We start from the raw sequence: 57,671 nt of genomic DNA on the forward strand, positions 1-57,671 counted from the left end.
CGGGGATCCGGGTGAGGAGCTCGTCGAAGTAGTCCTGCCTGCTCGGCCAGATGCGGTACGCCGTGCTCCGCGGGACGCCGGCCGACCGGATGAGGTCCTCGAGCGGGAGGTGGGAGACGCCCACCCGGAGGCCGCCGGTGCGGACGGCCTCGAGACCGGCGTCGAGGAGCCTGGTCCGCACCTGCTCCCGGCTGAGGCGCGGGGCCCGCGGGGACTCCGACGGGTCGGGATTCTGGGTCATGCGCACTCCGGCGGGATGCGGAGGCTCCTTCGTCGTCCCCCGATGGAGGGAGCGTAGCGCGTGCCCGACGCTCGTCGGAGACGGGCGCGGCCCGCCTCCTGCTCGGAAGCCGGGCGGACCGCGCTGCCTGTCCCCCAGGTGGCCGCCCCTTCGGCCTCTTTCACGGTAAGCGCAGTCCTCCGGGGCGGTCAAAAGACTGGGACATCGTGTCGCGAAGCGATGAGTGGAATCCCGTGGTCGGCGAGCCGCCCGGGCGTTCAGCGCACCGGGCGGCGGCGCGCCTCCTCCGAGGGCGGGAGTCCGCGCAGCACCGCCGGCGAGCGGTCCTCGCCGCTGCGCGGCCCGGCGAGGACGGCCGCGACGGCGTCGGCCGCCTCGGCGCCCGCGCGCTCGGCCAGAGCGGTGTTGCGCATCAGCTTCGCGTGGTGGCACGGGCTCGCGTCGATCCGGACGACCAGCGACGCCAACCGCACGGCGTCGCCCAGCCGGGCCAGCGGGTTGAGCTCGGCGACGACCGACGGCACATCGGGGAGCGTCATCAGGGTGTAGCGGCATGTCGACACGGCGTACTCGTCGACACCGGCCTCGGCCGAGCTCGCCCCGACCATGATGTCGCCCAGGTCGACGTCGCCGACTCCGGTGCCGAGCAGCGAGGCGACCTTCACCCGGATGTCGCCCGCGAGCGCGACCACGTGCACGCTCGCGGGCCACGGCGGGAGCTCGCCCAGCTCGGTCGACCCGGTGCGCATGGCGATCCCCGCCTGGCTCGAGAGGGCGTCGATCATCGGCATGCCGGTGCACTCGCCCGCGTTCGTCGCATCCTCGGAGGCGGCCTCGCCGCAGGAGGCCATGAGCGCCGAGAAGCCCAGTCGGCTCTGCGGCTCGAGGCCGGCCACCATCGCGGGACTCACCCCGCCCGTGGAGTCGATGATCTCCCCCAGCCGCTTGGCGACGTCCGAGCCGGTGTTCGGAGTGCCGAAGGTGATCACGTCCGAGACCAGCGACTCGACCGGGACGCCGTCCACCTCCTGGCTCAGCGCCTGCCGCGCCGCCAGTCCGCCCATCGAGTGCGCCACCACGATCGCGCGGTGCCCCGTCGCCTGCACCAGGCACGAGAGGGAGGAGGCGAGTGCGTCGCTGATGCCCGGATCGGTCACCCAGCGAGCCGACAGATCGCGGTAGTCGAAGGTGTAGACCGCGGAGCCCTCGATGTTCTGCAGCCGCCCGATGACCGAGCGCTCCGAGACCGTCTCTGGCTCGTCGACGCCGTTCACGGCCACGAGGTCGACCAGGTGCGAGAAGGCGCCGGTGCGCGTCTCGTCGTGCGTCGCGGTGCCGAGCCAGCCGTGCAGGACGACGATCGGGACGCGCGCGGGGGCGTCGGCCGTCCGCACCTCGTCCTCGGGGAGGACGGGGGCGAGCTGCGCCGCTCCGCAGGAGGACGGCACCGCCCCAGCCGCGAGGGCCCTGTCCGCGGGCAGCACGACAGCACCGACCACCGCGAGAAGGGCGGCCAGCACGACGACCACGAGTCTCATCCGCGCGTTTCCTCACCGCTGCGATCCCGACTGGACGGGCACGGGGCGGGCACCCCTCGAACGTGTGTCGAGTCAATCATCCGCGCACGGGGAGCGGCGGGACTTACCCGGATCGGTCGACCCCCCGTGCGGGTGACCGAGAACGACGAAGGCCCCGCCGGTGTCCCGGCGGGGCCTTCGCTCACTCAGTCCGTGCTCAGCTGTAGTTGCCGGGCTCGTAGCCGTCGCTCGAGAACGAGTCGAAGTCGACGAACGAGAGGTCGGCGTCGCTGAACGCGGCGTCGTCGGCGAAGATGCGGTTGGGGTACCGCTCGGCCTTCGCCTCCTCGGTCGCCTCGACGGACACGTTGCGGTACTTCGGGAGACCGGTACCGGCCGGGATCAGCTTTCCGATGATCACGTTCTCCTTCAGGCCCAGCAGCGGGTCGCGCTTGCCCTCCATGGCCGCCTGCGTCAGGACGCGGGTGGTCTCCTGGAAGGACGCGGCCGACAGCCACGACTCGGTCGCGAGCGAGGCCTTGGTGATTCCCATGACCTCCTGGCGGGCGGACGCGGTCCGCTTGCCCTCGGTCAGAGCCGCACGGTTGACCTCGCTGTAGCGCGAGCGGTCGACGAGCTCGCCCGGCAGCAGATCCGTGTCGCCGTGGTCGACCACGGTGACCTTGCGGAGCATCTGACGGACGATGACCTCGATGTGCTTGTCGTGGATCGGCACGCCCTGCGAGCGGTAGACGCCCTGGACGCCGCCGACCAGGTGCTTCTGCACCTCGCGGACGCCCAGCACGCGCAGGACCTCCTTGGGGTCGACCGTTCCCACGTGCAGCTGCTGACCGAGCACGACCGACTGGCCGTCCTCGACGAGGAGCTGCGAGCGCTTGAGCACCGGGTAGATGACCGCCTCGTCGCCGTTGTCCGGCTGGAGGATGAGTCGTCGGGCCCGGTCGGTGTCCTCGATCGTGATGCGACCGGCGGCCTCCGCGATCGGCGACGCGCCCTTGGGGGTGCGGGCCTCGAAGAGCTCCTGCACGCGGGGAAGACCCTGCGTGATGTCGTCGGCCGAGGCCGAACCACCGGTGTGGAAGGTGCGCATGGTGAGCTGCGTGCCGGGCTCGCCGATCGACTGGGCCGCGATGATGCCGACGGCCTCTCCGATGTCGACGAGCTTGCCGGTGGCGAGCGAGCGGCCGTAGCAGGCCGCGCAGACGCCGACGGCCGACTCGCAGGTCAGGACCGAGCGGACCTTGATGTGACGCACCTCGGCGCCGACGAGCTTCTCGATGAGGACGTCTCCGACGTCCTCCCCGGCCTCCGCGATGACCTCGCCGGCCTCGTTCGTCGCCGGAGTGGCGAGCGAGCGGGCGTAGACGGAGTTCTCGACGTTGGAGTCCTGGATCCAGGCGCCGGTGGCGTCCTGGAGCATGATCGGCAGCTCGAGGCCCTTGGTCGTGCCGCAGTCGTCCTCGCGGATGATGACGTCCTGCGAGACGTCGACGAGTCGACGCGTCAGGTATCCCGAGTCCGCGGTGCGGAGCGCGGTGTCGGCCAGACCCTTGCGGGCACCGTGCGTGGCGATGAAGTACTCGGCGACCGACAGTCCCTCGCGGTACGAGGAGATGATCGGTCGGGCGATGATCTCGCCCTTCGGGTTGTTCACCAGGCCGCGCATGCCCGCGATGTTGCGGACCTGCAGCCAGTTTCCACGCGCACCGGACGTGACCATCCGGTTGATGGTGTTGTCGGTCGGGAAGTTCGCGCGCATGGCCTTGGCGACCTCGTCGGTCGCCTCGGTCCAGATCTTCACGAGCTCCTGGCGACGCTCCGCCTGGGTGGTCAGACCCTTGTCGTACTCGGTCTCGACCTTCGCGGCCTTCTTCTCGTAGCCCGCGATGATCTCGGGCTTGGAGGGGGGCGTGAGGATGTCCGACAGGGCGACGGTGACACCGGACCGGGTGGCCCAGTAGAAGCCGGCGTCCTTGATGCGGTCGAGCGAGGCGGCGACCTCCACCTTCGGGTAGCGCTCCGCGAGGTCGTTGACGATCCCGGAGATGGTCGTCTTGTCGGCGACCTGCTCGAAGTAGGGGTAGTCGACCGGCAGCGCCTCGTTGAAGAGCGCGCGGCCGAGCGTCGTGTCGAGCAGGACCGGCGCGGTGACCTTGCCGGTCTCGTCGAGCTCGACGCCCTCGGGTGCGGTGCCCTGCGCGAAGTAGACCTCCGACATGCGGATGCGGACCTTCGAGTTCAGGTGCAGCGAGCCCTGGTCCTTGGCGAGGATCGCCTCGGAGACCGAGGAGAACGCACGTCCCTCACCGGCGGCACCCTCGCGGATGGTCGTCAGGTGGTGGAGGCCGATGATCATGTCCTGCGTGGGCAGGGTGACCGGACGGCCGTCCGAGGGCTTGAGGATGTTGTTCGACGCGAGCATCAGGATGCGCGCCTCGGCCTGGGCCTCGACGGACAGCGGCAGGTGGACGGCCATCTGGTCGCCGTCGAAGTCCGCGTTGAACGCGGCGCAGACGAGCGGGTGCAGCTGGATCGCCTTGCCCTCGACCAGCTGGGGCTCGAAGGCCTGGATGCCGAGTCGGTGCAGCGTGGGCGCGCGGTTGAGCAGGACGGGGCGCTCGCGGATGATCTCCTCGAGCACGTCCCACACCTGGGGGCGCGAGCGCTCCACCATGCGCTTGGCGGCCTTGATGTTCTGCGCGTGCGACAGGTCGATCAGGCGCTTGATGACGAACGGCTTGAACAGCTCCAGCGCCATCTGCTTGGGCAGACCGCACTGGTGCAGCTTGAGCTGCGGTCCGACGATGATCACCGAGCGGCCCGAGTAGTCGACGCGCTTGCCGAGCAGGTTCTGGCGGAAGCGACCCTGCTTTCCCTTGAGCATGTCGCTCAGGGACTTCAGGGCGCGGTTGCCGGTACCGGTGACGGGGCGACCGCGGCGGCCGTTGTCGAACAGGGCGTCGACGGCCTCCTGCAGCATGCGCTTCTCGTTGTTCACGATGATCTCGGGGGCACCGAGGTCGAGCAGGCGGCGGAGACGGTTGTTGCGGTTGATCACGCGGCGGTAGAGGTCGTTCAGGTCGCTCGTCGCGAACCGGCCTCCGTCGAGCTGCACCATCGGGCGCAGCTCCGGCGGGATCACCGGGACGACGTCGAGCACCATCGCGGCCGGCGAGTTGCCGGTGGCGAGGAACGAGTTGACGACGCGCAGGCGCTTGATGGCGCGGATCTTCTTCTGACCCTTGCCCTCGGCGATCTGCAGGTGCAGCGTCTCGGCCTCGGCCTGGAGGTCGAACTGCTCGAGGCGCTTCTTGATCGCCTCGGCGCCCATGTAGGCCTCGAAGTAGACGCCGTAGCGGTCGACGAGCTCGTTGAAGACCGCGTCCTCGGGCTTGAGGTCGCCGACCTTGAGGGTGCGGAACTGCTCCCACACGCTCTCGAGCCGCGCGATGTCCTCGTCGAAGGACTTGCGGATCTGCGACATCTCCTTCTCGGCGCCGTCCTTGGTGCGGCGCTTCTGGTCGCTCTTCGCGCCTTCCGCCTCGAGGGCGGCGAGGTCGGTCTCGAGACGGGCCAGGCGGTCCGCGATGCGGGAGTCGCGCTGGTCGGAGAGGGTCTTGATCTCGAGCCGGAGCTCGTTCTCGAGGCCGGGCATGTCGGCGTGACGGCCGTCGTCGTCCACGTCGATGATCATGTACGCCGCGAAGTAGATGACCTTCTCGAGGTCCTTGGGCGCCATGTCCAGCAGGTATCCGAGGCGCGAGGGGACGCCCTTGAAGTACCAGATGTGGGTGACGGGCGCGGCGAGCTCGATGTGGCCCATCCGCTCGCGGCGGACCGAGGACTTGGTGACCTCGACGCCGCAGCGCTCGCAGACGATGCCCTTGAAGCGGACCCGCTTGTACTTGCCGCAGGAGCACTCCCAGTCGCGGGACGGTCCGAAGATCTGCTCTCCGAACAGGCCGTCCTTCTCGGGCTTGAGGGTGCGGTAGTTGATGGTCTCGGGCTTCTTCACTTCACCGTGCGACCAGCGACGGATGTCATCGGCCGTCGCGAGGCCGATGCGCAGCTCGTCAAAAGTTGTTACGTCGAGCAATGTTTTCTCCTTGTCGGAAAACAGGGTGTCTCGTCAGAGACGGGAGGTCGGAGCGGGTCGCCGGATCAGATGTCGTCGACGGAGGACGACTCGAACCGGGAGGAGATGTTGATGCCGAGCTCTTCCGCAGCGCGGTAGACCTCGTCATCGGTGTCGCGCAGGCTGACCGCGGTGCCGTCGGCCGAGAGGACCTCGACGTTCAGGCACAGGGACTGCATCTCCTTGATGAGGACCTTGAAGGACTCGGGGATGCCCGGCTCCTGGATGTTCTCGCCCTTGACGATCGCCTCGTACACCTTCACGCGGCCGAGGATGTCGTCCGACTTGATGGTGAGGAGCTCCTGGAGCGCGTAGGCGGCGCCGTAGGCCTCGAGGGCCCACACCTCCATCTCGCCGAAGCGCTGTCCACCGAACTGCGCCTTACCACCGAGCGGCTGCTGGGTGATCATCGAGTACGGGCCCGTCGAGCGCGCGTGGATCTTGTCGTCGACGAGGTGGTGCAGCTTCAGGATGTACATGTATCCGACCGAGACCGGGTCCGGGAAGGGCTCCCCGGAGCGGCCGTCGAACAGCTGCGTCTTGCCGGACGAGCCGATCAGGCGCTCACCGTCGCGCGTCGGGGTGGTGGAGTCGAGGAGCCCTGCGAGCTCCTCCTCCGCCGCGCCGTCGAACACGGGGGTCGCGACCTTGGTGCCGGGCGCCGCCTCGCGGGCGTGCTCGGGCAGGCGCGCGGCCCACTCCGGCTCGCCGTCGACCTTCCAGCCCTGCTTCGCGATCCACCCGAGGTGGATCTCGAGGACCTGGCCGAAGTTCATGCGGCCGGGGACGCCGAGCGGGTTGAGGACGATGTCGACCGGGGTGCCGTCGGCGAGGAACGGCATGTCCTCGACCGGCAGGATCTTCGAGATGACGCCCTTGTTGCCGTGGCGGCCGGCGAGCTTGTCGCCCTCGGTGATCTTGCGCTTCTGGGCGATGTAGACGACCACGCGCTGGTTGACGCCCGAGCCGAGCTCGTCGTCGCCGTCCTGCGCGTCGAACACCTTGACGCCGATGATCGTGCCCTGCTCGCCGTGGGGCACCTTCAGCGACGTGTCGCGGACCTCGCGGCTCTTCTCGTTGAAGATCGCGCGGAGCAGGCGCTCCTCGGCCGAGAGCTCGGTCTCGCCCTTGGGCGTGACCTTGCCCACGAGGATGTCGCCGGGGCGGACCTCGGCGCCGATGCGGATGATGCCGCGCTCGTCCAGGTCGGCCAGGAGCTCCGGGCTGACGTTGGGGAGGTCGCGGGTGATCTCCTCCTTGCCGAGCTTGGTGTCGCGGGCGTCGACCTCGTACTCCTCGATGTGGATCGAGGAGAGGACGTCGTCCTTCACCAGGTTCTGGCTGAGGATGATCGCGTCCTCGAAGTTGTGGCCCTCCCACGGCATGAACGCGACGAGCAGGTTCTTGCCCAGCGCGAGCTCGCCGTTCTCGGTGGCGGGACCGTCGGCGACGACCTCGCCGACCTCGATGCGCTCGCCGGCCGAGACGACCACGCGGTTGTTGTACGACGTGCCCTGGTTGGAGCGGTCGAACTTGCGCAGGAAGTAGGTCTGCGTGCCGCCCTCGTCCAGCTGGACGGTGACGGAGTCGGCGGAGACCTCCTGGACCACGCCCGCCTTGTCGGCGGTGATCACGTCGCCGGCGTCGATGGCCGCGAAGCCCTCCATGCCGGTGCCGACCACGGGCGACTCGCTGCGCAGCAGCGGGACGGCCTGACGCTGCATGTTGGCGCCCATGAGCGCGCGGTTCGCATCGTCGTGCTCGAGGAACGGGATGAGGGAGGTCGCGACCGACACCATCTGGCGCGGGGAGACGTCCATGTAATCGACGCGGTCGGCGTCGACGAGCTCGACCTCTCCGCCCTTGGGGCGGACGAGGACCTTGCCCTCGGCGAAGTGGAAGTCCTTGGTGAGGGGGGCGTTCGCCTGGGCGACCAGGTACTCGTCCTCCTCGGACGCGGTGAGGTAGTCGATCTGCTCGGTGACGCGACCCGCGACGACCTTGCGGTACGGGGTCTCGATGAAGCCGAACGAGTTGATGCGCGCGAAGGACGCGAGCGAGCCGATCAGGCCGATGTTCGGGCCTTCCGGGGTCTCGATCGGGCACATGCGGCCGTAGTGCGACGGGTGGACGTCGCGGACCTCGACGCCGGCGCGCTCACGGGAGAGACCGCCGGGGCCCAGCGCTGACAGGCGGCGCTTGTGGGTCAGACCCGCGAGCGGGTTGTTCTGGTCCATGAACTGCGACAGCTGCGACGTTCCGAAGAACTCCTTGATCGCGGCCACCACGGGGCGGACGTTGATCAGGGTCTGCGGCGTGATCGCCTCGATGTCCTGCGTGGTCATGCGCTCGCGGACGACGCGCTCCATGCGGGACAGTCCGGTGCGGACCTGGTTCTGGATCAGCTCGCCGACCGCGCGGATGCGGCGGTTGCCGAAGTGGTCGATGTCGTCGACGTCCAGGCGCAGGTCGACCGGGGCGCCCTCGCGCACGCCCGGCAGAGTGGTGCGTCCGTCGTGCAGCGCGACCAGGTACTTGATGGTCGCGATGATGTCCTCGACCGTCAGGACCGAGTCGGACAGCGCCTTGTCGATGCCGAGCTTGCGGTTGATCTTGTAGCGGCCGACCTTCGCGAGGTCGTAGCGCTTGGAGTTGAAGTAGAAGTTGTCCAGCAGCGCGCGCGCGGCCTCGGCGGCGACCTGCTCGCCCGGACGGAGCTTGCGGTAGATGTCGCGGAGAGCGTCCTCCTTGGTGAGGATGTTGTCCTTCTCGAGCGTCAGCTCGATCGACTCGTAGCCGGCGAACTGCTCGAGGATCTCCTCGCTGGTCAGGCCGAGGGCCTTCAGGAAGACGGTGACCGACTGCTTGCGCTTGCGGTCGATGCGGACGCCGACCTGGTCGCGCTTGTCGATCTCGAACTCGAGCCACGCACCGCGGCTGGGGATCACGCGAGCGGAGTAGATGTCCTTATCGGACGTCTTCTCCTGCTGGCGCTCGAAGTACACGCCGGGCGAGCGGACGAGCTGGGACACCACGACACGCTCGGTGCCGTTGATGATGAACGTGCCCTTCTCGGTCATGAGCGGGAAGTCGCCCATGAAGACCGTCTGGGTCTTGATCTCACCCGTGAGGTGGTTCATGAACTCGGCCTCGACGTACAGCGGGGCGGCGTAGGTCTTGCCGCGCTCCTTGCACTCCTCGATCGTGTACTTCTCGGGCTCGAGGTACGGGTTCGTGAAGCTCAGCTGCATCGTCTCGCTGAGGTCCTCGATCGGGGAGATCTCCTCGAAGATCTCGTCCAGACCGGAGTTGGCGGGGAGGTCCTCCCGGCCGGCGGCCTTCGCCTCGGCGACGCGGGTCTTCCACGCCTCCGAGCCGACGAGCCAGTCGAAGCTCTCGGTCTGCAGTGCGAGCAGATCCGGAACCGTCAGGGTGTCGCTGATCTTGGCGAACGAGAGACGCGATGCGCCGCGTCCGTTCTTGGGTGAGGTGGTGGTTGCGTTGGGCGCAGCAGCCAAGGAAGGAACCTCCGTAGACCCTCGCGGGTCTCAATCTGTGGGATGTGTGGAGTGGGCTCCCGCCGGGCGGGCCGACACTCCCCTGTCCGCACGCCGCAGGGACCGGTTCGACGCGGTCTTCGGGGTGGGGGCTAGAGTGTGGCATCGGCATCCACCATCTGATGCCGGGTTCCGGTGACCTGCCTACCGCAATATGAGGGCGTGGGTACTCGGGAGCGCAAAGTACAAATATAGATGCATCGCGCCACGCCGCGCAAGTGCTGATCCTTGCGCCGTGTCCCGGGGTCCGGTATACGTCCGCCGCCGAGCGGACGCCGCGCCCCTCCTCCGGCGCCGTCCCTCAGACTGAGGGGATGCAGGAGAGAACCGGCCGCCGACGCGGCGACGACGCCGAGCACCCCCGAGCCGTCCTGGCCAGCGGCTTCCTCGCGACGATCGAGGCCGACCGCCACGCGTCGGACGCCGCCACCCTCGTCGTCGACGGCACCCCGCAGTCGCACGTCGACCTCGCTGACCCGACCCACCTCTCGTTCGAGTACGTGCGCCGCATCGGGCATGCGATCGACCTCCTCGCGCCGGAGGGCGAGGCCGTCACGGCTCTGCACCTGGGCGCGGGCGCTCTGACGCTCCCCCGCTACGTCGCCGCGACCCGGCCCGGCTCCCGGCAGCAGGTCGTCGAGATCGAGGGCGCGCTGGTCGAGCTGGTGCGGGAGGCGCTCCCGCTCCCCCGGGGCGCGCAGATCCGCATCCGGCAGGGCGACGCCCGCGAGGTGCTCGGCAAGCTGCCGCCCGGACTCTTGGGCAGCATCGACGTCGTCGTGGTCGACATCTTCTCGGGCGCGCGCACTCCCGCCCACGTGACGAGCGCCGAGTTCTACGCGGCGATCGCTCCGCTCCTCGCGCCCCGCGGCGTGGTGGCGGTGAACGTGGCCGACGGAGGGGCGCTCGCGTTCGCCCGCGCGCAGGCCGCGACCCTCGCCTCCGTCTTCGCGCACACCGCGATCGTCACGGACACGCAGATGCTCAAGGCGAAGCGCTTCGGCAACGTGGTGATGCTCGCCTCCGCCTCGCCCCTCCCCCTGGACGGGCTGCCCCGGCGCCTCGCCTCCGACCCCGCGCCCTCGAAGCTCGTGCAGGGACGGGAGCTCGAGAACTTCGTGGCGGGCGCCTCGGTGGTCACCGACGACACGGCCACCCCGTCCCCGCTGCCCGCGCGGAGCATCTTCCAGGTGCGCCGCGGCTGATCCGCCCCGACGGTCCGGCGGCCTGCGCGCGTCACCCGGGGAGCCGGCGCGTGTGCCCGTAAACTGGACCGGCCGCAGCGGCCTCCCGCCCGTCGCGCACGACCTGCGACGCACCGGATCCGCAACCCACGAGGAAGCACTGCTCTGAGCATCATCATCCGCCATGACCCCGCGACGCTCCGCGAGGAGATCGACGTCGACGCCGCCCAGGAGCGCCTCGAGGAGATCGGCGCGCTGCGCTCTCTCGCCGCCCTCACCGAGAAGACCGAGCTGCTGCGCCTGCTCGGTCGGATCGACGAGGCCTGGGACGTGGCCAACGAGGCCGTCCGCCGCACCCGCTTCTCGGGCGACCGCGCCGAGCTCCTCACCGCGCGCGTGCGCCGCGCCCGGCTCATGCAGCTGCGCGGGCGCACCGACGAGGCGCTGTCGGAGCTCGCGCTCTGCGTCGAGGAGGCGAAGACCCACGAGTGGCACCTCGAGCACTCGTTCGCCCTCAAGCACCGCGGCCTGACCTTCTTCGAGCTCGGCGAGTACGGCCGGGCGGCCCGCGACTTCGACGCCGCCACCGCCCTCGGCGAGCGCGTCGGCGTGCCGGAGGAGGAGCTCGAGATCGCCCGGCTGGGCGTCTCGGCCGCGACCGAGTTCCAGGGCGGCGCGGCGCGCGACCGCACCGACGGCTCCGTCCGCGGACGCCGCCGGGCCGACGGCGCGCACGACGCGGCGACCACCGACGACGCGGCGACGACCGACGACGCCGGCACGACCGACGGCGCCGACCGGTCCTGACGGCCCCTCGAACGGGAGCACGGACGCGTGGCTGAGCTCGAGCAGGTCTCTCGATGGGCCGAGGAGCTCTTCGCCGAGCACCTCGACGCCACGTGGAGCTTCGGCTTCGACCACGCGCGCACCCGCGGGGGCGCCTGCCACTGGAGCGACAAGCGGATCACGCTCTCGCGTCATCTCGCACCCCGGTGGAGCGACGAGGAGGTGCGGCAGACGCTGCTGCACGAGATCGCGCACGCCCTCGCCGGACCCCGTGCCGGTCACGGCGCCGCGTGGCGGAGGATCGCCGCGGACCTCGGGTACACGGGGGCGCGCACGCACAGCAACCCGACCGCCGACGAGCTCGCGCCCTGGGTCGGCGCGTGCCCGAGCGGCCACGTCTTCTACCGCCACCGCCGACCCGGCAGGCCTCTCGCCTGCGGCCGCTGCGCGCGGCGCTTCGAGCCGGCGAACGCCATCGAGTGGCGCCGCCGCACGGTCCCGTCGGCGTGAGCACGACCGGCGGACCCCGCGCGATCCGGGGCCGCGCTCCGAGCACGGGGCAGTGGTTCGAGGAGGCCGACGGGCGCCGCTGGTGGTTCGACTCCGGCAGCACGGCGCTCGACTTCGCGTACACGGGTCCGATGCACGGCGCTCCCGGCGAGCGCCTCGACTCCGACGGCGCACTGGCGTCCTGGCTCGCCGCTCGCTTCGACGCCGTGGGCGAGGAGGCGCGCGACGCACGACTGGCCGACGCGCTCGTGCTGAGGGACGCGATCGCGCGCCTCGCCCGGGCGGCCGAGCGGGGCGGCTCCGCCGCGGGCGACGCGGGCGACGTCGACGTCGTCAACCTCTTCGCGGCGATGCCGGACATCCCCCCTGCGCTCTCCGGAGGGACGCGGCAGGCGGGGCGGACGTACGCCGCGGCACGACAGGCGCTCTCGACGATCGCGCGCGAGGGCGTGGAGCTGCTCGGCGGATCAGGGGCGGGGCGGTTGCGGCGCTGCGCCGCCGAGGACTGCGGGATGCTCTACCTCGACACCTCGCGGGCGGGGTCCCGCCGCTGGTGCTCGATGCAGCGCTGCGGCAACCGGGCGAAGGTCCGCGCGCACCGCAGCCGCAGCGCGGCGCGCGCGGACGACCGCTAATCGATGACGCGGACCTCTTTCCAGAACGCCACGTAGCCGGAGAAGTCCTTCCCTACGCGGTCGAACGCAGTCGGGTACGGCGTCGGGTACGACCAGGCGCGGTCCTTCAGGAGCCCGTCGTCGGACTTCACCGAGAAGTACTGGCACTCGCCCTTCCACGGGCAGGTGTAGGGCGTGTCGCTCGGCTCGAGCAGCTCGGTGGCGACGCTCGAGGGCGGGAAGTACCAGTTGCCCTCGATCGAGATGAGGTCGGAGTCGGGGGCGTCGGCGAGGACGACGTCGTTGAGGACGGCTTTCATGCGGGCCAGCTTTCGGGAGGGTCGCGTGCGCGGTGGGAGCGGAGGCGCTCCTTGGGAACGCTACGCCGCTGGGGGCCCGGTGGTCGAGTGGGCCGCCGGGCGCGGGGTGCTCAGCACCGTCACGGCGTCGACGGTGTCGACGCGGGCGGCGGCGGCGACCTCGGCGGAACGCCCCGCCTCCTTCAGAGCGCGGCCCGACGGGGAGGCGGAGAGCAGGTGGGAGCAGGCCCGTCGCAGTCCGTCGAAGGAGGCCGACGCGACCGCGGCGTCGGGCGAGGTGTGGTCGATCCCGAGGGAGATCAGGGCGTCGATCAGCGCGCCGGCCGCGAGCTGGTCCTCGAGGGCGAAGCGCGTCGCTCCGCTCTCGTCGGTGTCGCCCGCAGCGACGACGTTGACGCTGGTGCGGCCGCCGTTCTCGTGCTGGCGCTCGAGGATCCAGCGCGCGACGGCGGTGCGGTCGGCCAGGCCCGCCCGCACGACGTGGCCGTCGACCGACCCGGTGTCGAGGTCCGACCCGCCCGGCAGCGCGTCGACGACGACGGTGATGTGCGCCGGAGCGAGCACCCGCAGGGCCCGCGGGCCCCAGTCGAAGCGGATCTGGTAGGTCGACTGGTCGTGGGCGGAGGACGCGGCGTTCACCCTGACACGGTACCGGGCGCATACACGGCCGAGCGCTCCCGCGCACCCGGTGACGCCGACGGGCCGGGCGGAGGAGGATGGACGACGTGAAGGTGATGCTGAAGCACGTGCTCGACACCGACGTGGACTCCGCCTGGCGCGCTCTGCAGAGCCCGGCCGTGTTCCGCGAGGTGATGTCCCCCCTCCTGACCGCCGCCTCGCTCGACGAGGGCGGCTTCCGGCCGACGTGGGGGCTGGGCCCGCACGACGTGGCGATGGACGCCCTCGGGATCGTGCCGATGGGGGCGCAGGAGATCGACCTCTCCTACCGCCGCGTGCCGTCGATGCCGGACGTCCGGATCCTCCGCGACAGCGGTGCTCCGCTGACGGGTGCGCTCCGGCTGATCACCGCGTGGGACCACCGCATGGCGGTCGCTCCGCTCCCCGACGGGCGGACGCTCTTCCGCGACAGGCTCGAGTTCAGCGCCGGGCTCGCCTCGCCCGCGCTGTGGCCGTCGATGTGGGCGTTCTGGCAGTGGCGCGGCATCCGCATCCGCTCGCTCGCCCCGACCTGGCGACACGACGTGGGCGCCGATGCGCGCCCCCGCGGGGAGGCGGCGGAGTGAGCCCCGACGGCACCGCCGAGGAGGAGGTCGAGCTCTCGCGCGCCGAGCTCCTGCGCTTCCAGTGGCCCGCGAGCGAGGAGGCCGAGGAGACCGACGAGGTCTCGCCCCGCCGCCGACTCGCCTCGTCGATCGAGGTGGCCGACTGGCGCCGCCACGTGCAGGCGCTCTACGCCGAGGTCCGCCGGCTCTCGAACGTCGACCTGCTCGCTGCGCACGCCTCGTGGATCCGGGGACGCAACGCCCTTTTCGCGCACCACCCGTCCACTCCGCTGCTGCCGGTCGACCGCGCGCACTTCCGCTCGCTCCCGATCGCGCCCTACGACGCGTCCTGGCGCTTCGAGCTCGAGGTGCTGCCCGCCGAGGAGCCCCGGCGGATGGACGTGGAGACCGGGACGGACGGCACTGTGCCGTTCGAGCTGGTCGGCACGGTCGCGGTGCCGCAGGCCGGGACGCTCGACGTCTGGCGCCTCGCCTCCTACGGGGGCGGGCTGTTCGTGCCGGTGAAGGACGCGCTGGCCGGCCGGCCCGGCGGGACCTACGGCGGCGGCCGCTACCTCCTGGACACCGTCAAGGGCGCGGACCTGGGCCCGGGGTCCACTCCGTCGACCCTCGTCCTCGACTTCAACTTCGCCTACAACCCGTCCTGCGCCTACGACCCGGCGTGGGCGTGCCCGCTCGCGCAGGCGGGGAACACGCTCGGGGTCGAGGTGCCGGTGGGCGAGCGCTACAAGGGCTGACGCGGGCCCCGTCCTGCGCCGGAGCCCGGTCGTCCGCTAGGGTGGGAGGGTGCGAGCGCGAAGTCTGCGCTCCCCCGCGTCGTAGAACGCCCCTTGTCCGCTGAGGACTCTGAACGTCGAGGACCCCGTCCCGACCATCTGGCGCACCGTGCATGAGGCCTCCGGCCGCGCGCACAGCTTCGTACGGCGAACGGATGTGACCACCGTCACCTTCGCCCGAAAGCCGATCACCCGCGCCCGGCCACCCGCCTGCGCTGTCGGATCGGCATGATGCCCCGAAAGGCACCATCCATGTCGTCCATCCCCACCTTCGCCGCTCTCGGCGTCCCCGCTCCCCTCGTCTCGGCCCTGACCGCGAACGGCATCACCGAGCCGTTCCCGATCCAGGTCGACACGCTCCCCGACACCCTGAACGGCCGCGACGTCCTCGGACGCGGCAAGACCGGCTCGGGCAAGACCCTCGCCTTCTCCATCCCGATGATCGCCCGCCTCGGCGGATCGCTCGCCGGCGGCCGCCGCCGTCCGGGCCGCCCGCTCGGACTGGTCCTCGCGCCGACCCGCGAGCTGGCCACTCAGATCACGGCCGCGATGCAGCCCCTCGCCGACGCCTACGGCATCGTCACCACGACGATCTTCGGCGGCGTCTCGCAGCAGCGCCAGGTCGCGGCCCTCAAGCAGGGCGTCGACATCGTCGTGGCCTGCCCCGGCCGCCTCGAGGACCTGATGAAGCAGGGCTTCGTCAACCTCGACGCCGTCGAGATCACCGTGCTGGACGAGGCCGACCACATGGCCGACCTGGGCTTCCTGCCCGTCGTCACGCGCATCCTCGACAAGACCCCCCGCGGAGGCCAGCGCCTGCTGTTCTCGGCGACGCTCGACAACGGCGTGGACAAGCTCGTCAAGAAGTACCTGCAGAACGAGGTGCTCCACTCGGTCGACGAGGCCAACTCCCCCGTCGCGCTGATGACGCACCACGTGTTCGAGGTCGACGGCCTCGACGCGAAGAACGCGCTCGTGAAGACCCTCGCGTCCGGCACCGGCCGCCGCATCCTCTTCATGCGCACCAAGCACCACGCGAAGAAGCTCGCCAAGCAGCTCACCGGCCAGGGCATCCCCGCCGTCGACCTCCACGGCAACCTCTCGCAGGTCGCCCGCGACCGCAACCTCGCGGCGTTCGGCGCCGGCGACGTGAAGGTGCTCGTCGCGACAGACGTCGCCGCCCGCGGCGTCCACGTCGACGACGTCGAGCTCGTCATCCACGTCGACCCGCCCATGGAGCACAAGGCGTACCTGCACCGCTCGGGCCGCACCGCCCGCGCCGGCTCGGAGGGCGACGTCGTCACCGTCGTGCTGCCCACGCAGCGCGGCGACGTGAAGACCCTCCTGCGCAAGGCCGCCATCCAGGTCCAGCCCCAGCAGGTCACGGCCGACTCGGCCGCCGTCGCGAAGCTCGTCGGGAACGTCGCCGCGTACGTGACCCCGTCGGCCGTCGTCGAGCCCGTCCGCGGCCAGTCGCAGGGCGGACGCTCGCAGGGCGCCAACGCGCAGCGCAAGCGCGCGGCTCGCACCGACGGCACCGGCTCCGCTCCCCGCGGTGGACGGGGCGAGCGCTCGGCGGCTCCCGCCGGCGGCTCGGACCGTCCCCGTCGCGACCGCGCCGCCTCCTCCGAGGGCGCCGCTCGCGGCGGAGCCCGCGGCGGCCGCGGCCGCACCGCCGGCGCCGCCTCGACCGGTGGCGGCTCGCGCTCGTTCTACAGCACCGCGACCGGTGGGGCCTCCTCGGCCGCCCCGGCCGGCGGCGAGCGCCGCGGCGGACGTCGCGCCCAGGGCTGAGCTGATCGTGCGCCGCGGGGCGGCGCACCGCGGTCGGCTCGCGTAGCCGGTCGCGTCTCGCAGAGCGGGGTGCGACCGGCTACGCCGATCCGCTCGCACTCGGATCGGCGGTCCGCCTCGTGAGTGCTGCTTGCGGTGAACGTCGAGAGCGTCCGAGCTGACGAGTGATGAAGGCCGGGAGTCCCTCCCGTGGAGTGATCCACGCGGGAGGCACCCCGGCCTTCGTCGTTCCTGCGGCCGCTGACGCGACCGTGTCGACGGTGCCTGCGGAGTCGGTTCGGACCGGTGGAGCCCGGCGGATGACGGAGAGCCGCTCGTGGCCCAGGGCAGGCGCGCCGCGGTCGGGACGCAGGGCTCTCCGCGGCGAGTCGGTGTTCGCAACCGAGGTCGGGAGCGTGATTCGAGCCTCGGACGGTGCGCGATGACGCCCTCGGCCTCGATTCCGAACGGACCCGGGCCGCGGGAGCAGAGCCGGTCGCAGCAGACGGGCCCGGCTCACGTGCCCGGTCCGTCACCTGCGGCTCCGACGCAGACGGCCGTGCCGCATGTGGCACGACGAGCAGAACGTCGGCCAGGACCACGGCTCAGCCACCGTCGCGGCTGACGGGCGCTCTCAGCCGAGGTTCCGCTTCCCGCGGAGGACGCAACGCGCGTCTCCCGAGCGGAGCACCGAAGCCCACGGCATAGCCGAACGCGCGATCCGCATGCGAGCGGATCGCGCTAGGCGGAACGCACCACGCTCTCGGGAACCCGGCCACCTCGAAGAGCCGACCGCGGTGCGCGGCCTCACCTTGCACCGGAGAGGAGCGCCGAAGCGCACGGCGGAGCCGAACGCGTGATCCGCGTGCCAGCGGATCGCGCTAGGCGGAACGCGACCCGCTCTGCAGAACGCGACCACCCACGAAAGCCGACCGCGGTGCGCCGCCCCGCGGCGCACAGAACGACACCGTCGAACGCGCGATCCGCATGCGAGCGGATCGCGCTAGGCGGAACGCACCACGCTCTCGGGAACCCGGCCACCTCGAAGAGTCGACCGCGGTGCGCCGCCCCGCGGCGCACAGATCAGCGCAGCCGACCGACAGAGGCCAGCGCGGCGCGGACGAGTGCGCCGCGGCCGCCCTCCATCTCGGCCGAGACGGCCTCGGAGCAGGCCTCGTCGGGGGTCATCCAGGTGAGCTCGAGAGCGTCCTGGCGGGGCTCGCACGTGCCCGTCACGGGGACGACGTACGCGAGGGACACCGCGTGCTGGCGCTCGTCGGTGAAGGGGCCCATGCCCGGCATCGGGAAGTACTCGGCGACGTGGAAGGGCAGCGGGCTCGCGGGCAGCAGCGGGAACGCCATCGGCCCGAGGTCCTTCTCGAGGTGGCGGAAGAGCGCGTCCCGGAGGGTCTCGCCGTACATCACGCGGCCTGAGACGATCGTGCGGGTGATCTGGCCCGATGCCGTCGCGCGCAGCAGCACGCCCACCTCCGTCACCTGGCCGAGCCCGTCGACGCGCACCGGCACCGCCTCGACGTACAGCAGCGGGAGCCGACGGCGGATCTCGGCGAGTTCGTCGTCGGACAGCCACCCGGAGTTGGGGTCAGGGGTACGCACGCTCATGGAGCCATTCTTACCCCTCGTTGCTGTCCGTCCGGTTCCGTCCGGGGTGCGGCGGCGGCAGCGGCGATGATGGAGCCATGGGAATCGACGCGAACGCGGTGCTGTGGTCCTCCTCCGAGAAGGACCGGGCGGACCGGCCGCTGCTGGTGCTCCTGCACGGCTACGGCTCGCACGAGGGCGACCTGTTCTCGCTCGGCGCGTACCTGCCGCTGGAGCCGGTGCTCGCCTCCCTCCGGGCCCCGATCGCCCTGGACGGGCGGGCGAACGCGTGGTGGCCGTTGCGCGTGCCGCTGGATCCGGAGCGCCTGACGACCGACCCGGACGCCGTCGAGCGCGCCGTGCAGGACGTGCTCGACTGGCTCGACGCCCTGCAGCACCCCGGTCCCGTCGGGCTGCTCGGGTTCTCGCAGGGAGCGGCCCTGGCGGTGCAGCTGCTGCGGCGCGCTCCCGCCCGCTTCGCGTTCGCCGTCGCCCTGTCGGGCTTCGTCGTGCCGCTGGCCGAGGGCGACGAGGCCGACGAGCGACTCGCGCGGGAGCGTCCGCTCGTCTTCCGCGGGCGAGGGACACTCGACTCGGTCATCCCGCCGAGCGCCGTGGCCGAGGGCGACGCCTGGTTCCCGGCGCACACCGACCTGGACTCCCGCGTCTACGAGGGGGTGGCGCACGGGGTGAGCCAGACCGAGATCGCGGACGTCAGCTCCTTCATCCGCCGCGCCTTCGGCTGAGGGCGCCGACCACCGGCGCCGCGTCAAGGGTTTGCCCGCGGCGGACGCGCCCGTCAGTGTCGGTGGTGGCAGGGAGGATGGAACCATGCCCACCGAACCCGGCGGCAGTGCTCTCGAGCGCTTCTCCCCCGCCACCCGCGCCTGGTTCCAGGGTGCCTTCCCGGCGCCCACGGCGGCGCAGGAGGGCGCGTGGTCGGCGATCTCCTCCGGATCCCACGCGCTCGTGGTGGCCCCCACCGGCTCGGGCAAGACGCTGTCGGCCTTCCTCTGGGCCATCGACCGCCTCGTGCAGGGTCCGCCGCCGGAGGATCCGCAGCACCGCACCCGCGTGCTCTACGTCTCGCCGCTGAAGGCGCTGGGCGTCGATGTCGAGCGGAACCTCCGCTCGCCGCTGGTCGGCGTGACCCAGACGGCGCTCCGCCTGAGCGCGGAGGGCGTCGGAGGGGCTCCGTCGACCGTCACGGTCGGCGTCCGCTCCGGGGACACCCCCGCGGCCGAGCGCCGCGTGCTGCAGAAGACCCCGCCCGACATCCTCATCACGACGCCCGAGTCGCTCTACCTGATGCTCACCTCCGCCGCCCGGGAGTCGCTGCGCGGCGTCGAGACCGTCATCGTCGACGAGGTCCACGCGGTCGCGTCGACCAAGCGCGGTGCGCACCTCGCCGTCTCGCTCGAGCGGCTCGACGCCCTGCTGACGAAGCCGGTGCAGCGCATCGGTCTCTCGGCGACCGTGCGGCCCCGCGAGGAGGTGGCCCGGTTCCTGGCCGGTCGCTCGCCCGTCTCGATCGTCGCCCCCGTCTCCGAGAAGCAGTGGGACCTCACCGTCGTCGTCCCGGTCGAGGACATGTCCGAGCTCGGCGCCGCCGCACCCCAGGAGGGATCGACGATGGGCGCGACCGGTCCGCAGAGCGGATCGATCTGGCCCCACGTCGAGGAGTCGATCGTCGACCGCGTGCTCGCTCACACCTCCTCCATCGTCTTCGCCAATTCGCGTCGGCTCGCCGAGCGGCTGACAGCGCGGCTCAACGAGATCTACTCGGAGCGCCGCGAGGCCGACCTCGAGCGCGCCCGGTCGGCCGCCGAGCCGGTCGCGGTCGGCGCGCTCGTCGACGACGCGATCGGATCGATGGCCACGGGCGCCTCCCGGCGCGCTCCGGCCGAGCTGATGGGCGGCGCCGGCGGCACGAGCGGCACCGGGCAGTCGGCGCCCGACGACGAGCCCCTGCTCGCCCGGGCCCACCACGGCTCCGTCAGCAAGGAGCAGCGCGCGATCATCGAGGACGACCTCAAGTCCGGCCGGCTGCGCTGCGTGGTCGCCACCTCGAGCCTCGAGCTCGGCATCGACATGGGCGCCGTCGACCTCGTCGTGCAGGTCGAGACCCCGCCGTCGGTCGCCAGCGCCCTGCAGCGGGTCGGCCGCGCGGGCCACCAGGTCGGCGAGGTCTCGCGCGGCGCGTTCTACCCCAAGCACCGGGCCGACCTGCTGCACTCGGCCGTCACGACCGAGCGGATGCGCTCCGGACTGATCGAGGCGATCCAGGTCCCGGCGAATCCGCTCGACATCCTCGCCCAGCAGACCGTCGCCGCCACGGCGCTCGAGTCGCTCGACGTCGACGACTGGTTCGACACCGTCCGGCGCAGCGCCCCGTTCGTCTCGCTCCCGCGCTCGGCCTACGAGGCGACCCTCGATCTGCTGTCGGGGCGCTACCCCTCCGATCAGTTCGCGGAGCTGCGCCCCCGCCTCGTCTGGGACCGCGACGCCAACACCCTCACGGGCCGCCCCGGGGCGCAGCGCCTCGCCGTCACGAGCGGCGGCACGATCCCCGACCGCGGACTCTTCGGCGTCTTCATGGTCGGGGAGCCCGGCTCCACCGGCAACCGCGTCGGCGAGCTCGACGAGGAGATGGTCTACGAGTCGCGGGTCGGCGACGTCTTCGCGCTGGGTGCGACGAGCTGGCGGATCCAGGAGATCACCTACGACCGCGTGATCGTCACGCCCGCCTTCGGCGAGCCGGGGCGCCTGCCCTTCTGGAAGGGCGACTCCCAGGGCAGGCCCGCCGAGCTCGGCGAGGCGATCGGAGCATTCACCCGCGAACTCGGCGGAGCGGCCGTCGATCCGGCCCGGGCGCGCTGCGCCGAGGCCGGTCTCGACGAGTACGCGACGAACAACCTGCTCTCGTTCCTCGACGAGCAGCGCATCGCCACCGGTCAGATCCCCGACGACCGCACCCTCGTGCTCGAGCGCTTCCGCGACGAGCTGGGCGACTGGCGGCTCGTCCTGCACTCGCCGTACGGCATGCAGGTGCACTCGCCGTGGGCACTGGCCGTCGGGGCCCGGGTGCGCGAGCGGCACGGCGTCGACGGCGCGGCGATGGCGGGCGACGACGGCATCGTGGTCCGCATCCCCGACACCGAGTCCGAGCCCCCGGGCGCCGAGCTCTTCCTCTTCGAGCGCGAGGAGCTCGAGTCGCTCGTGACCAGCGAGGTGGGCGGCTCGGCGCTGTTCGCGGCCCGGTTCCGCGAGTGCGCGGCGCGGGCGCTGCTCCTGCCCCGCTACAACCCCGGCAAGCGCTCGCCGCTCTGGCAGCAGCGCCAGCGGGCGGCGCAGCTGCTCGACGTCGCGCGGACCTACCCGACCTTCCCGATCATCCTCGAGACCGTCCGCGAGTGCCTGCAGGACGTCTACGACCTGCCCGCTCTGCTGCGGCTCGCCGCACGGCTCGACGGACGCGAGCTGCGGATCCTCGAGGTCGAGACGCCGACCGCGAGCCCCTTCGCGCGGTCGATGCTGTTCGGCTACGTCGCCGCGTTCATGTACGAGGGCGACAGCCCACTCGCCGAGCGGCGGGCCGCGGCGCTCTCGGTCGACGCGGCGCTGCTCGGGGAGCTGCTCGGCCGTGCCGAGCTGCGCGAGCTGCTCGACCCCGTCGTGCTCGCGCAGATCGAGCGCGAACTGCAGCGCGTCGAGCCCGAGCGCCGACTGCGCGGCCTCGAAGGCGCCGCCGACCTCCTGCGCCTGCTCGGCCCGCTGACCATGGACGAGCTGGGCGAGCGCCTCGTCGAGGAGTCGGTCGCCTCGGCCGACGTCGCGGCCGCTCCCCCGATCGCGCGCGAGACGCTCGAGGCGGTCGTCGCCCAGCTCGTGAAGGCGAAGCGCGTCCTGCCCGTCGGGCTCGGTGGCGAGCAGCGCTACGCGGCGATGGAGGACGCGGCGCGGCTGCGCGACGCCCTCGGCACACCCCTGCCCATCGGCGTGCCCGTGGCGTTCATCGACCCGGTGCGCGACCCCCTCGGCGACCTCGTCGCCCGCTACGCCCGCACCCACGGTCCGTTCACGGCGGCAGCGGTCGCCACGCGGCTGGGGCTCGGCGTCGCGGTCGTCACCGACACCCTCCGCCGCCTCTCCGGCGAGCGGCGGGTCACCGAGGGCGAGTTCCGCCCGAACGGCACGGGCAGCGAGTGGTGCGACGCCGAGGTCCTGCGCCGGCTCCGCAGCCGCTCCCTCGCCGCCCTCCGCAAGGAGGTCGAGCCGGTCCACGGGGCCGCCTACGGGCGGTTCCTGCCCACCTGGCAGCACGTCGGCGGCTCGCTGCGCGGCATCGACGGGGTCGCCTCCGTCATCGACCAGCTCGCCGGAGCACCCATCCCGGCCTCCGCGTGGGAGACGCTGATCCTCCCATCCCGGGTCCGCGACTACTCTCCCGCGATGCTCGACGAGCTCACCGCCACCGGTGAGGTGCTCTGGGCCGGAGCGGGGACGCTGCCCGGCAACGACGGCTGGGTGAGCCTGCACCTGGCCGAGACCGCCGGTCTCACCCTGCCCGTGCCCGGCGAGACGCTGCCGCTGGGCGAGCTGCAGCAGGAGATCGTGGGCGTGCTCGGCTCGGGGGGCGGCTACTTCTTCCGCCAGCTCTCCGACGCCGTCGGCTCCACCGACGACTCCGCCCTCGTCGACGCCCTGTGGGAGCTCGTGTGGGCGGGGCTGCTCACGAACGACACCCTCGCGCCGCTGCGCACCCTCGTCGGCACGAGCGGAGGCGCCCATCGGCAGCCGCGGGCGCCCGCGCGGGCCCGCGCACCCCGCGGCCGCATGATGACGCGCCCGACGATGCAGACGCGCGTCGGTCCGCCCACCGCCGGCGGCCGCTGGTCGATCGTTCCGCTCGCCGAGTCCGATCCGACGGTCCGCGGGCACGCCCTCGGCGAGGTGCTCCTCGAGCGCTACGGCATCGTCACCCGCGGCTCCGTGCAGGCCGAGGGGGTGCTCGGAGGCTTCGCGCTGGCCTACAAGGTCCTCAGCGGCTTCGAGCAGCAGGGCCGCGCCCGTCGCGGCTACTTCATCGAGAAGCTCGGAGCCGCGCAGTTCGGCACCGCCGGCAGCGTCGACCGACTGCGGACCTTCGCGCCGCAGGACGACGCTCTCGATCGTCCGCGCCCCGTGCTCGCCCTGGCCGCCACCGACCCCGCCAACCCGTTCGGAGCGGCCCTGCCGTGGCCGCAGGGCGAGGGCCACCGCCCGGGTCGCAAGGCGGGCGCGCTCGTGGCGATCGTCGACGGCGAGCTGGCCGTCTACCTCGAGCGCGGCGGCAAGACCGCACTCACCTTCACGTCGGACGAGACCGCTCTCGCGGACGCGGCCGGGGCGTTCGCGCAGCTGGTCCGCTCCCGCGGCGTCGAGAAGCTGACCGTGGAGAAGATCGACGGCGAATTCTCGCTCGGCACGCCGCTGGGCGACGCGCTCGTCGCGGCGGGCTTCGTCGCCAACCCCCGCGGTCTCCGGATGCGCGCGTGAGCCCCGGAGGGAGCCCCCGTGCCCGAGGGTGACACCGTCTACCGATCCGCGCACAACCTCGCCGAGGCGCTCGACGGCCAGGTTCTGACGACGTGCGACGTCCGCGTGCCGAAGTACGCGACCGTCGACCTCACGGGGGAGACCATCGACTCCGTCGTGCCCCGCGGCAAGCACCTGCTGATGCGGGTCGGCGATGCGCTCATCCACTCGCACCTCAAGATGGAGGGCAGCTGGCACCTGTACCCCCTCGGCGGCGAGCGGCCGAAGTGGCACCGCCCCGCGTTCCAGGCGCGCATCGTGCTCGAGACGCCCGAGTGGCAGGCCGTCGGCTTCGAGCTGGGCCTGCTCGAGATCGTGCCCCTCTCCGCCGAGCAGGACGTCGTCGGCTACCTCGGTCCCGACCTCCTCGGCCCCGACTGGGATGCGGACGAGGCTCTGCATCGCCTCTCCGCCGACCCCGAGCGGCCGATCGGCCTCGCCCTGCTCGACCAGCGGATCATGGCCGGCCTCGGCAACGTCTACCGGGCCGAGCTCTGCTTCCTCCGGGGAGTCCTGCCGACCCGTCCGGTCGGCGAGTCCGGCGATCTCGTGCGCACGATCGCCCTCGCCAAGAAGCTGATCACGGTCAACCGGGAGCGCATCGAGCGCACCACGACAGGCAACCTCCGGCCCGGGCAGCAGCTCTGGGTCTACGGCCGCGACCGCCGGCCCTGCCGCCGCTGCGGCACGCCGATCCGCCAGGGCGAGCTCGGCGACAGCGAGCTGCAGTTGCGGGTCACCTACTGGTGCCCGCACTGCCAGAGCTGAAGGACCCCAACAGAACCGCTGGCACGTGTCGCGCGCCTTCACCGACGTCGAGGAGCATTCGGAAGCTCATCGTCGAGATCACCCGACCACAGCACTCCCTCTCCGTCGGGGCGAACGAAGTGGACTCCGTCGCCGAGGGGCTCTGAGACGCTCTCCTGGATCTCCGCCGCTCCGGATCGGGCGTCCATTCCTGAGTCGGCGCCGAAGAAACGGCGTAAGCCGAGGACGAGACCAGGCTCGAAGCTGCTGCGATAGATGACGGCGACATGCGCCGGCCCGTCCACCCAGGCGGCGAGGATCTCCGGAGTTCGGGCATCCGGCCCGATGTCCTGCGACACGAACTCGAAGAACAAGGTCAAGATGTCGTGGATCAAGTCTGTCTCCGGCAAGATACCTCCTGGCAATGAGATTTGCTCAATACTAGCGTGAGGAGCACAATGAGACAGAAGACCTCACGGACCATCGGCGTCGTACTCATCACCCTCGGGCTACTCGTCGGCGCAGCAACACCGGCAGAAGCAGCCCAGCCGCCGAAGGGATACCAGACCGACCAGGTGGTGGCGACAGTAGAGAACCCTCGGTCGGGCAAGTTCCTCTTGCGTCGCGGCTTCTGGGACGCCGACATTCAGCGAGGATTCGGGATGGATAAGGCGTGACACAAGCACGCTCTGACCTCCCGGGCAGCCCAGAAGGTGCTCCTCGGCTCCACGAACAACAAAAAACAGTCCAATGGCAACTTCGATCTTCGGACGTACGTCGGTAAGTACGACTGCAAGGACCAGTGGAACTGCACCTTAAGAGAACAGATGCTCGTTCACGCGATTTTCGACCCGACGACCTATACCAACTATCACGGCTGGCCGGTCAATGGCAAATTAGGCATGGTGACCGCCTATTGTGACAACAACGGCATCGAGAAGTGTCCACGATGGGTGACCTATGCGCTCACCAATCCTGGTAAAACGAATCCTTATCGTCTCAGCGGTGAGAGCACCGAGAAGTCCGGGCCGACTCCCCTGCCTGCGGAATCAACCCAACGATCGCAAACAGACTCGGCTGTCCTCAAGTGGAGCTACAACGAGTTGGCGCGGACAACTGCCAGAGAGTAGCGGCTCCATCACTCGTCGCTGAGGACGGCGGACCCGAACTTCCTTCCACCAAATCCTCGCACTCCGAGTTCCGAGGCTGTCGACGAGTGCCCGCCCTGCCGGACCCGAGGGCGACACTCCGCCTTCGCGGTCGGCAGGGACCGGCGAGCACGACCGGCGCGACCGGTATCGCCCCGTTCGCGGTCAGCACGCAGAGCGTGTTTTCGAGCGAGCGCCCCACTCAGGCCCTCCTCACCATCAGGTGACCACGCCCGGCGAATCCACGACCTCCGTCGCGACGGCGTACCTCACCGAGACCGACTGACCGTCACCACCGATCGACTGGAGCACCCGCCGGTCGTCCCGCGGGGTGGGGCCACTCTCCCCCCTCGGTTCGTCACGCAGAAGCCGGTGCTACTCCGCCTTCGCCGCGCGCGGGGCGGGCACGTGGGCGGTGTGCACGGTCAGCACGAGCCGCTCGATCGACTCGACGCGCGGAGCCACCTCGCCGCCGTTCGCGACGATCCAGCTGCCGACCAGCAGCAGCTCGTCCTGGCCCGCGGTCAGCGGACCACTGACGGCGAAGGTGCCCAGCGTCGGAGTCGAGAACGTCACGCGCACGGGAGCGCCGTGCTGCAGCCCCTCGACCGAGCGCTCCCCCGCCGGCGCCTCGGGCGCCGCCGCCAGCCCCAGGCTCTGCACCTCGGTGCCCGTTCCGAGGAACACGTCGGCGACCACCAGCTCTCCGCCGACCGCGCGGCCGACGACGCCCTCGATGCCGTAGAGCCCGTAGCGGGGCGAGCGGATGAGCATCCGCACGTCGTCGCCGACGCCGATCTCGGCGAGCGCTCCCCGGATCGACTGCACGTCGCGGCGGGCGGGAGCGGAGGCCAGGGCGTCGAGGATCTGCATCCGATCAGGGTAGCCCGCCGCGGCCCTGCGACGAGGGCCCGGGAACGACGAAAGCCCTGCCGGAGCAGGGCTTTCGAGAGGTGCGGAGTCGGTGGGATTTGAACCCACGGAACCCAATAAAGGGTTCTCCACCTTAGCAGGGTGGTGCACTCGACCGGACTATGCGACGACTCCCGAGCGCCCGCTGGGCGAACGCACGACGACCATCATAACCGCACCCGACGGGCCGGGACGACACCGGCCCGCCGGGCATCCGGGAGGCGGCGGCTACTGCTCGTCGAGTGTGCGGCCGACGGTGCAGGTCTCCTGCTGGGCCGTCTGCCCCGAGACGTCGCTCGGGAGCGCCACGGCGGTCTCCTCCGGCACCGGGGCGGTGGTGGCGGGCGCGCCGGTCTCCTCGGGAGTGGGCTCCGGGGTCGCGGGCTCCTCGGGAACCGAGGGGACGGGCGTGGATCCGTCGGCCGACTCGGAACCGCCGCCGGTCGTGCCGGTCAGCGCGATCGGCTGGTCGGCCTGCAGCGCGGCGGTCAGCGTGGCCGCCGCCTCCTCGCTCGGGTAGACGCCGTTGCCGTCGATGAACGTGGGGTACTGCACGAAGACCACGTTGGCGAGGTCGACGTCCTTCACGGCGAGGCCGATCGAGACCATGGTGTTGACGTTCTCGAGCGAGGTCGAGAGCTGCATGTTCGACACCGCGGCCTTGGCGAGCCCGTACAGCGCGACGGGGTTCGACAGGGTCGAGGCGCTCTTCACCTTGCGCACGAGCGACGAGAGGTAGACCTGCTGGCTCGAGATGCGGGTGAGGTCGCTGCCGTCGCCGACACCGTGCCGCGTGCGCAGGAACGCCAGCGCCTCGGCGCCGACGAGTGTGTGGGTGCCGGCCGTCAGCGTGAGGCCCGTGTACACGTCCTCGAGGGGTGTCGCGACGCAGACGTCGACGCCTCCGACCGCGTTGGACATCTCGATGACGCCCTCGAACTGGATGAGCGCGGCGTAGGGGATCTCGAGACCCGTGAGCTGCTCGACCGTCTGCACGGTGCAGGCGAGACCGCCGAGCTCGAGCGACTGGTTGATCTTCTCCGAGCTCACCGGCTCGGTCACCGCTCCCGTGGCCGGATCGGTGCACGAGGGGATCGGCACGTACAGGTCGCGGGGGAAGCTGACGACCTCGACCGTCGAGTGGTCCTCCGAGATGTGCATCAGCATCGTCACGTCGTTGAGGTTCTCGGAGCGGTCGCCGAACGCCCCCGCCTCGGAGCCCTCTGCGCTGTCGCTGCCGGCGAGGAGGATGTTGACCCCGCCCTCGATCGCGCCGATCTCGGGCACCGGGCTGCCGGACGAGCCGGCCTCGAGGTCGACGGACGGACGAGCGCTGCCGGCGATCATCGACACCGCGATCGCGACGATGCAGACGGTGCTGACGACCCCGACCCCGATGCACGCGGCGAGGACGCGACCGAGGTGGCGCAGTCCGCTCTGGGGGCGCAGACGGCCGTGCCGCGCGGCGGTCCTGCGCGACGGGGCGGGTTCGCTCATCGGGTCGTTCTCCCTCTCCGTAGCGCGGCAGGAGCCGCCTCGTGCCGCTCACCGCCGATCGGCGCTCCAGGAGGAGCGTATCCCGCGGGGCGCTCGCGCCTCCGGCTCAGCCGAAGAACCCGACCGAGCAGGTCTGCTGATCGGCCCTCATGCCGGTGACCTTGTCGGGCAGTGCGACCTCGGCTCCGTCCGTGGGAGCCGGTGCCGCCGTGCCGGGAGTCGCCTCCGCGGTCGCGAGCGGCTCGGCGGTCGCGGGGCCGGCGGGCGGCTCGGTCGTGGCGGGCGTCTCGGCGGCGGGCTCGCCCTCGACGACCGCGCCACCGCCGGTCCCTCCGGTGATCGCGATCGGCTGGTCGGCCTGCAGCGCGGTCGCCAGGACGTCGCCCGCGGTGCGATCGGGCACCACTCCGCCGTACGCCTCCGCGGTGGGGTACTGCGCGAAGACGATGTCCGCCAGGTCGACGTCGCTGAGCGCGAGGCCCATCTGCACCATGGTGTTGACGTTGTTGAACTCGGTCGAGAGCGTCATGTTGCCCAGGGCCGCCTTGGCGAGCCCGTAGAGGGCGACCGGGTTCAGGAGGGTGTCGGCGCTCTTGATCTCGCGCATGAGCGACGAGAGGAACACCTGCTGGTTGCTGATGCGGGTGAGGTCGCTGCCGTCGCCGATGCCGTGGCGGCTGCGCAGGAACTGCAGCGCGGCCATGCCCTCCAGGGAGTGCGTGCCGGGCTCGAGGTAGGTGTTCGTGTACGGGTCGGCGATCTCGGTGGCGACGCAGACGTCGACTCCGCCGACGGCGTTCGACATCTCGATGACGCCGTTGAACTGGACCACCGCGCCGTAGTCGACGCTGATGCCCAGGAGGTCCTCGACGACGCCGGCGACGCAGCCCAGGCTGACCTCCTTGCCCATCGCCTCGTTGATCTTGGTGCCGGAGCGCTCGGCGATCGTCTCGCCGGTGGCCGCGTTCACGCAGGACGGGATGTCGACGTACATGTCGCGCGGGAAGGAGACGACGGTGGCGTTCGTGTGGTCGGCCGAGACGTGCAGGAGCATGTTCACGTCGTTCAGGACGCTCGTCTCCTGGTCTGGGTCGCCGTAGGCGTCGCCCTGGCCCTGGCGGGAGTCGCTGCCGACGACGAGGACGTTGAAGCCGCCCTCCAGCGCGCCGATCTCGGGGGCCGAGGCGGCCGCTCCGACACCGGAGCCCGCGGCCACCGGATGCAGATCGACGGACGGCTGGGCGGACTGCACGAGGAGGGTCGCGGCGATCGCGACGATCGAGACCGACGCGGCGATTCCGACTCCGGAAACCGCTGCCGCGGCCTTCACGAGGGTGCGCGGGAGGCTGTGCCGCTTCTGCCGACCGTGCCGCACGAAGGGACGCGGGGACCGCGCCGACTCGTCCGCGGCGGATCGGTCCGTCGAAGGGCGCGTCCTGAGCATCCGTCTCCCGTTCGTGTGCGTGCGTGCTGCCTGGTTCCTGCGCGCCGCAGCCGGGAGGGGGTCACCGGCGAGCGCGCGTCGGGACATAGTACCCGGGGACCTGCGGAACGGCCGGGGAAGCCGTCAGCGACCGGATCACGACCGCGGACGCGCAGACGGGACGGGACGGGCCGCGCCGCTCGCTCGCGGTGCCGCCGGCGCCCGGGATCGTCGATCGGAGCGGAGGGCTAGGGATTCGAACCCTAGAGACATTTCTGCCCACCAGTTTTCAAGACTGGCTCCATCGGCCGCTCGGACAGCCCTCCCGGCCGCGCTCCCGAGGGGGCGCGACAGTCGATGGTAACCGACAGGCGTCCCGGGGGCGGGGAACCCGTTCGTAACCGAGGACGGGAGCACTGCGGCGACGCTCCGTGCCGCCGGCGGGCACTCCGAACCTCGGTTGCGAACGGCGCGATGCGCGTCAGCGCACAGCCAAGATCGTCAGCGGAGCGCCGAGCGCTGTCAGCGCAGCGACGACAGGGCGGCGGCGACGCCGTCCTCCTCGACCGTGGGGATCACGGCGGAGGCGACCGCGCGGACCTCGTCGGGGGCCTGGCCCATCGCGAGGCCGGCGCCCTGCTCGGCGGCCCAGGTGAGCATCTCGATGTCGTTGCGGCCGTCGCCCAGGGCGACGACGTCGGAGCGCTCGATGCCGAGCTCCTCGCGGACGACCTCGAGGGCGGTCGACTTGTTGACGCCGTGCGGGGCGATGTCGAGCCAGGCCGTCCAGCCGATGGCGTAGCTGACCTGGTGGAGCCCCATCTTCTCGACGAGGCCCGAGAACTCGTCGATGCCGGTCTCGGGCGAGATGACGACGACGCGGGTGCACAGGCGGCCGAGGAGCTCCTCGAACGGGACGTGGGTGGTCTCGACGCCCATCACCGCGCCGCCGGGGAACGCCTCGGTGTAGAAGAAGGCACCGTGCTCGTCCTCCACGGCGTAGTGCGCCTCGGGGAGGAACCGGAAGATGTTCTGCAGCACCTCGGTGGGGTCGAACGTCTTGACGATCTCGGGACGGTAGCCGCCCTCGGCGCGCTCGTCGCGGCGCAAAGTGACGGCGCCGTTGCAGCAGATCACGAACTCCGGAGCGATGCCCAGGCGCGCCACGACCGGCAGCGTCGACGCGGGCGAGCGGCCGGTCGCCAACATGACCTCGTCGCCCTGGCGCTGGACTCGCAGGATCTCCTCGATCACGGCGTCGGTGATCGTGCCGTCCTCGTGCATGACGGTGCCGTCGATGTCGAGGGCGATGAGGCGCCGACCGGAGGCGGCGCTCATGCGGTCGCGACCGGCTCGAGGACCTCGAGGCCGCCCAGGTGCGGGCGCAGCGCCTCCGGGACCACGACCGAGCCGTCGGCGCGCTGGTGCGTCTCGAGGAGTGCGACGATCCAGCGCGTGGTCGCGAGCGTGCCGTTCAGAGTCGCGACGGGAGCGGTCTTCCCGGACTCGGTGCGGTAGCGGGTGTCGAGACGGCGGGCCTGGAACGTGGTGCAGTTCGAGGTGGACGTGAGCTCGCGGTACGCGTCCTGCGTGGGCACCCAGGCCTCGACGTCGAACTTGCGAGCCGCGCTCTGGCCGAGGTCGCCCGCGGCCGTGTCGATCACGCGGTAGTGCAGGCCCAGGCTCTGCAGCATGCCCTCCTGGTACGAGAGGAGGCGCTCGTGCTCGGCCTCCGCGTCCTCCGGGAGCGTGTAGACGAACATCTCGAGCTTGTTGAACTGGTGCACGCGGATGATGCCGCGGGTGTCGCGACCGCCCGAGCCGGCCTCGCGGCGGTAGCAGGTGCTCCAGCCCGCGTAGCGCTTGGCGCCGTGCGAGAGGTCGAGGATCTCGTCGCTGTGGTAGCCGGCGAGGGCGACCTCGCTGGTTCCGGTGAGGTAGAGGTCGTCGTCGCGGAGGCGGTAGACCTCGTCGTCGTGCTCGCCGAGGAAGCCGGTGCCGTCCATGATCTCGGGCTTGACCAGCGTGGGGGTGATCAGCGGGGTGAAGCCCGCCTCGAGCGCGCGCTCGAGGCCGAGGTTCATCAGGGCGATCTCGAGGCGGGCGACGAGGCCCTTGAGGAAGTAGAAGCGGGCGCCGCTGACCTTCGCTCCCCGCTGCATGTCGATGCCGTCGAGGAGCTCGCCGATCTCGAGGTGGTCGCGGGGCTCGAAGTCGAAGACCGGGCGCTCGCCGACCGTCTTGACGAGCTCGAACTTCTCCTCGCCGCCGGCCGGCACGCCGTCGATGACGGGGTTCGCGATGCGCTTCACGAGCGAGGTGAAGCGCTCGTCGGCCTCGGCCGCCTCCTGCTGGGCCTGCTTGGCGGCGGCGGCGAGGCGCTGCGCCTCCTGCACGAGGGCGGCCTTCTCGTCCTTCGGGGCCTTCGCCACGGTCTTGCCGAACGCGTTCTGCTCGGCGCGCAGGCGCTCGGCCTCGGTGATCGCGGCACGCCGGACGCGGTCGGCCTCGAGGGCCTCGTCGACGAGCTCGACGGAGTCGCCGCGCGCCTCCTGCGAGCGCTTGAGGACGTCCGGGTTCTCGCGTAGGAGCAGTGGATCGATCACCCCGGCAGTTTAGCCGGGGGCGCGCATCCCGCCCGCCGCACCTGGGGATCGACCGAGCAGGCGATCCGATCGCGGGCAGTGCTGAGACTCTAGGGGGCCCCCTCCCCCGTCCCCCGAAGTGGAACCACCGCATGACCGACCAGACCTCCCCCGTCCTCGTCGAGCGCGACGGGCCGACCGCCCGCATCGTGCTGAACCGCCCCGACGCCCTGAACGCCATCGACCTCGGCCTGGCCCGGGCGCTCCTGGGCACCGTGGCCGACCTCGACGCCGATCCGGCGGTCGCGGTCATCGTGATCCAGGCGGCAGGCCGGGCCTTCTGCACCGGCGGCGACGTCTCGGCGATCATGAGCGCGCCGGAGCCGGAGCTCTACCTCCGCGACGTCGCGACCACCTCGGCCGAGGTCTTCCGCCTGCTCGAGAGCGCCCGGGCCGTCGTGGTCTGCGCGATCGACGGGATGACGGCGGGGGCCGGCATCGCCTTCGCCCTCGCGGCCGACATCGTGGTCGCGACGCCCGCGGCGGTGTTCCTCAGCGCCTACGGCGACGTCGGCCTCGTGCCCGACTGCGGAGTGACGGTCGCCCTCCCCCGCACGATCGGCCGGCGCCGCGCGCTCGACTTCGCCCTCACGGGCCGACCCGTGCGCGCGCTCGAGGCGCTGGAGTGGCAGCTCGTCACCGAGATCGTGCCGCGGGCCGATCTCGCGGCGCGGATCGACGAGCGCGTCACGGCGCTCGCCTCCCGACCCGCTCACGTGGCCGCCGCGACCCGTCGGCTGCTGCGGACGGATCCGCTGGACCTCGCGGAGCGGATCGAGGAGGAGACCGGCCTGCTGGTCGACTTCCTCGCGGTGCCCGCGACCCGGGCGCTCCTGGACGCCGAGCACGACCGCCAGCGCGCCCGCCGCGCCCGCACCACCGCCGGGGTCTAGGACCCGTTCAGCCCCGGCACCGGCGGCGCCCGCTACCGTTCGTGCATGGCGGAGACGGGACCGAGGCGAGCGGCGGTCGTCGTGAACCCCTCGAAGGGCGATCAGGCGCGGCTGCGCGCGCTCGTGGCGGCGGCGGAGCAGGAGCACGGCTGGGAGGCGACGGTCTGGTTCGAGACGACCCCGTCGGAGCCGGGCGCCACGCAGGCCCGCGCGGCCGTCGCCTCCGGGGTCGACGTCGTGCTCGCCGCCGGCGGCGACGGCACGGTGCGCTCGGTGGCGGAGGGGCTCCGCGGCTCGGGCACGGCCCTCGCGGTGCTGCCGTTCGGCACGGGCAACCTGCTCGTGCGCAACCTCGGCCTGCCGCTGGGCTTCGAGGAGGCGGTGCGCGTCGCGTTCGGCGGCGGCGAGCGCCGGATCGACACCGGAGTGGTGACGCTGGAGCGCCCGGACGGCGAGCGGGTCGAGAACGTCTTCCTCGTCATGGCCGGCCTGGGCATCGACGCGAAGATGATCGCGAAGACCAGCACGAAGCTGAAGAAGGCGGTCGGCTGGCTGGCCTACGTGGACGGCGGGATGCGCGCGCTGGCCGAGCTGGAACCCGTGAAGCTGCGGTACTCGCTCGACGGCTCGGCCTCGCGGTCGGTCTCGGTCCACTCCGTGATGGTCGGCAACTGCGGTGTCCTGCCGGGCGGGATCCTGCTGATCCCCGACGCCGAGCCGGACGACGGCGTGCTCGACATCGTGGCGCTGCGCCCGCGCGGGCCGCTGGGCTGGCTCAAGGTCTGGAACACGATCACGTGGGAGAACGGCGTGCTGCGCCGCTCCGCCGCCGGCCGCAAGCTGATCGACCTGCGCGAGGACGCCCGCGACGTCATCTACCTCAAGGGGGAGGACATCCGGATCCGCGTCGACGAGCCGCAGGAGATCCAGCTCGACGGCGACGGCTTCGGACTCGCCAAGGGCGTGCGGATCCGCGTGGACACGGGGTCGCTGCTCGTCCGGGTGCCCGTGCGCTGAGCCGCGGGCGATCCGTCAGCGCCGCCACTCCGGCGGCGGCACCGCGAGGCCGTCGAGGTCTGCGAGCGAGGCCGCTCCCGACTGCCGCAGCATGCTGCGGAACTCGCCGTCGATCACCGCGAGCAGCGCCGCCACCTCGTCCGCGCCCCCGACCGCGAGCGCCCACATCGCCGGCCGTCCGACGAACACGGCGCGGGCCCCGAGAGCGAGCGCGGCGAGCACGTGCCGGCCGCTGCGCACCCCGCTGTCCACGTACACCTCCGCGTCGCGGCCCACCGCCTCGACCACCTCGGCGAGGGCGCCGACGGCGGTGATCGAGCCGTCCATCCGCCGTCCCCCGTGCGTCGAGACGACGACCCCGGAGGCGCCGGCGTCGACCGCGCGGCGCGCGTCCTCGCCGCGCAGCACGCCCTTGACCACCACCGGGCGCCCGGTGACCGACGCGAGCCACTCGATGTCGTCGAGGCCGGGATGCGGCACCGGGCGGCCGAGCACGCGCTCCCGCTCGTGGGGCGTGAGGTTGCCCAGGCGCGCACGTCCTGGCACGTCCGGCCAGGTCAGCGGTTCGACCCCGGCGCGCTCCTCGCGCAGCACCGGAGTCTCGACGGTGAGCAGCATCGCGCCGGCGCCCGCCTGCGAGGCCCGCTCCACCAGGGCGCGCGTCACGTCGCGCTCGGCCAGCAGGTACACCTGGAACCACCACGGCGCACCCGCCGCCGCGATGCGCTCGAAGGGCACGGCCGTGTTGGTCGAGACGCCCAGCAGCGTGCCGGCGCGCGCCGCCGCCTCCGCCATCGCCTCCTCGCCCCGCGGATCCGCGGCCACCTGCTGCGCCATCGGAGCGATCATCACCGGGCTCTCGAGCCGGGTGCCGAGCACGGTGGTCGCGATCGACGTGTCGGGCTCGCCGCGGAGTGCCGCCGGCCGGAACCGCACCGCGTCCCAGGCCGCGAGATCGGCGTCGCGCTCGAGGCGGCCCCCGGCGACCGCTCCGTAGTAGTCGGCGACGAACCACGGGAGTGCCGCGCGGGCGCGCTCCTCGAGCTCGGCGGCGAGGCGCAGCGACGGGGCGGTGCCGTCAGTGCTCCTGCTCTCAGTGCTCCTGCCCTCGATGCTCGTGCCCTCAGTGCTCGTGCCCTCGATACTCATGGCCTCGATACTCCTCCCCTCAGCGCTCCTCGAGAGCCTCGACCTCGAGGACGAGCGCCGAGGACGGGGCGAGCAGCGGTGTGCGCAGGCCCACCCCGGCCAGGAGGGACCCCGGGAGGACCACCTCGCCGCGGCTGATCCACGGCGGCGGGACCGCATCGAGGAAGCGCTCCGGACGCAGCTCCTCGACAATCCGCACCCGGTAGCCCAGCGCGGGGTCGAGCCCCACGAGACGGGTGGGCGGCGGGACCGCGTCCTCCCCGGTGCCGGATCGAGCCAGCCGGTACACGGCGTGCCTGCGGTCCGGCGAGACCGCTCCCGTGAGCTCCGACCCGTCGTCGGCGGTGGGGCCGTGCACGAGCCCGGCGGTCGCGAGCAGCGGTCGGAGCCGCTTCGAGAGGCGGATCCACGCACCGAGCGCCTCGAGCTCCTCGGGGCTGCTGCCGGTGATGTCGGCCTCGATGCCGGGCGAGGAGAAGAGCGTCGCGGCCATCCGGAACGACAGATCGGCCGTGCGACCGGTGGTGTGCGCGCGGGCCGGACCGACGTGGCTGCCGATCAGCTCGGGCGGCAGGAGCAGCTCGGTCCAGCGCTGGATGCGCAGCCGCTCGAGCGGGTCGTTGGTGTCGGAGGCCCACACCCGGTCGGTGCGGGCGAGGATCCCCAGATCGACGCGACCTCCTCCGGAGGCGCACGACTCGATCTCCAGGCCGGGGTGACGCGCCCGGAGCGCGTCGAGCAGGGCGTAGACCGCGCGGGTCTGCGCTCCGGCACCCGGCCGGCCCGCGTGCACGGCCTCGAGCAGATCGCGGTTGTGGTCCCACTTGAGGTAGTCGATCGCGTACTCCTCGACGAGCGAGGAGAGCCGCTCGAGCAGCAGCGCCGACACCTCCGGGCGCGCGACGTCGAGCACGTGCTGGTGGCGCCAGCTGCGGGCGCGGCGCGGGGTCTCGAGGAGCCAGTCGGGGTGCTCCCGGGCGAGCCTCGACTCCGGGTTCACCATCTCGGGCTCGACCCACAGGCCGAACTGCATGCCGGCGGCGCGCACGTGCTCGACCAGCGGGTGCAGCCCCTCGGGCCACACCTCGTCGTCGACGCTCCAGTCGCCCAGGCCCGCCGAGTCGTCCCGGCGGCCGGAGAACCAGCCGTCGTCGAGGACGAAGCGCTCGACCCCGATCGAGGCCGCCGTGTCGGCCAGCCGGATCAGCGTGGGCAGGTCGTGCCGGAAGTAGACGGCCTCCCACGTGTTCAGGTGCACGGGACGCGGAGTGCGCGGGTGCGACGGGCGGGCGCGCAGCGAGGCGTGCATCCGGCGCGAGAGGCCGTCGAGGCCCTCGTCGCTCCAGACGAAGTGCGCGGGCGGAGTGGTGAAGCGCTCGCCGGGGGCCAGGGCGATCTCGCCCGCCCGCAGCAGCTCTCCCGCGCCCAGGGCGCCCCGGCCCTCGGGCAGCCGGTCGACGCGGTGCACGGAGTCGCTGCTCCAGGCCAGGTGCACGCCCCAGACCTCGCCGGTGCGGTCGCCGAAGCCGGCCGTGCCCGCGATCGCGAACGTGGGCGCGTCGTGCCCGGTGCGGCCGCGCCGCGACTCCCGCACGATGCTGCCGTGCGCGACCGGGCGGCGCTGCGGCGAGCGCTCGCGGGTCCAGCGGCCCGCGAGGTCGAGGAACTCGACGGCCCGGGCGTCCAGCGGCAGGGTCGCCTCGAGGATCGACGGCTCGACGACGCGCTCGCCGCGGTTCGTCAGCGCGTGCTCGACGACCAGCACTCCGGCGACGTCGAAGCGGAGCGAGGAGGACAGCGAGAGCTCGTCGGCGACGGCCTCGAGGCTGAGGCAGCGCTCGTCGCTCTCGAGCGAGACGACGCGCCACGACGGCAGCAGCGGCTCTCCGGCGATGTGGCCGGCGAGACCGGGGCGGCCCTGCCAGCCGTCCTGCTCGCCCGGGAGGATCGTCTGGGGCCACGGGGCGTCGAGAGCGCTCGAGGAGACCTGGCGGATCGACGCCTCGTCGAGCGCGGCGAGCGCCTCGGCGGCGACGGGGCCGGGATCGCGGCCCCAGTGCAGGACCTCGGGGAGGCCCTCCGCGCGCACGGCGACGATCAGCGCCGTGCCCGCCGAGCGGAGCATCCGGACCTCGGCGCTCATGCCGCACCGCCCTCGGCGACGACGCGCACGCCCCCGGCGGGGATCACGAGGGAGCCGTCGGCGGGCTCGCCCGTGACGAGATCGCGCCCGGTCGCCGCGACCACGGCCTCGTCGGCCGAGTGGTTGAGCAGGAACAGGAAGCGGCCGGCGGGCCCCTCCCGCCGCACCGCCTCCACACCCCGCGGCGCCTCGAGCACCGGGGCGGTCAGGGCGGGGTCGAGCAGGTCGAGCAGACCGCCGATCCCGTCGTCGTCGAGCATCGCCGAGACGTACCAGGCCTCGCCCTCGCCGTGGCTGCGGCGGGTGACGGCGGGCAGGCCGTCGAGGACACCGCCGCGGTACGAGGCGACGACCTCCGCGTCGAGGACCTGCAGCCGCTCGGTCCACTCCGCACCGCGCCAGCCGGTGTCGAGGGCGAACGACTCCTCCTCCTGCAGCGGGCCGAACTCCTCGGCGCCCGCGCCCAGCAGCGCCGAGAAGGCACCGGGAGCCAGGCCCGTCCGCACGCGGTTCGCGGGATCGACGATCCCGGAGAGCGGAGTCACGATGACGGTGCCGCCCTGCTCGGCGAACGCGGTCAGAGCCGCGACCGTCTCCTCCGACACCAGGAACAGCGCGGGCACCACCACGAGGGAGTAGCCCGAGAGGTCGCGCCACGGGGGGACGACGTCGACCAGCACGGTGCGGTCGAAGAGCACGCGGTGCCAGGCCCGCGCCTGCTCGGCCCAGCGGAGCCGGTTGTGCGGCTTGAGGCCGGAGGAGAACGCCCAGCCCGCCTCGTCGTCGTGCAGGAGCGCCACGCGGGCGGGCTCGACCCGGGTGCCCAGGACCGGCTCCAGGCGCTGCAGCAGCGCTCCGAGCTCGACGACCTCGCGCCAGACCTTCGTGCGGGTGCCCGCGTGCGGCAGCATCGCCGAGTGGAACTGCTCGGCTCCCGCCGTCGACGCGCGCCACTGGAAGAACATCGCCCCGTCGGAGCCGCGCGCCACGTGCGCGAGGCTGTTGCGGAGGATCTCGCCGGGGTCCTTGGCGCGGTTCCGCGGCTGCCAGCTCGCAGCACCGGTCGAGTGCTCGAGCAGGAGCCAGGGAGCGCGGTCCTCGGTCAGCCCCCGCATCCGGTCGGCCGAGAAGGCGAGGTCCTGCTCGCGGCGGGGATCGGCTCCCGTCGTGTAGTGGTCGTTGACGGCGATGTCGCAGTGCGGCGCCCAGCGCGCGTAGTCGACCACGTCGGGCCCCTGGCCGACCATGAAGTTGGTGGTGATCGGAGTCTCGATGCCGGCCGCGCGCAGGGTGTCCCTCTCGGCGAGGTAGTGCGCCAGCAGCTCGTCGGAGGAGAAGCGGTCGAAGTCCAGCTGCAGTCCCGGGTTGTGCATCGCTCGCGATCCCCGCGGCGGGAGGATCTGCTCGAAGTCGGAGTAGCGGTGACCCCAGAACGCGGTTCCCCAGCTCGCGTTCAGGGCGTCGAGGGTCTCGTAGCGCTCGCGGAGCCAGCGGCGGAAGGCCGCGGCGGACTCGTCGCACCAGCAGTGCCGGTTGCCGCCGCCGAGCTCGTTCGAGACGTGCCAGAGCGCGACCGCGGGGTGCTGTCCGTAGCGCTGGGCGAGAGCGCCGGCGATCCGGAGCGCGTGGGTGCGGAAGACGGCGGAGCTCGGGCACCAGCCCAGACGGCCGCCGGGGTGTACGGGGACGAGGTCGGCGTCGACCGGCAGGATCTCCGGATGCGCGGCGAGCAGCCAGCTCGGCGGGGCCGCGGTGGGGGTGGCGAGATCGATCGCGATGCCCGCCTCGTGCAGGAGCCCGACGATCTCGTCCAGCCACTCCCAGTCGAAGACGCCCTCGGCCGTCTCGACGAGCCCCCACGAGAAGACGCCGAGCGTCACCATCGTGACGCCCGCCTCCTGCATCAGCGCCACGTCCTCCCGCCACACCTCCCGGGGCCACTGCTCGGGGTTGTAGTCGCCGCCGAAGGCGAACCGGGAGAGGACGGAGGCGCGGAGGGCCCGGGGATCGACGCTGGTCACCCTGCGAGCATCCCGTCGGCCGAGGGGCTTTGTCAAGCGATGGAACAAAGGGGCGGAAGAGGCGGCTTCAGGCGGAGGGGGATCTCGATACGCCCGCTGCGCGGGCTACTCGACCAGCAGGGGGGCCGCAGCGCGGGCTGAGGGATCAGCAGGAGGGTGGCCGCACCTCACGCCAGCAGGGTCCGGATGGCCAGCGCGGCGCCCGCGCGGGCCCACTCCGAGAAGTCCCAGGTGCGCACGTCGAGCTCGACCGGCACGGCCTCGCGCTCGAGGCGCTCGGCGATCCCCGAGCGGATCGACGCCTCGGCGAACGCGACCACCGCGATGCCGTCTCCGCTGACCACGACCTTCTCGGGGTCGACGAGGTTGGCGACCTCCGCGATGATCACCCCGAGGGCGCGTCCGGCGCGCTCGAACGCGCGCAGCGCCTCCGGATCGCCGTCGCGCGCGGCCTCGACGACCTCCTCGTACGAGGCGCCGGGACGACAGGAGGCCGCGACGACCGCGTCGTTGACGAGCATCGTCGACGCGCAGCCGCGGTGGCCGTGCGCGCAGAGGTCGCCGTGGGGATCGACGATCGTGTGGCTGACCTGGCCGGGTCGGCTGTGCCCGCCCTCCACCAGGCGCCCGTTCACGACGAGCCCGCAGCCGATGCCGGTGCCGACCGTGACGAGCGCCATCGACTCGAGCCCGGCGCCGGCGCCGAACCAGTGCTCGGCGGCGGTCAGCGCCTGCACGTCGTTCTCGACGGAGCACGCGAGTCCCGTCGCCTCCCGGACGAGGCGCGCGAGGTCGACGTGATGCCAGTCGAGGAACGCCGAGTGCTCGACGACCGCGCCGCCGGGGTCCTGCCGCACCCGCCCGGCGATCGCGATGCCGATGGAGGTCAGCCCGACGCCCTCGCCGGCGAGCTCGAGGGCCGCCTCGGCGATCTGCCGCACGACCTCCGCCACGTCGCTGCTTCTCAGCGGGTGCTCGGTCGACGCCGTCACCTCGGCGCCGAGGTCGGTGACGACCGCGTAGAGCGCGTCGCCGGTGAGCTTGATCCCGAGGAAGCGGCGGGCGGAGCTGCGCACCCGCAGCATCTCGGAGGGGCGGCCGGTCGCCGCCATCAGCCGCGTCTCCCCCTCCGCGAGCAGCCCCGCCTCGACGAGGGTGCGCGAGATGCGCGTCAGGGACGCCCGCGAGAGTCCGAGCCGCCGGGCGATCTCGGCGCGCGGCAGCGATCCGTGGATGAGCACCTCGAGCAGGGTCGCCCGCGTCGCGGACGGCATCTCCTCGATCCGGAACGCCTCGGGCGGCGCGAGGGGTGCGACCGGGACGGGAGCGGTCACCGGCGAAGAGGTCACGACGCCGAATGTAGTCCGTCGGAGGGACTCACGCGGCCCCCACGGCCGCCGGGCGGCTGCCCGCGTGCTCCCACTCGCCGGTGAAGTGGTTGAAGCAGACGGAGTTGTCGATCCGCGAGCGGTCCGGCGCGTCCTCCGAGCCCACGACCTTGCCGACCCGCTCGGGGTCGGGGGCGGCGAGCGCGAGCAGCCGCGTGTAGTCGTGCTGCGGGTTCAGGATCACGTCGTCCGCCGGACCCCGCTCGACGATCCGGCCGCGGTAGAGCACGAGGATCTCGTCCGAGAAGTGCCGCGCGGTCGCCAGGTCGTGGGTGATGTAGAGGACAGCGAGGCGGTCCTCCCGCTGCAGCCGGCCGAGCAGGTTGAGCACTCCCAGGCGGATCGACACGTCGAGCATCGAGACCGGCTCGTCGGCGATGACGACCTGCGCGCCCGGAGCGAGCGCCCGGGCGATGGCGACGCGCTGCCGCTGCCCGCCCGAGAGCTCGTGCGGGCGACGGGGCGCGAACTCCTCCGCCGGCTCGAGGTTCACCCGACGGAGCATCTCGAGCACCCGCTCGTGGGTCTCGGCCGCGGTCCGCGTGCGGTGGTGGATGCGCAGCGGCCGGGCGATGTGGTGCTCGAGCGAGTGGAACGGGTTGAGCGAGGCGAAGGGGTCCTGGAACACCATCTGCACGTGCCGCCGGTAGACCGAGCCCTGCACCGGCGTTCGGTCGTCGAGGGTGACGTCGACGGATCCGGACGTGGGCTTCTCGAGCCGCGCGAGGATCCGCGCGATCGTCGACTTCCCCGATCCGGACTCGCCCACCAGGGCGACGGTGCGCCCGGGGACGAGGTCGAACGAGACGTGGTCCACCGCTCGGAACGCCTCGCGGCGCAGGCCCTTGCGGATGCTGAAGTCCTTCACCAGATCGGTGACGCTGACGCTGGTCATGCGATGTCCTCCTCGAGAACGGCGTCGGGATTCGCTCCCGATCGGATGAAGGCCCCGCGCGTGCCGGAGAGGCTCGGGAACGAGCCCAGCAGCTTGCGGGTGTACGGGTGCTCGGGCGCGCGGTAGATCTGCTCCGCCGTCGCGAGCTCGACGATCTCGCCGCGCAGCATCACGGCGATGCGGTCGCTGATCTCGAGCAGCAGCGGCAGGTCGTGGGTGATGAAGATCACGGCGAAGCCCAGCTCGTCGCGCAGCCGCACGATCTCGCGGAGGATGTCGCGCTGCACGACCACGTCCAGCGCGGTCGTCGGCTCGTCCATGATCATCACCTGCGGCTCGAGGATCATCGCCATCGCGATCATCACCCGCTGCCGCATGCCGCCCGAGAGCTCGTGCGGGTAGGAGGTGAGCCGCACCGGATCCACGCCCACGCGGCGCAGGACGTCGGCCGCCCGCTCCTTCCGCTCCTTCCGCGACAGCCCCGGCCGGTGCGCGACCAGGACGTCGTCGAGCTGCGCCCGCACCGAGGTGACCGGGTTGAGCGCGTTCATCGCCCCCTGGAACACCATCGACAGCTTCGACCAGCGGAAGGCCCGCATCCCGTCGTCACCCAGTTCGAGCAGATCGGTGGAGGTGCCGTCGCGGTCGTGGAACACCACCCGGCCCGAGGCGATGCGCGCCGGCGGCTTGTGCAGCCGGTTGACCGCGTAGGCGAGGGTCGTCTTGCCGCAGCCGGACTCTCCGGCGAGGCCCAGGATCTCGCCCTCGCCGAGGCGGAAGGTGGCTCCGCGGACCGCCGTGACGGGCGACTCCACCTCGTAGACGACGCCGAGGTCCTCGACCTCGAGCACGGTGCGGGTCATGCGGCGCTCCTTCGCGCGGTGCGGGCTCCCGAGCGCTCGGCCTTCGCCGCCGCGCGGGCGCGACGGGCGTGCAGGCGGACGTTCTTCAGCCGCGGGTTGATGATCTCGTCGATCGAGAAGTTGACCAGCGAGAGGCCCATGCCGAACAGCGCGATGATCAGGCCGGGAGGGCCGAACCACCACCAGGCGCCCAGCGGCAGAGCGAAGCCGTTCTGCGCGTAGAAGAGCATCGTGCCCAGCGTCGACGAGTTGGACGCGCCGAGGCCGAGGAAGGACAGGCCCGCCTCGCCGAGGATCGCCGCGATCACCGCGAAGACGAACTGCGACGCGAGCACCGGCAGCAGGTTGGGCAGGATCTCGACCGCGATCACGCGCCAGGCGCGCTCCCCCGCGACCTTCGACGCCGAGACGTAGTCGCGACTGCGGATCGAGAGGGTCTGCGCGCGCAGGACCCGTGCGGACCCGGCCCAGCTCGTGATGGCCAGCACCACGCCGATGGTCCAGAGACCGCGCTGCTCCTGGGGCACGAAGCCCGAGATGACGATCACGAGCGGCAGGCCGGGGATCACCAGGAACACGTTCGAGAAGAGCGAGAACGCCTCGTCGACGATGCCGCCGAGGTACGCGCCGAGGATCCCGAAGAAGGCCGAGAGCGCCGTCGCGAGGATCCCCACGATCAGGCCGATCTCGAGCGAGCCGCGGGTGGCGAACGCGAGCTGGGCGAGCACGTCCTGCCCGGTCTGCGTCGTGCCGAGCCAGTGCTCGGCCGACGGCCCGGTCAGGCCGATGTCGCGGATGGTCGTCGGGTCGCCCACGAGGAGCGGACCGACCAGGCCGAACAGGGCGACGCCGAGGACCAGCGCGAGCCCCACGATCAGCCACGGGGTCGGCGTCGGCAGCATCATCCGCCAGGCCGGCCGCGGGGGCCGTCCCTTGGCGGCGTCGACGGTCGCGAGCTGCTCGGTCGCGTCGACGACGACGGTGTCGGAGGAGGGGGCGAGGTTCGTCATCGGCGTCAGCTCCGCGCTCGGGTCCGGGGATCGATGATCCCGTAGAAGAGGTCGACGACGAGGTTCGCGCCGAGCACGGCCAGCGTGATGAAGAGGAAGATCCCCTGCATCAGCGCGTAGTCGTTGTTGGTGACCGCCGAGAGGAGCTTCGATCCGATGCCCGGGTACGAGAACACCTGCTCGGTGACGATGGACCCCGAGACCACGAAGCCGAGCGAGATCGCGAAGCCTGCCACCGAGGGCAGCACCGCGTTGCGGGCCGCGTAGGAGCGGAGGATCTTCCCCTGCGGGAGGCCCTTCGCCTGCGCGGTGAGGATGTAGTCCTCGGACAGCGTCGAGACCATCATGTTGCGCATCCCCAGCAGCCAGCCGCCGAGGGAGGCGATCACGATCGTCGCCGCCGGCAGCAGCCCGTACTGGATCGCCGAGAGTAGGAACTCCCCGTTCCAGCCCGGGTTCAGCACCACGTCGTAGCCGCCCTGCGAGGGGAAGAGCCGGAGCGTCGTGGCGAACACGTAGACCAGGATCAGCGCGAGCCAGAAGTACGGGACCGCGGCCAGCAGCGTGGTGGCCGGCACGAGCGAGTCGAGCCAGGTGCCGGGCTTCCAGCCGACGATCGCGCCGAGGGCGACGCCGATCACCGTCGCGATGACCGTCGCCACCCCCACGAGCACGATCGTCCAGGGCAGCGAGGTGGCGATGACCTCGCTGACGGGGGCGGGGAAGTACGAGACCGAGACTCCGAGGTCGCCCCGGAACACGTTGACCAGGTAGCTCCAGTACTGCCCGATCAGCGGCTGGGAGGTGTCGCCTCCGAGCAGCAGCTCGTACGCCTGGCGCGTCTCGGCGCTGACGATCCCGCCGCGCTGCTGCAGCTTGGCCAGCAGGATGTCGACCGGGTTGCCGGGCAGCAGGCGCGGGATGACGAAGTTGATCGTCAGAGCCGCCCACAGCGCGATCAGGTAGAACCCGAGTTTGCGCAGGTAGTAGTTCACGCGCGGCTCACTCGCCGGTCGGGGTCAGGTTCTTGAAGATCTCGGCGTTGTCCGGCGAGGCCCAGATCGCCGGGAAGGCGTAGAGGTCGTCCTCGGTGGGCCAGCCGTCGAACTTGGCGGCGTTGTACTCGGAGGTGGTGCCGCCGGTCATGACCGGGATGTAGGGCATGTCGGCGACGATCTTCGCCTGGATGATGTCGAACTGCGCCTGGCGGGCGGCGGTGTCGTCCGGGCTGGTGGCGGTGAGCGCCTCGACGGCGGCGTCGACCTCGGGGTCGCTGTAGCGGGCCACGTTGATCGGGGCGGCCTCGCCGACGGGAGCGGTGTTCGCCGTGGTGAAGAAGTTGTTGTAGAGGTAGTACGGGTCGGAGGCGGGGCCCTGGCCGAGCGAGTCGATCGCCAGCTGGTAGTTGCCCTTGCTCTTCTTGTCCGTCCACTCGTTCCACGAGGACTGCGAGGCGGTGACCGCGATGCCGGCCTCGCCGAGCTGCTGAGCCATGGTGTCGATCGCGGTGATGTAGTCGGTCCAGCCGGTGACGACCTCGATCGTGAGCTTCAGGGGCACGCCGTCCTTGGCGTAGATCCCGTCGCCGCCCTTGGCGTAGCCGGCCTCCTCGAGGAGGGCGGAGGCGCGGTCCAGGTCCGGGGCGCTCGGAGCGACGGGCTCGGCGACGGCGGTCGAGATCGACTCCTTCTGCGCCTCGGTCAGCACGAACGTCGGCGAGACCTCGCTGGCGGTGTTCTGGAAGGCGAGCGCGTTGATCTGGTCGCGGTTGAGCGCGTAGTAGATCGCCTGGCGGACGGCCGGGTCGGTCTGCGGTCCGACGCAGCCCAGGTCGACGTTCGCGCAGCTGAGCAGGGCGACCTGGTTCTGCGGGATCGTGATGGCCTCGTAGCCGGGGTAGTTCTTCGCGACGTTCTCGATGTCCGGCACGGGGCCGGTCTGCCAGTCGATGGTCCCGGCGGCGAGGGCGTCGACTCCGGCGGTGTTGCCCGAGAGCGAGAGGAAGCGGATCGCCTTCACGGCGGGCGCGCCGTCCCAGTAGTCCTCGTTCACACCGAGGGTGAAGGCCTGCGCCTTGAAGTCGGAGAGGAGGTAGGGGCCGGTGCCGACGGGCTCGGCGACCACGTCGGTCACCGGATCGACGTCGGCCCAGAGGTGCTCGGGGACGATCGGCGTGCGGCCGAGGACCGTGGGGCCGGTGACGAAGGCCGGGTGGTCCCAGGTGATGCTCACGTGGGTGTCGTCGGTCGCGGTGACGACTCCGTCGAAGCCGCCGGTGTTCAGCGAGGGGTTGTCGACGAGCATCTGGAAGGTGAAGGCGACGTCCTCGGCCGTGAACGCCTCTCCGTCGCTCCAGGTCACGTCGTCGCGCAGCGTCACGTCGAGCTGCGTGCCCTCGGCGTTCCAGGTGTACTCGGTGCCCAGCAGCGGGACGTAGGGGTCGGAGTTGATGTTCGTGACGAAGAACAGCGACTCGTAGATGGTGCCCAGTCCGCCGATCTTCGAGGGCGAGTACGGGTTGAAGTTGATCTGGTAGTCGCCGGCCTGACCGGTGTAGGCGACGAGGGTGTCGGCCGACGAGGTGCCGGAGGAGCTCGCTCCTCCGGTGCAGCCGGAGAGCAGGAGGGCGGACGCCGCGGTGGCGGCGGCAGCGGCGAGGACGCGCAGGCGTCGGCCTTCTCGAACGCGAAGGAACATCGTTGATCCTTTCCTGGCGTCGACGGCGCAGGGTCGTCGACGGTGACGGAGCTGTGTGCGGCGAGCGCCGCCCGAGCATTGTTACATGACTGAACTAAGTGGTCAACAGTCGGCGGTGGACTTCGTGAGAGCGCTCTTCCCGCTCCTCGGAGAGCGGCGCCGAGGCCGGAGCGGGCGCCGTCAGCGCGCCGCGCGCGCGGTCGTGCCGCGCAGCACCAGGCGCGGGCGCTCGGGAGTGCGCTGCGGCAGTGGCTCCCCCGCGATCACCGCGAGGAGGGCCTGCGCGGTCAGGACGCCCAGCCCGCGGACGTCGCGGCTCATCGCCGAGAGCGGCGGATCGGCGAGGCGGCAGAGCTCGGAGTCGTCCCATGCCAGGAGCGAGAGCTCCGCGGGCACCGCGACGCCGAGCGCCGTGGCCGCCGCGAGGCCTCCGAGCGCCGCCAGGTCGTTGTCGTAGAGGATCGCGGTCGGGCGCGCCTCGTCGGCGAGGAGCATCCGGGTGCCGGCCTCTCCCGACCGCGCGGAGTAGTCGCTCTCGATCGAGCGCCCCGACAGTCCCGCCCGGGCGAGCCCCCGGTCGAAGGCCTCGCTCCGCTCACGCGTGTGCCCGAGGCGGACGGGACCCGAGACGCGGCTGATCCTGCGGTGCCCGAGCGCGGCGAGCGCCGCCATCGCCTCGAGGACCGGGGTCGCGTTGTCGACCGGGATCGACGGGACGGCGGCGCCTCCGGGGGTCCCGCCCAGGGCGAGGGCGGGCAGCCCGAGCCCGCGCGCGCGCTCCGGCCGCGGATCGTCCTCCACCAGGTCGCCGAGCACGGCGCCGGCGACCCGCGGATCCGCCGCCCACCGCGAGAGCGCGGCGAGCTCCTCCGCCTGGTCGGCGGCGACCTGCAGCAGCACCCCACCGCCGCCCGGGACCAGCACGTCCTCCATCCCGGCGATCAGCTCGGCGAAGAACGGATCTCCCCCGTGCTCGCGGGGAGGGCGGCGGACGACGATCCCGACGACCGCCGCCCCCGTCCCGCTCAGGCCGGCACCCCGGCGCGCAGCCCGTTGGCGTGGCGCAGCACCAGCGGGTCGAGGAACGCGTCCGGATCGACGCCGGAGGCGGCTCCGGAGACGGTGAACCGCGCAGACTCGCCCGCGAGCAGGGTGACGAGCGCCTCGTCGACCCTCGCCCCCTGGTCGACGCGGTCGACGAGCAGGGTGACGTCGCGCGCCAGCGAGCGCGCCGTCACGGTGACGACGACGTCCGCGCCCGAGCGCTCCGCCACGGCCTCGAGCGGCGACGGGTCGAGGGCCTGGTCGACGACCTCGGCCGGGTGCAGCAGCGCGCGGGTCCAGCCCTGCGGCTCCACGCTCACGATCTCGCCGGCCGGGTCGCCGAACGCCGTGATCGCGGCGGGCAGCGGAGTCGTCGTCTCGCCGCGCGCCGGCACCGCCGCGTCCCAGCGCTCCTGGGCCAGCACGGTGCCGTCCAGCTGCAGGCGCCGGGCGACGACGGAGCCGCTCCACGCCTCGTCCGTGTCGTTCAGCAGCACCGCGGCCGGCCCGCCGTCGCGGGGCTGGATCGTCGCGAGCCGCGGCGCGTACGCCGCCCGCAGCGCGTACCAGAGGGGCTTCCGGTGCTCGTGGAAGTCGACGGCGGCCCACGAGACCACCGGCCAGTCGTCGTTCAGCTGCCACACCACGATCCCGGTGTTCAGCGGCGAGAGCGAGCGGAAGTGCTCGATCCCGAAGCGCAGCGCGGCCGCCTGATTCAGCTGGGTCGCCCAGTGCCAGTCCTCGATCGAGACCGGCGAGGGCAGGTGCCCGGCGAGTCCGCGCTCGAGCTTGAGGTTGCCCTCGTGCGCCTTCTGGTGCACGAGCATCTGCTCGCCGTACGGCTCCAGCGGCTCGTCGTGCACGACGCTCGTGAGCGTCGACCACGCGGGCGGCCCCTGGAAGCCGAACTCGGAGACGAAGCGCGGACGCCAGTCGGCGTAGCCCGTGTAGTCGCGCGTGTTCCAGACGTCCCAGATGTGCACGGTGCCGTTGGCCGGGTCGTTGGGGTGGAGGTAGTCGTCGAACGAGTAGGGGCTGCCCGGCGAGTAGAAGCGCGTCGGGTCCAGCTCCGCGACGATGCCCGGGAGCAGGGTGCGGTAGTAGGCGTTGCCCCAGGTGGCGCCCGCGAGACGGGTGCGCCAGCCCCAGTCGGTGTAGCCGACGATGTTCTCGTTGTTGCCGTTCCAGATCACGAGCGAGGGGTGGGCGCTCAGGCGGGTGACCGCCTCGCGCGCCTCGGGCTCCACCTCGACGGCCAGCCACTCCTCCTCGGCGTAGGCCGCGCAGGCGAAGAGGAAGTCCTGCCACACCAGCACGCCCTGCTCGTCGCAGACGTCGTAGAAGTCGTGCGACTCGTAGATCCCGCCGCCCCAGACGCGCAGCAGATTCATGTTCGCCTCGGTGGCGTCGGCGATGCGGCGCGCGTACCGGTCGCGGTCGACCTCGGTGAGGAAGGCGTGGTCCGGGATCCAGTTCGCCCCGCGGATCTGCACCGCGCGTCCGTTGATCTCGACTCGGTAGGGCGAGCCGTCCTCGTCCGGCGTCGTGTCCACGCGCACCGTGCGGAAGCCCACGCGGCCGGTCCAGACCGAGTCGTCGCCCGCGGCGACCGCGACGTCGTAGAGGGGCTGCTCGCCGTAGCCGCGCGGCCACCACAGCTCGGCCCCGGGGACGCGCACCTCGAGCACCGCCTCGCCCGCGCCCGCCTCGGCGCGGATCGCCGCCTCCGCTCCGCCGATCGCGACCGACACCTCGGCCGACGCGGAGCCGGCCCACTCGAGCTCGACGTGCGCGCGCAGCACGCCGTCGGTCCCGTCGACGTCGACGAGCGGACGCACGGCGGCGATGCGGACGCCCGACCAGCTCTCGAGGCCGATCGGCCGCCAGATGCCGCTCGTGGCGACGTCGATGCCCCAGTCCCAGCCGAAGTTGCTCGCGGTCTTCCGCAGCGCGTTGTAGGGGTGGTGGTTCACGTGCGGCCTCGGGCCGTGCGCGAGCGAGCGCCGCTCCGCCTCGGTCACGGGAGCCGCGAACTCGATCGAGAGCACGTTCTCCCCCTCGACCAGGGCCTCCCGCGCACCGAAGCGGTAGGAGCGGTGCTGGTTCTCGGTGCGGCCGAGTTCGGTGCCGTTCAGGCGCACGGTCGCGACCGTGTCCAGGCCCTCGGCGACCAGGTCGTGGCGCTCGGAGCCGTCGTCTGTCCACTCGAAGCGGGTCTCGTACACCCAGGCGGTGCGGCCGATCCAGGCCAGGCGCGACTCGTTCCCGCCGTCGAAGGGGTCGGGGATCAGGCCTGCGGCGAGGAGGTCGGTGTGCACCGAGCCGGGTACCGTCGCCGCCACCTCCCCGGTCGGCCGCTCGGGGGCCTGAGGACCCTCCAGCGCTCGCAGCGTCCAGTTCTCGTGCAGGGGGATGACGGTCATGGCTTCCTCGCCTCGGTTGTCGCGTCCGGTGTCGGATACTTTCTTAGACGATTGAACAAAGTACCGTCAAGGGACGGAGAGACGGACGGAGGGCCCGATGACGACGACGCGCGCACCGCGCACCTCGGGCACGAGCAGGGGGATCCTGCTCGACCTCGTCCGTGCCCGCGGCCCGATCAGCCGCATCGAGCTGGCGCAGGTCACCGGCCTCACGCAGGCCACGGTCTCGATCCTGGTGCGGCAGCTGCTCGAGGACGGGCTCGTCGCCGACGCCGGCCGCTCGCAGTCCACCGGGGGCAAGCCGCGCGAGCTCCTCGCCCTCGTCCCGTCGGCGCGCTTCGCCGTGGGCCTGCAGCTCGAGGCCGACTCGACCACGGCGATCGTGGCGGATCTCGCCGGATCCGTCGTCGGGCGGCTCCGCACCCGCGGCGTCCTCGACGAGGGCCCGGAGTCGTTCGTGCGCGGCTTCGCCCAGCGGATCGACCTCCTGATCGAGGCGCTCGGCGTCGAGCGCGAGCGCGTGGTGGGCGTGGGCGTCGTCACTCCCGGCGGCGTCGACCGCTCGGGCGAGCACGTCGTCGGCCTCCCCGGCGCCCGGGGCGCGGAGTGGGCGGCGGCCGGGCTGCGCTCGCTGCTCGAGCAGGCCTGCTCGCTGCCCGTGCTGCTCGACGACGACGCGTCGGCCGCGGCCGTCGGCGAGTTCTGGGCCGGCACCTTCCCGGCGGCGGGCGCGCACTGCACGCTCTACCTCGCGGGCGGGATCCGCGCCGGACTCGTCCTCGACGGCGCCCTGCACCGCGGCTCCGGAGCGGGTGCCGGTCGACTCGACCGCTTCGGACCGCGCGGATCCGCCCCTCTCACCGACCGCGTCGGACTCCCCGGCATCGCCGCGGGTGCGCGCGCGGCCGGCCTCCCCGGCCTCTCGGGCGACGCGTTCGCCGACGCCGCTGCGGTCGCCACCGCCGCCGTGCGCGGGGACCACGCCTCCGGCGCCGTGGTCGACGCCGCGGCCCACGAGCTCGCCGACGTCGCGGTGGCGCTCGCGGATCTGCTCGACCTCGACTCCGTCGTGCTCGCCGGGCCCGCCTTCGCGGTGGCCGGCTCCCGACACCTCGCCGTCCTCCGCGCACGCTTCGCCGAGGAGCACCCGCAGACCCGCGTACTTCTGTCGGCCCACGTCGCCGACGCGGCCGCGGTCGGCGCCGCCGCGCTGGTCCTGCAGCGGGCCCTCTCGCCGCGCGGGCCCTCCCGCGGGACGCTCGAGGGATCCGGCCCGATCGGCGCCGATCTCGGCTACGGTGGTCCACGCGAAGGGGAGTAGTTCCCACCGCCTGCTCGGCAGGCGACGAGGCGCGTCGACATGCTGGTCCGGGACGATCCGGACCCGGCGCTCCACCCGGATCCGCACGGAACCGGGCGAACGAGACCTTCGGTCAGTCGACGCACGTCCTGACCGGTCCCTCTCGCGCGGGTCGGCGGGCCCGAACCCAGGAGATCCCATGGCGAGCACCGCTCCGGACCCCACCTCCCCGACCCCCGTGCAGATCCGCCGGTGGCGGCGCTACCTCGCCGACGAGCTCGCCGAGGCGGCCACCTACCGCGACCTGGCCGGGCGCCGCTCGGGCGAGGAGCGCGAGATCCTGCTCGCCCTCGCCGCCGCCGAGGGCCGCCACGAGGACCACTGGCGCGAGCTGCTCGGTGCCGCCGCGGAGCCGTCGCCCCGGCCGGATCTGCGCACCCGGGTCCTCGGGTTCCTCACCCGCCGCTTCGGCTCCGTCTTCGTCCTCGCCCTCGTGCAGCGCGCGGAGGCCCGCTCGCCGTACGCCGACGACGACGACGCGACCGAGGCGATGGCCGCCGACGAGCGGATCCACGGGGAGGTCGTGCGGGGCCTGGCCGAGCGCGGGCGGACGCGGCTCTCGGGCACGTTCCGGGCCGCGGTCTTCGGCGCCAACGACGGGCTCGTCTCGAACCTCGCGCTCGTGCTGGGCGTCGGCGCGAGCGGAGTCGCCACCAGCGTGGTGCTGTTCACCGGGCTCGCGGGGCTGCTCGCCGGCGCCCTCTCGATGGGGGCGGGCGAGTTCGTCTCGGTGCGCTCGCAGCGCGAGCTGCTCAGCGCCTCCTCCCCCGACCTCGACACCAACCGCCTGGTCCCCGACCTCGACGTCGACGCGAACGAGCTGGCGCTGGTCTACCGCGCCCGCGGACTGAGCGAGGAGGAGGCGAACGCCCGTGCCGCCCACGTCTTCACGGGACTGCGCGGCGGAGTCGCCGCCACCTCTCCGATCACCATCGGCGGACCGAAGGCGGACCCCTCGATCGACGAGCACGAGTCGATCGGCACCGGCATGGGCGCGGCGCTCTCGAGCTTCTGCTTCTTCGCCTCCGGCGCGATCATCCCCGTGCTGCCCTATCTGCTGGGCATGTCCGGGATCGCCGCCGTGATCCTGGCCGCGGTGCTCGTCGGGATCGCCCTGCTCGCGACCGGCGCGATCGTGGGGCTGCTCTCGGGCGCTCCTCCTCTCGCGCGGGCCCTGCGCCAGCTCGGCATCGGCTACGGAGCGGCGCTCGTCACGTACCTGCTCGGCCTGCTCTTCGGCGCCTCCGCGGTCTGAGCGACCGCGTCAGTCCTGCTCGGGCTGGTCCTCAGGTGTTGGGGTCCTCCTGCGCCAGCGCAGCGCCGCGACGCCGATCGCGATCAGCAGCGAGAAGGGCAGCGAGCCCAGCAGCGGGATCGACGCGTAGTAGAGGATCTGGCGCTGGATCCACTCCGGCGACGGGGTGTCGGAGTCGCCGTAGTACGGGGCGGGCGGCGACGAGTAGCCGATCGTGAGGATCGAGAAGCCCAGCGCGGTGCCGGCGAGACCGGCGAGCAGCAGCACGAGCAGCCAGGGGTTCCGCAGCAGCGGGGCGTCCGGCTCGACGGCCGCGACCGGCCGCCCGTCCGACTCGACCGGCTGCGCCTCGGAGGGGAGCGGCGCCTCGGAGGAGGGCCGCGCCGCCTCGTCGCCCGGCCCGGCTGACCGCACCGCCGTGCGGCGGGAGCGGCGGGTGTCGGCGACCTCGGCGATGCGCGGCAGCGCGGCGGTCCGCGCGCCGGTGGGCAGGGGGCCGCTGCCCGGGCGGGCGAAGGCGCGGTCGTCGCCGCGCACCCGGTCCACTCCCCCGGCGAAGCCCCGCTGGAAGACCGGGTCGTAGCGCGGATCGACCTGCTCCCGGGTCGGCGCTCCCGTCGTGCTCGTGTCCGGGTCGTGCCCGTCCCTGTCAGTCATCGTCGACCTCCGGCTCCGCGGTGAGGAGTCCGCGCAGCCAGTCCCGCGCCTCGATGAACACCTCGTCGTCGTAGCGTCGCACGTACGAGACCGGACGGCGATCCGCCCGGGGGTAGGAACCCAGGAAGATCACACCCGGGCTGAAGCGGCGGAGGCCGAGCAGGGCGTCGGCGACCCGCTCGTCGGCCACGTGCCCGTCGAGGTCGAGCACGAAGCGGTAGCGGCCGAGGGCGTCCCCGATCGGCCGCGACTGGATCATGCTCAGGTTCACTCCGCGGGTCGCGAACTGCTCGAGCATCTCGAGCAGCGCGCCCGGCTCGTCGCCCGGGAGCTCCGCGATCAGGCTGGTCTTGTCGGCGCCCGTGGGCTCCGGCAGCCGCGTCGTCCGCGAGACGTGCACGAAGCGGGTGACCGCGTTCGGGTTGTCGCCGATCCGCTCGGCGAGCACGTCGACGGCGTGGTGCGCGACGATGCCCGGAGGAGCGATGGCGGCGTCGGCGGGAGACCCGGCGAGCAGGTCGACGGTCGCCTGCACGTTGCTGCTCGCGGGGAGGTACTCGTGGCTCGGCAGCTCGGAGTCGAGCCACTGCCGGCACTGGCCGTAGGCGACCGGATGCGCGGCCACCGTGCGCACGTCCTCCAGTCGCGTGCCCGGCCGCGCCACCAGGATGAAGGAGACGGGGACGAGGTACTCGCCCACGATGCGCAGCCCCGGGATCCGCGCCAGCGCGTCCTGCGTGGCCGTCACCCCGCCCTCGACCGAGTTCTCGATCGCGATCACCGCGCCGTGGCTGCGGCCCGAGACCAGATCGCCCAGCGCCTCGCCGACGTTGGCGACGCTGCGCCACTGCTGCCCCCGCGCCTCGGGGACCTGCGCGAGCGCCGCCTCCGTGAAGGTGCCGGAGGGCCCGAGATAGCTGTAGGTACGGGACTCGGAGGCGCTGTCGGGCATGGCGGACAGCCTAGCCACCGGCTGTCCAGCCGGTATCGCGGGCCGGAGCGGGCTGCCACTATGGACCCCATGACCGATCGCGCAGGGAAGCCGGCACAGGCCTCCGATCTCATCGACGTCGAAGCCCTCGTGAGGGCCTACTACGACAACAAGCCGGACGTCTCCGATCCGCTCCAGAGGGTCGTCTTCGGCACCTCCGGGCACCGCGGATCCTCGTTCGACACCGCCTTCAACGAGGACCACATCGCCGCGGTGACGCAGGCGATCGTCGAGTACCGCACGGAGCAGGGCATCACCGGCCCGCTCTTCATCGGTGCCGACACGCACGGCCTCTCGCGCCCCGCGCTGACCACCGCGCTCGAGGTGCTCGTCGCGAACCAGGTGCGCGTGCTGGTCGACGAGTTCGACGACTTCGTGCCCACTCCGGCGCTCAGCCACGCGATCCTCCGCTGGAACAACGACCCGGCGCACACCGACGAGGCCGACGGCATCGTCGTCACCCCCTCGCACAACCCGCCCCGCGACGGCGGCTTCAAGTACAACCCGCCGCACGGCGGCCCGGCCGACTCCGACGCCACCACCTGGATCGCGAACCGCGCCAACGAGCTCATCGCCGACGGCAACCGCGACGTGAAGTCCGCCGAGCCCTCGGCCGTCGAGACGTACGACTTCCGCACCCACTACGTGGCGGACCTGAAGAACATCATCGACATCGACGCGATCAAGAAGGCCGGCGTGCGCATCGGCGCCGACCCGCTCGGCGGCGCATCGGTGCACTACTGGCAGCTGATCGCCGAGATGTACGAGCTCGACCTCACGGTCGTCAACGGCGAGGTCGACCCGGCCTGGGGCTTCATGACCCTCGACTGGGACGGCAAGATCCGGATGGACCCGTCCTCCCCGAGCGCGATGGCCTCCGTCGTCGCCCGCTCCGGCGACTACGACGTGCTCACCGGCAACGACGCCGACGCCGACCGGCACGGCATCGTCACCCCCGACGGCGGGCTGATGAACCCCAACCACTACCTCGCCGTCGCGATCGAGTACCTCTACACGCACCGCTCCGGCTGGCGCGAGGACGCGGCGATCGGAAAGACCCTCGTCTCCTCCTCGATCATCGACCGCGTCGCCGAGTCGCTCGGCCGCCGCCTCTGGGAGGTGCCGGTCGGCTTCAAGTGGTTCGTCCCCGGCCTCGTCGACGGCTCGGTCGGCTTCGGCGGCGAGGAGTCGGCGGGAGCGTCGTTCCTCCGCTTCGACGGCACCGTGTGGACCACCGACAAGGACGGCATCCTGCTGGCCCTGCTCGCGTCCGAGATCATCGCCGTGACGGGCAAGAGCCCGTCGGCGTTGTACCGCGAGCTGACCGAGCGCTTCGGCGACCCGGTCTACGAGCGCGTCGACGCCGTCGCCACCAAGGCGCAGAAGGCGGCGCTGGGCAAACTCGACGGAGACGCCATCCCGGCGACCACGCTCGCCGGCGAGGAGATCCTCGCGAAGCTCTCGAAGGCCCCGGGCAACGGCGCGGGCGTCGGCGGCGTGAAGGTCGTCACCGAGAACGCGTGGTTCGCCGCGCGCCCCTCGGGCACCGAGGACGTCTACAAGATCTACGCCGAGTCCTTCCGCGGACTCGACCACCTGCACGAGGTCCAGGCCGAGGCCCGCACCATCGTCGACGCCGCCCTCGGCTCCTAGCCCGCCTCCTTCGTGAATTGCCCGGAAGGGCTCGTTCTCCTCCCCGAGAACGAGCCCTTCCGGGCGTTTCAGCGTCGGATCGCGGCCTGAACCTGCGCGACGACGGAGGGGAGGTCGGCGAGGTCGTCACCCGTGAGCTCGATGACGGAGTAGCCGGCGGCACGGAGGCGGCCGATGCGCGCGCGGTCCCGGCGCCAGCGATCGCGCTCGACCCGGTGGTAGTCGCCGTGGTACTCGATGATCACCCGGGCGGAGGCGCTGCAGAGATCCACTCGCCCCAGAAACGCATCGGCGTCGTAGATCTCGACGTCGGCCTCGATCCCGGAGACGCCCGCGAGGACGAGCGCGACACGCACCAGGGACTCCGGTCTCGACTCGGCCCTCGCGTCCAGAAGACCGAGCGCCTGCCGCAGCCTGCGGAGGCCTCTCCTGGACCGGTACGTCGAGACCGCTTCCTCGAGCGAGCCGCGAGTGCACAATCCCCGATGCAGGAAGAAGTCGCCGACCGCGACGAGGTCCCCGAGCTCCAGGACGGCACCGAGATCGCACCAGGTGCGGGCCGCCGTCGTCAGCCGGCCCCGCGGGTACGTCAGCACGTCCACGGAAAGGTCGATCGTCAGAGACCGACCGGAGATGCCGTCTGCATGCGGCGCGCGCCGAGGGGCCGCGACGCCGATGTCGAGTTCGGTCCGGCGCTCCCAGGGCAGATCCAGGGGGGCGCCCCAGAGAAGCGCAGCCGTCGGCCCGCACGCGAACGTCTCCGGTCGAGCCGGTACAGGAGGGCAGAGCACCGGTCACCGAGAGCCGTCATCGGTCGCACCGATCGGACTCCGCGCACCGGTCCCACGACCGCGCGCATCGCAGCTCTCGTCGCCCCAGCCGCGTACCCCTCCGATACCCGGAACACACCCTCGGGAAGCTCCCCCTGCACGCGTCCATGCTGGCGCCCGCCGCGTCCCCGCGCGCGCCACTCTCCACAGCCCCTACTGAGTCGCCCGGAAGGGCTCGTTCTCGCGCTGGAGAACGAGCCCTTCCGGGCGAGTCAGGGCCGGGTCGCTACCAGCGGGGGTGGACCGTCGGGCGGAAGTGGGTGTCGTAGAGGGCGTTGACGGCCTCCATGAACGCCGGGCCGAGGGGCGCGGCGTCGGCGGCGGTCGCGTTGGCGCGGGCCTGCTCGGGCGAGCGGGCGCCGGGGATGACCGACGTCACGCCGTCCTGCTGGATGATCCAGGCGAGTGCGGCGGCCGCGGGTGCGAGGCCGTGGTCGGCGGCGAGGCGCGAGAACTCCTGCGCGGCCTCGACACCGGTCGCGAAGTCGACGCCCGAGAACGTCTCTCCGACGTCGAAGGCCTTGCCCTCGCGGTTGTAGTTGCGGTGGTCGTCGGCCGCGAACGTGGTCTCGGTCGTGTAGCGGCCGCTGAGGAGGCCGGAGGCGAGCGGCACGCGGGCGAGGATGCCGACCCCGGCCTCGCGGGCGGCGGGCAGCACCGCGTCCAGCGGCTTCAGGCGGAACGCGTTCAGGATGATCTGCACGCTGGCGACGTTCGGCCGCGCGATCGCCGTCAGCGCCTCCTCCGTGCGCTCGACCGAGACGCCGTAGTGCGCGATCGCGCCCTCGGAGACGAGGGTGTCGAGCGCGTCGAAGACGGCGTCGTCGGAGTAGACGGAGGTGGGCGGGCAGTGCAGCTGCACGAGGTCGAGGGTGTCCACGCCCAGGTTCTTCCGTGAGCGGTCGGTCCAGGCGCGGAAGTTGTCGAGCACGTAGTTCTCGGGGACCTGGTCGACGCGGCGGCCCATCTTGGTCGCGACGAACACGCCCGAGTCGGGGTGCGCGGCGAGGTAGGAGCCGATCGTGCGCTCGCTGCGGCCGTCGCCGTACACGTCGGCGGTGTCGAAGAGGGTGACCCCCGACTCCACGGCGGCGTCGAGGATCGCGAGGGCGTCGTTCTCGGCGACGTCACCCCAGTCGGCACCGAGCTGCCA

General features: G+C 72.2%; 45 protein-coding genes and 2 tRNA genes (2 of these 47 running past the window's edge). 17 read left to right on the forward strand and 30 right to left on the reverse strand.

Translation table 11 applies throughout. The features are described 5' to 3' along the window. From IOC53_RS04590 to rpoB, 4 genes are all read right to left on the reverse strand, one after another. A protein-coding gene (locus IOC53_RS04590) for a TetR/AcrR family transcriptional regulator (RefSeq protein WP_207403191.1) crosses the window boundary here: on the reverse strand, window positions 1-241 show its start. The gene continues 527 nt to the left of window position 1, outside the view; the window shows 241 of its 768 coding nt (coding positions 1-241); the start codon lies at window positions 239-241; the stop codon falls past the left edge of the window. 257 nt (window positions 242-498) lie between these two features. After that, entirely contained in the window at window positions 499-1,779 is a 1,281-nt protein-coding gene (locus IOC53_RS04595) for a triacylglycerol lipase (RefSeq protein ID WP_207403192.1), read from the reverse strand. Between the two features lie 196 nt (window positions 1,780-1,975). Further along, complete coding sequence (locus IOC53_RS04600) at window positions 1,976-5,875, reverse strand: DNA-directed RNA polymerase subunit beta' (RefSeq protein WP_207403193.1); 3,900 nt, start codon at window positions 5,873-5,875, stop codon at window positions 1,976-1,978. Window positions 5,876-5,940: 65 nt separating this feature from the next. Next, a complete protein-coding gene (rpoB, locus tag IOC53_RS04605) occupies window positions 5,941-9,432 on the reverse strand; it encodes a DNA-directed RNA polymerase subunit beta (RefSeq protein ID WP_207403194.1) in 3,492 nt (1,163 codons plus the stop codon). 353 nt (window positions 9,433-9,785) lie between these two features. Between rpoB and IOC53_RS04610 the strand changes: the two genes are divergently transcribed. From IOC53_RS04610 to IOC53_RS04625, 4 genes are all read left to right on the forward strand, one after another. Beyond that, a complete protein-coding gene (locus tag IOC53_RS04610) occupies window positions 9,786-10,676 on the forward strand; it encodes a spermidine synthase (protein WP_207403195.1) in 891 nt (296 codons plus the stop codon). A 309-nt stretch (window positions 10,677-10,985) separates the two neighbouring features. Further along, entirely contained in the window at window positions 10,986-11,462 is a 477-nt protein-coding gene (locus tag IOC53_RS04615; protein WP_207403196.1) for a hypothetical protein, read from the forward strand. Window positions 11,463-11,489: 27 nt separating this feature from the next. Next, entirely contained in the window at window positions 11,490-11,951 is a 462-nt protein-coding gene (locus IOC53_RS04620; protein WP_207403197.1) for a SprT-like domain-containing protein, read from the forward strand. Continuing rightward, the gene (locus IOC53_RS04625; protein WP_207403198.1) at window positions 11,948-12,586 is read left to right on the forward strand and encodes a CGNR zinc finger domain-containing protein; all 639 of its coding nucleotides are present in this window, start codon (window positions 11,948-11,950) and stop codon (window positions 12,584-12,586) included. Before IOC53_RS04620 ends, IOC53_RS04625 begins: the two co-directional genes overlap by 4 nt. Here the strand turns inward: IOC53_RS04625 and IOC53_RS04630 are convergent. Then, window positions 12,583-12,885 carry a DUF427 domain-containing protein gene (locus IOC53_RS04630; protein ID WP_207403199.1) on the reverse strand — a complete coding sequence of 101 codons (303 nt, stop codon included), beginning with the start codon at window positions 12,883-12,885 and terminating at the stop codon, window positions 12,583-12,585. The two genes, IOC53_RS04625 and IOC53_RS04630, sit on opposite strands and share 4 nt — an antisense overlap. Before the next feature lie 60 nt (window positions 12,886-12,945). Then, on the reverse strand, window positions 12,946-13,524 hold the full coding sequence (locus IOC53_RS04635; RefSeq protein WP_207403200.1) for a 2-phosphosulfolactate phosphatase: 579 nt from the start codon (window positions 13,522-13,524) through the stop codon (window positions 12,946-12,948). A gap of 77 nt (window positions 13,525-13,601) precedes the next feature. On the opposite strand from IOC53_RS04635, the gene IOC53_RS04640 reads away from it, so the two are divergent. The 3 genes from IOC53_RS04640 to IOC53_RS04650 all read left to right on the forward strand — a co-directional run bounded on the left by IOC53_RS04640 (window position 13,602) and on the right by IOC53_RS04650 (window position 16,699). Further along, window positions 13,602-14,129 carry a hypothetical protein gene (locus tag IOC53_RS04640; RefSeq protein WP_242682921.1) on the forward strand — a complete coding sequence of 176 codons (528 nt, stop codon included), beginning with the start codon at window positions 13,602-13,604 and terminating at the stop codon, window positions 14,127-14,129. A gap of 128 nt (window positions 14,130-14,257) precedes the next feature. Continuing rightward, window positions 14,258-14,866 (forward strand): DUF1684 domain-containing protein, encoded by a 609-nt coding sequence (locus tag IOC53_RS04645; protein WP_207403247.1) that lies wholly within the window; start codon window positions 14,258-14,260, stop codon window positions 14,864-14,866. Between the two features lie 291 nt (window positions 14,867-15,157). After that, window positions 15,158-16,699, forward strand: coding sequence for a DEAD/DEAH box helicase (locus tag IOC53_RS04650; protein ID WP_207403201.1), 1,542 nt, complete (start codon window positions 15,158-15,160; stop codon window positions 16,697-16,699). Between the two features lie 1,062 nt (window positions 16,700-17,761). Here IOC53_RS04650 and IOC53_RS04655 read toward each other — a convergent pair. After that, window positions 17,762-18,301 carry an NUDIX hydrolase family protein gene (locus tag IOC53_RS04655; protein WP_207403202.1) on the reverse strand — a complete coding sequence of 180 codons (540 nt, stop codon included), beginning with the start codon at window positions 18,299-18,301 and terminating at the stop codon, window positions 17,762-17,764. Window positions 18,302-18,378: 77 nt separating this feature from the next. Here IOC53_RS04655 and IOC53_RS04660 point away from each other — a divergent pair, with 77 nt between their 5' ends. From IOC53_RS04660 to IOC53_RS04670, 3 genes are all read left to right on the forward strand, one after another. Next, complete coding sequence (locus tag IOC53_RS04660) at window positions 18,379-19,026, forward strand: alpha/beta hydrolase (RefSeq protein ID WP_207403203.1); 648 nt, start codon at window positions 18,379-18,381, stop codon at window positions 19,024-19,026. An 85-nt stretch (window positions 19,027-19,111) separates the two neighbouring features. Next, the gene (locus tag IOC53_RS04665) at window positions 19,112-23,818 is read left to right on the forward strand and encodes an ATP-dependent helicase (RefSeq protein ID WP_207403204.1); all 4,707 of its coding nucleotides are present in this window, start codon (window positions 19,112-19,114) and stop codon (window positions 23,816-23,818) included. Between the two features lie 18 nt (window positions 23,819-23,836). Next, the gene (locus IOC53_RS04670) at window positions 23,837-24,625 is read left to right on the forward strand and encodes an Fpg/Nei family DNA glycosylase (RefSeq protein WP_207403205.1); all 789 of its coding nucleotides are present in this window, start codon (window positions 23,837-23,839) and stop codon (window positions 24,623-24,625) included. A 38-nt stretch (window positions 24,626-24,663) separates the two neighbouring features. Here IOC53_RS04670 and IOC53_RS04675 read toward each other — a convergent pair whose 3' ends face one another. Beyond that, window positions 24,664-24,999 (reverse strand): hypothetical protein, encoded by a 336-nt coding sequence (locus tag IOC53_RS04675; protein ID WP_207403206.1) that lies wholly within the window; start codon window positions 24,997-24,999, stop codon window positions 24,664-24,666. 63 nt (window positions 25,000-25,062) lie between these two features. On the opposite strand from IOC53_RS04675, the gene IOC53_RS04680 reads away from it, so the two are divergent. Together IOC53_RS04680 and IOC53_RS04685 are read left to right on the forward strand one after the other, a co-directional pair. Next, complete coding sequence (locus IOC53_RS04680) at window positions 25,063-25,281, forward strand: hypothetical protein (protein ID WP_207403207.1); 219 nt, start codon at window positions 25,063-25,065, stop codon at window positions 25,279-25,281. A gap of 36 nt (window positions 25,282-25,317) precedes the next feature. Next, window positions 25,318-25,734 carry a hypothetical protein gene (locus tag IOC53_RS04685; protein WP_207403208.1) on the forward strand — a complete coding sequence of 139 codons (417 nt, stop codon included), beginning with the start codon at window positions 25,318-25,320 and terminating at the stop codon, window positions 25,732-25,734. Between the two features lie 393 nt (window positions 25,735-26,127). Here IOC53_RS04685 and IOC53_RS04690 read toward each other — a convergent pair whose 3' ends face one another. From IOC53_RS04690 to serS, 7 genes are all read right to left on the reverse strand, one after another. Beyond that, window positions 26,128-26,625 (reverse strand): hypothetical protein, encoded by a 498-nt coding sequence (locus IOC53_RS04690; protein ID WP_242682922.1) that lies wholly within the window; start codon window positions 26,623-26,625, stop codon window positions 26,128-26,130. 83 nt (window positions 26,626-26,708) lie between these two features. Continuing rightward, window positions 26,709-26,799: transfer RNA gene (locus IOC53_RS04695), tRNA-Ser, on the reverse strand. A 93-nt stretch (window positions 26,800-26,892) separates the two neighbouring features. Then, window positions 26,893-28,161, reverse strand: coding sequence for an LCP family protein (locus IOC53_RS04700; protein WP_207403209.1), 1,269 nt, complete (start codon window positions 28,159-28,161; stop codon window positions 26,893-26,895). 106 nt (window positions 28,162-28,267) lie between these two features. Next, on the reverse strand, window positions 28,268-29,536 hold the full coding sequence (locus IOC53_RS04705; protein ID WP_207403210.1) for an LCP family protein: 1,269 nt from the start codon (window positions 29,534-29,536) through the stop codon (window positions 28,268-28,270). Window positions 29,537-29,825: 289 nt separating this feature from the next. Then, a tRNA-Ser gene (locus IOC53_RS04710) sits at window positions 29,826-29,910 on the reverse strand. 196 nt (window positions 29,911-30,106) lie between these two features. Beyond that, window positions 30,107-30,922 carry an HAD family hydrolase gene (locus IOC53_RS04715; RefSeq protein ID WP_207403211.1) on the reverse strand — a complete coding sequence of 272 codons (816 nt, stop codon included), beginning with the start codon at window positions 30,920-30,922 and terminating at the stop codon, window positions 30,107-30,109. Beyond that, entirely contained in the window at window positions 30,919-32,190 is a 1,272-nt protein-coding gene (gene serS / locus IOC53_RS04720; RefSeq protein ID WP_207403212.1) for a serine--tRNA ligase, read from the reverse strand. The genes IOC53_RS04715 and serS overlap by 4 nt, the downstream gene beginning before the upstream one ends. Window positions 32,191-32,321: 131 nt before the next feature. Between serS and IOC53_RS04725 the strand changes: the two genes are divergently transcribed. Beyond that, window positions 32,322-33,122: an enoyl-CoA hydratase/isomerase family protein gene (locus tag IOC53_RS04725; RefSeq protein WP_207403213.1), complete on the forward strand. Its 801-nt coding sequence runs from the start codon at window positions 32,322-32,324 to the stop codon at window positions 33,120-33,122. Window positions 33,123-33,167: 45 nt separating this feature from the next. Next, on the forward strand, window positions 33,168-34,139 hold the full coding sequence (locus IOC53_RS04730) for a diacylglycerol kinase family protein (RefSeq protein ID WP_207403214.1): 972 nt from the start codon (window positions 33,168-33,170) through the stop codon (window positions 34,137-34,139). Between the two features lie 15 nt (window positions 34,140-34,154). Here the strand turns inward: IOC53_RS04730 and IOC53_RS04735 are convergent, their stop codons facing one another. The 11 genes from IOC53_RS04735 to IOC53_RS04785 all read right to left on the reverse strand — a co-directional run bounded on the left by IOC53_RS04735 (window position 34,155) and on the right by IOC53_RS04785 (window position 49,772). After that, window positions 34,155-35,288 (reverse strand): alpha-hydroxy acid oxidase, encoded by a 1,134-nt coding sequence (locus tag IOC53_RS04735; protein WP_207403215.1) that lies wholly within the window; start codon window positions 35,286-35,288, stop codon window positions 34,155-34,157. A 19-nt stretch (window positions 35,289-35,307) separates the two neighbouring features. Beyond that, a complete protein-coding gene (locus IOC53_RS04740) occupies window positions 35,308-37,431 on the reverse strand; it encodes an alpha-galactosidase (protein ID WP_207403216.1) in 2,124 nt (707 codons plus the stop codon). Further along, a complete protein-coding gene (locus tag IOC53_RS04745) occupies window positions 37,428-39,452 on the reverse strand; it encodes a beta-galactosidase (protein WP_307786068.1) in 2,025 nt (674 codons plus the stop codon). The genes IOC53_RS04740 and IOC53_RS04745 overlap by 4 nt, the downstream gene beginning before the upstream one ends. Before the next feature lie 167 nt (window positions 39,453-39,619). After that, window positions 39,620-40,801 (reverse strand): ROK family transcriptional regulator, encoded by a 1,182-nt coding sequence (locus IOC53_RS04750; protein ID WP_207403218.1) that lies wholly within the window; start codon window positions 40,799-40,801, stop codon window positions 39,620-39,622. A gap of 28 nt (window positions 40,802-40,829) precedes the next feature. Further along, window positions 40,830-41,735 (reverse strand): ABC transporter ATP-binding protein, encoded by a 906-nt coding sequence (locus tag IOC53_RS04755; protein WP_207403219.1) that lies wholly within the window; start codon window positions 41,733-41,735, stop codon window positions 40,830-40,832. Then, entirely contained in the window at window positions 41,732-42,598 is an 867-nt protein-coding gene (locus IOC53_RS04760) for an ABC transporter ATP-binding protein (protein WP_207403220.1), read from the reverse strand. The genes IOC53_RS04755 and IOC53_RS04760 overlap by 4 nt, the downstream gene beginning before the upstream one ends. Continuing rightward, window positions 42,595-43,608, reverse strand: coding sequence for an ABC transporter permease (locus IOC53_RS04765; protein WP_207403221.1), 1,014 nt, complete (start codon window positions 43,606-43,608; stop codon window positions 42,595-42,597). Before IOC53_RS04765 ends, IOC53_RS04760 begins: the two co-directional genes overlap by 4 nt. Window positions 43,609-43,613: 5 nt before the next feature. After that, a complete protein-coding gene (locus IOC53_RS04770; RefSeq protein WP_207403222.1) occupies window positions 43,614-44,603 on the reverse strand; it encodes an ABC transporter permease in 990 nt (329 codons plus the stop codon). 7 nt (window positions 44,604-44,610) lie between these two features. Then, complete coding sequence (locus IOC53_RS04775; RefSeq protein ID WP_207403223.1) at window positions 44,611-46,305, reverse strand: ABC transporter substrate-binding protein; 1,695 nt, start codon at window positions 46,303-46,305, stop codon at window positions 44,611-44,613. Window positions 46,306-46,485: 180 nt separating this feature from the next. Continuing rightward, window positions 46,486-47,238, reverse strand: coding sequence for a substrate-binding domain-containing protein (locus tag IOC53_RS04780; RefSeq protein ID WP_207403224.1), 753 nt, complete (start codon window positions 47,236-47,238; stop codon window positions 46,486-46,488). A 92-nt stretch (window positions 47,239-47,330) separates the two neighbouring features. After that, a complete protein-coding gene (locus tag IOC53_RS04785; protein ID WP_207403225.1) occupies window positions 47,331-49,772 on the reverse strand; it encodes a glycoside hydrolase family 2 protein in 2,442 nt (813 codons plus the stop codon). A gap of 97 nt (window positions 49,773-49,869) precedes the next feature. Between IOC53_RS04785 and IOC53_RS04790 the strand changes: the two genes are divergently transcribed. Both IOC53_RS04790 and IOC53_RS04795 read left to right on the forward strand, forming a co-directional pair. Next, window positions 49,870-51,093, forward strand: a complete 1,224-nt coding sequence (locus IOC53_RS04790; protein ID WP_207403226.1) for an ROK family protein — start codon at window positions 49,870-49,872, stop codon at window positions 51,091-51,093. A 178-nt stretch (window positions 51,094-51,271) separates the two neighbouring features. Then, window positions 51,272-52,387, forward strand: coding sequence for a VIT1/CCC1 family protein (locus IOC53_RS04795; protein ID WP_207403227.1), 1,116 nt, complete (start codon window positions 51,272-51,274; stop codon window positions 52,385-52,387). 9 nt (window positions 52,388-52,396) lie between these two features. On the opposite strand, the gene IOC53_RS04800 is transcribed toward IOC53_RS04795, so the two are convergent. Together IOC53_RS04800 and pheA are read right to left on the reverse strand one after the other, a co-directional pair. Then, window positions 52,397-53,044, reverse strand: a complete 648-nt coding sequence (locus tag IOC53_RS04800) for a hypothetical protein (protein ID WP_207403228.1) — start codon at window positions 53,042-53,044, stop codon at window positions 52,397-52,399. Next, the gene (gene pheA / locus IOC53_RS04805; protein ID WP_207403229.1) at window positions 53,037-53,996 is read right to left on the reverse strand and encodes a prephenate dehydratase; all 960 of its coding nucleotides are present in this window, start codon (window positions 53,994-53,996) and stop codon (window positions 53,037-53,039) included. Before pheA ends, IOC53_RS04800 begins: the two co-directional genes overlap by 8 nt. 69 nt (window positions 53,997-54,065) lie before the next feature. On the opposite strand from pheA, the gene pgm reads away from it, so the two are divergent. Continuing rightward, window positions 54,066-55,688 carry a phosphoglucomutase (alpha-D-glucose-1,6-bisphosphate-dependent) gene (gene pgm / locus IOC53_RS04810; RefSeq protein ID WP_207403230.1) on the forward strand — a complete coding sequence of 541 codons (1,623 nt, stop codon included), beginning with the start codon at window positions 54,066-54,068 and terminating at the stop codon, window positions 55,686-55,688. 68 nt (window positions 55,689-55,756) lie between these two features. Here the strand turns inward: pgm and IOC53_RS04815 are convergent, their stop codons facing one another. Both IOC53_RS04815 and IOC53_RS04820 read right to left on the reverse strand, forming a co-directional pair. Beyond that, window positions 55,757-56,290 (reverse strand): DUF559 domain-containing protein, encoded by a 534-nt coding sequence (locus IOC53_RS04815; RefSeq protein WP_207403231.1) that lies wholly within the window; start codon window positions 56,288-56,290, stop codon window positions 55,757-55,759. Window positions 56,291-56,744: 454 nt separating this feature from the next. Then, window positions 56,745-57,671, reverse strand: partial view of an aldo/keto reductase gene (locus tag IOC53_RS04820; RefSeq protein ID WP_207403232.1) — the 3' portion only. It continues 60 nt past the right edge of the window; only the last 927 of its 987 coding nucleotides appear in the window; its start codon lies beyond the right edge, outside the window; its stop codon occupies window positions 56,745-56,747.

The sequence above is a fragment of the Rathayibacter sp. SD072 genome, from assembly GCF_017355185.1.
Lineage (GTDB): Bacteria > Actinomycetota > Actinomycetes > Actinomycetales > Microbacteriaceae > Rathayibacter.

Excerpts from the sequence above, each read along its gene's own strand:
- IOC53_RS04595 (WP_207403192.1), bottom strand. The coding sequence starts at position 1,779 with ATGAGACTCGTGGTCGTCGTGCTGGCCGCCCTTCTCGCGGTGGTCGGT.
- IOC53_RS04780 (WP_207403224.1), bottom strand. The coding sequence starts at position 47,238 with ATGGAGGACGTGCTGGTCCCGGGCGGCGGTGGGGTGCTGCTGCAGGTC.
- IOC53_RS04725 (WP_207403213.1), top strand. The coding sequence starts at position 32,322 with ATGACCGACCAGACCTCCCCCGTCCTCGTCGAGCGCGACGGGCCGACC.
- IOC53_RS04740 (WP_207403216.1), bottom strand. The coding sequence starts at position 37,431 with ATGAGCGCCGAGGTCCGGATGCTCCGCTCGGCGGGCACGGCGCTGATC.
- IOC53_RS04790 (WP_207403226.1), top strand. The coding sequence starts at position 49,870 with ATGACGACGACGCGCGCACCGCGCACCTCGGGCACGAGCAGGGGGATC.
- IOC53_RS04795 (WP_207403227.1), top strand. The coding sequence starts at position 51,272 with ATGGCGAGCACCGCTCCGGACCCCACCTCCCCGACCCCCGTGCAGATC.
- IOC53_RS04610 (WP_207403195.1), top strand. The coding sequence starts at position 9,786 with ATGCAGGAGAGAACCGGCCGCCGACGCGGCGACGACGCCGAGCACCCC.
- IOC53_RS04800 (WP_207403228.1), bottom strand. The coding sequence starts at position 53,044 with ATGACTGACAGGGACGGGCACGACCCGGACACGAGCACGACGGGAGCG.
- IOC53_RS04730 (WP_207403214.1), top strand. The coding sequence starts at position 33,168 with ATGGCGGAGACGGGACCGAGGCGAGCGGCGGTCGTCGTGAACCCCTCG.
- IOC53_RS04665 (WP_207403204.1), top strand. The coding sequence starts at position 19,112 with ATGCCCACCGAACCCGGCGGCAGTGCTCTCGAGCGCTTCTCCCCCGCC.
- IOC53_RS04755 (WP_207403219.1), bottom strand. The coding sequence starts at position 41,735 with ATGACCAGCGTCAGCGTCACCGATCTGGTGAAGGACTTCAGCATCCGC.
- IOC53_RS04690 (WP_242682922.1), bottom strand. The coding sequence starts at position 26,625 with ATGCAGATCCTCGACGCCCTGGCCTCCGCTCCCGCCCGCCGCGACGTG.
- IOC53_RS04760 (WP_207403220.1), bottom strand. The coding sequence starts at position 42,598 with ATGACCCGCACCGTGCTCGAGGTCGAGGACCTCGGCGTCGTCTACGAG.
- pgm (WP_207403230.1), top strand. The coding sequence starts at position 54,066 with ATGACCGATCGCGCAGGGAAGCCGGCACAGGCCTCCGATCTCATCGAC.
- IOC53_RS04630 (WP_207403199.1), bottom strand. The coding sequence starts at position 12,885 with ATGAAAGCCGTCCTCAACGACGTCGTCCTCGCCGACGCCCCCGACTCC.
- IOC53_RS04640 (WP_242682921.1), top strand. The coding sequence starts at position 13,602 with ATGGACGACGTGAAGGTGATGCTGAAGCACGTGCTCGACACCGACGTG.
- IOC53_RS04650 (WP_207403201.1), top strand. The coding sequence starts at position 15,158 with ATGTCGTCCATCCCCACCTTCGCCGCTCTCGGCGTCCCCGCTCCCCTC.
- IOC53_RS04660 (WP_207403203.1), top strand. The coding sequence starts at position 18,379 with ATGGGAATCGACGCGAACGCGGTGCTGTGGTCCTCCTCCGAGAAGGAC.
- IOC53_RS04680 (WP_207403207.1), top strand. The coding sequence starts at position 25,063 with ATGAGACAGAAGACCTCACGGACCATCGGCGTCGTACTCATCACCCTC.
- IOC53_RS04765 (WP_207403221.1), bottom strand. The coding sequence starts at position 43,608 with ATGACGAACCTCGCCCCCTCCTCCGACACCGTCGTCGTCGACGCGACC.
- IOC53_RS04735 (WP_207403215.1), bottom strand. The coding sequence starts at position 35,288 with ATGAGTATCGAGGGCACGAGCACTGAGGGCACGAGCATCGAGGGCAGG.
- IOC53_RS04775 (WP_207403223.1), bottom strand. The coding sequence starts at position 46,305 with ATGTTCCTTCGCGTTCGAGAAGGCCGACGCCTGCGCGTCCTCGCCGCT.
- IOC53_RS04715 (WP_207403211.1), bottom strand. The coding sequence starts at position 30,922 with ATGAGCGCCGCCTCCGGTCGGCGCCTCATCGCCCTCGACATCGACGGC.
- IOC53_RS04700 (WP_207403209.1), bottom strand. The coding sequence starts at position 28,161 with ATGAGCGAACCCGCCCCGTCGCGCAGGACCGCCGCGCGGCACGGCCGT.
- IOC53_RS04785 (WP_207403225.1), bottom strand. The coding sequence starts at position 49,772 with ATGACCGTCATCCCCCTGCACGAGAACTGGACGCTGCGAGCGCTGGAG.
- IOC53_RS04655 (WP_207403202.1), bottom strand. The coding sequence starts at position 18,301 with ATGAGCGTGCGTACCCCTGACCCCAACTCCGGGTGGCTGTCCGACGAC.
- pheA (WP_207403229.1), bottom strand. The coding sequence starts at position 53,996 with ATGCCCGACAGCGCCTCCGAGTCCCGTACCTACAGCTATCTCGGGCCC.